At 44.8% G+C, this 57,164-nt stretch carries 60 protein-coding genes and 4 pseudogenes (2 of these 64 cut by a window edge); 29 read left to right on the forward strand and 35 right to left on the reverse strand.

Annotated features, from left to right (window positions below):
• A protein-coding gene (locus AB2J24_RS06555; RefSeq protein WP_197742772.1) for a HupE/UreJ family protein crosses the window boundary here: on the reverse strand, window positions 1–392 show its 5' portion. 202 nt of this gene lie to the left of the window's left edge; 392 of the gene's 594 nt are visible here — the first part of the coding sequence; its start codon is at window positions 390–392; the stop codon falls past the left edge of the window.
• A 136-nt stretch (window positions 393–528) separates the two neighbouring features.
• On the opposite strand from AB2J24_RS06555, the gene AB2J24_RS06560 reads away from it, so the two are divergent.
• Window positions 529–1,170 (forward strand): LysE family translocator, encoded by a 642-nt coding sequence (locus tag AB2J24_RS06560; RefSeq protein WP_367384892.1) that lies wholly within the window; start codon window positions 529–531, stop codon window positions 1,168–1,170.
• Window positions 1,171–1,172: 2 nt separating this feature from the next.
• Here AB2J24_RS06560 and AB2J24_RS06565 read toward each other — a convergent pair whose 3' ends face one another.
• On the reverse strand, window positions 1,173–1,736 hold the full coding sequence (locus AB2J24_RS06565) for a MarR family winged helix-turn-helix transcriptional regulator (RefSeq protein WP_367384893.1): 564 nt from the start codon (window positions 1,734–1,736) through the stop codon (window positions 1,173–1,175).
• Between the two features lie 97 nt (window positions 1,737–1,833).
• Here AB2J24_RS06565 and AB2J24_RS06570 point away from each other — a divergent pair, with 97 nt between their 5' ends.
• Window positions 1,834–2,565, forward strand: a complete 732-nt coding sequence (locus tag AB2J24_RS06570; protein ID WP_367384894.1) for a hypothetical protein — start codon at window positions 1,834–1,836, stop codon at window positions 2,563–2,565.
• Between the two features lie 109 nt (window positions 2,566–2,674).
• The gene (locus AB2J24_RS06575; protein ID WP_367384895.1) at window positions 2,675–3,400 is read left to right on the forward strand and encodes an MOSC domain-containing protein; all 726 of its coding nucleotides are present in this window, start codon (window positions 2,675–2,677) and stop codon (window positions 3,398–3,400) included.
• Between the two features lie 115 nt (window positions 3,401–3,515).
• Here AB2J24_RS06575 and AB2J24_RS06580 read toward each other — a convergent pair whose 3' ends face one another.
• On the reverse strand, window positions 3,516–3,929 hold the full coding sequence (locus tag AB2J24_RS06580) for a LuxR C-terminal-related transcriptional regulator (RefSeq protein ID WP_367384896.1): 414 nt from the start codon (window positions 3,927–3,929) through the stop codon (window positions 3,516–3,518).
• 17 nt (window positions 3,930–3,946) lie between these two features.
• Here AB2J24_RS06580 and AB2J24_RS06585 point away from each other — a divergent pair, with 17 nt between their 5' ends.
• Both AB2J24_RS06585 and AB2J24_RS06590 read left to right on the forward strand, forming a co-directional pair.
• Window positions 3,947–4,309, forward strand: coding sequence for a nuclear transport factor 2 family protein (locus tag AB2J24_RS06585; RefSeq protein ID WP_162651480.1), 363 nt, complete (start codon window positions 3,947–3,949; stop codon window positions 4,307–4,309).
• A 3-nt stretch (window positions 4,310–4,312) separates the two neighbouring features.
• Window positions 4,313–4,672, forward strand: coding sequence for a DUF1801 domain-containing protein (locus AB2J24_RS06590; protein ID WP_367384897.1), 360 nt, complete (start codon window positions 4,313–4,315; stop codon window positions 4,670–4,672).
• A gap of 45 nt (window positions 4,673–4,717) precedes the next feature.
• Here AB2J24_RS06590 and AB2J24_RS06595 read toward each other — a convergent pair whose 3' ends face one another.
• Window positions 4,718–5,680 carry a diguanylate cyclase domain-containing protein gene (locus AB2J24_RS06595; RefSeq protein WP_367384898.1) on the reverse strand — a complete coding sequence of 321 codons (963 nt, stop codon included), beginning with the start codon at window positions 5,678–5,680 and terminating at the stop codon, window positions 4,718–4,720.
• 86 nt (window positions 5,681–5,766) lie between these two features.
• A complete protein-coding gene (locus AB2J24_RS06600) occupies window positions 5,767–6,537 on the reverse strand; it encodes a helix-turn-helix domain-containing protein (RefSeq protein ID WP_367384899.1) in 771 nt (256 codons plus the stop codon).
• A gap of 125 nt (window positions 6,538–6,662) precedes the next feature.
• Between AB2J24_RS06600 and AB2J24_RS06605 the strand changes: the two genes are divergently transcribed.
• Window positions 6,663–7,112, forward strand: a complete 450-nt coding sequence (locus AB2J24_RS06605) for a hypothetical protein (protein WP_367384900.1) — start codon at window positions 6,663–6,665, stop codon at window positions 7,110–7,112.
• 52 nt (window positions 7,113–7,164) lie between these two features.
• Here AB2J24_RS06605 and AB2J24_RS06610 read toward each other — a convergent pair whose 3' ends face one another.
• The 8 genes from AB2J24_RS06610 to AB2J24_RS06645 form a co-directional block, all read right to left on the reverse strand.
• Window positions 7,165–7,422: a hypothetical protein gene (locus AB2J24_RS06610; RefSeq protein ID WP_367384901.1), complete on the reverse strand. Its 258-nt coding sequence runs from the start codon at window positions 7,420–7,422 to the stop codon at window positions 7,165–7,167.
• 32 nt (window positions 7,423–7,454) lie between these two features.
• Window positions 7,455–8,864 (reverse strand): TRAP transporter large permease, encoded by a 1,410-nt coding sequence (locus AB2J24_RS06615; protein WP_367384902.1) that lies wholly within the window; start codon window positions 8,862–8,864, stop codon window positions 7,455–7,457.
• Window positions 8,861–9,523 (reverse strand): TRAP transporter small permease subunit, encoded by a 663-nt coding sequence (locus tag AB2J24_RS06620; RefSeq protein WP_367384903.1) that lies wholly within the window; start codon window positions 9,521–9,523, stop codon window positions 8,861–8,863. Before AB2J24_RS06620 ends, AB2J24_RS06615 begins: the two co-directional genes overlap by 4 nt.
• A gap of 91 nt (window positions 9,524–9,614) precedes the next feature.
• Window positions 9,615–10,619, reverse strand: a complete 1,005-nt coding sequence (gene dctP / locus AB2J24_RS06625; RefSeq protein WP_162651489.1) for a TRAP transporter substrate-binding protein DctP — start codon at window positions 10,617–10,619, stop codon at window positions 9,615–9,617.
• A gap of 150 nt (window positions 10,620–10,769) precedes the next feature.
• Window positions 10,770–12,134: a sigma-54-dependent transcriptional regulator gene (locus tag AB2J24_RS06630; protein ID WP_367384904.1), complete on the reverse strand. Its 1,365-nt coding sequence runs from the start codon at window positions 12,132–12,134 to the stop codon at window positions 10,770–10,772.
• A gap of 14 nt (window positions 12,135–12,148) precedes the next feature.
• On the reverse strand, window positions 12,149–13,846 hold the full coding sequence (locus AB2J24_RS06635; protein WP_367384905.1) for a sensor histidine kinase: 1,698 nt from the start codon (window positions 13,844–13,846) through the stop codon (window positions 12,149–12,151).
• Between the two features lie 123 nt (window positions 13,847–13,969).
• Window positions 13,970–14,653 (reverse strand): DUF2461 domain-containing protein, encoded by a 684-nt coding sequence (locus tag AB2J24_RS06640; RefSeq protein WP_367384906.1) that lies wholly within the window; start codon window positions 14,651–14,653, stop codon window positions 13,970–13,972.
• A complete protein-coding gene (locus AB2J24_RS06645; protein WP_367384907.1) occupies window positions 14,650–15,336 on the reverse strand; it encodes a TetR/AcrR family transcriptional regulator in 687 nt (228 codons plus the stop codon). The genes AB2J24_RS06640 and AB2J24_RS06645 overlap by 4 nt, the downstream gene beginning before the upstream one ends.
• A gap of 96 nt (window positions 15,337–15,432) precedes the next feature.
• Here AB2J24_RS06645 and AB2J24_RS06650 point away from each other — a divergent pair, with 96 nt between their 5' ends.
• The 3 genes from AB2J24_RS06650 (at window position 15,433) to AB2J24_RS06660 (ending at window position 16,946) form a co-directional block, all read left to right on the forward strand.
• Window positions 15,433–15,780: a hypothetical protein gene (locus tag AB2J24_RS06650; protein ID WP_367384908.1), complete on the forward strand. Its 348-nt coding sequence runs from the start codon at window positions 15,433–15,435 to the stop codon at window positions 15,778–15,780.
• A gap of 4 nt (window positions 15,781–15,784) precedes the next feature.
• Window positions 15,785–16,174, forward strand: coding sequence for an MAPEG family protein (locus tag AB2J24_RS06655; RefSeq protein WP_367384909.1), 390 nt, complete (start codon window positions 15,785–15,787; stop codon window positions 16,172–16,174).
• Window positions 16,175–16,373: 199 nt separating this feature from the next.
• The gene (locus tag AB2J24_RS06660) at window positions 16,374–16,946 is read left to right on the forward strand and encodes a hypothetical protein (RefSeq protein WP_162651496.1); all 573 of its coding nucleotides are present in this window, start codon (window positions 16,374–16,376) and stop codon (window positions 16,944–16,946) included.
• 120 nt (window positions 16,947–17,066) lie between these two features.
• Here AB2J24_RS06660 and AB2J24_RS06665 read toward each other — a convergent pair whose 3' ends face one another.
• From AB2J24_RS06665 to AB2J24_RS06695, 7 genes are all read right to left on the reverse strand, one after another.
• On the reverse strand, window positions 17,067–17,567 hold the full coding sequence (locus tag AB2J24_RS06665; protein WP_367384910.1) for a YbaN family protein: 501 nt from the start codon (window positions 17,565–17,567) through the stop codon (window positions 17,067–17,069).
• Between the two features lie 42 nt (window positions 17,568–17,609).
• A complete protein-coding gene (locus AB2J24_RS06670; protein ID WP_367384911.1) occupies window positions 17,610–18,599 on the reverse strand; it encodes a helix-turn-helix transcriptional regulator in 990 nt (329 codons plus the stop codon).
• A gap of 319 nt (window positions 18,600–18,918) precedes the next feature.
• Window positions 18,919–19,665 carry a hypothetical protein gene (locus AB2J24_RS06675; protein WP_367384912.1) on the reverse strand — a complete coding sequence of 249 codons (747 nt, stop codon included), beginning with the start codon at window positions 19,663–19,665 and terminating at the stop codon, window positions 18,919–18,921.
• A 93-nt stretch (window positions 19,666–19,758) separates the two neighbouring features.
• Window positions 19,759–20,415: a cupin domain-containing protein gene (locus AB2J24_RS06680; protein WP_367384913.1), complete on the reverse strand. Its 657-nt coding sequence runs from the start codon at window positions 20,413–20,415 to the stop codon at window positions 19,759–19,761.
• A 192-nt stretch (window positions 20,416–20,607) separates the two neighbouring features.
• Window positions 20,608–22,002, reverse strand: coding sequence for a TRAP transporter large permease (locus AB2J24_RS06685; protein WP_367384914.1), 1,395 nt, complete (start codon window positions 22,000–22,002; stop codon window positions 20,608–20,610).
• The gene (locus AB2J24_RS06690; RefSeq protein WP_197742775.1) at window positions 21,992–22,522 is read right to left on the reverse strand and encodes a TRAP transporter small permease; all 531 of its coding nucleotides are present in this window, start codon (window positions 22,520–22,522) and stop codon (window positions 21,992–21,994) included. Before AB2J24_RS06690 ends, AB2J24_RS06685 begins: the two co-directional genes overlap by 11 nt.
• 31 nt (window positions 22,523–22,553) lie before the next feature.
• Window positions 22,554–23,624 (reverse strand): TRAP transporter substrate-binding protein, encoded by a 1,071-nt coding sequence (locus AB2J24_RS06695; protein ID WP_367384915.1) that lies wholly within the window; start codon window positions 23,622–23,624, stop codon window positions 22,554–22,556.
• 261 nt (window positions 23,625–23,885) lie between these two features.
• On the opposite strand from AB2J24_RS06695, the gene AB2J24_RS06700 reads away from it, so the two are divergent.
• The gene (locus AB2J24_RS06700) at window positions 23,886–24,476 is read left to right on the forward strand and encodes an ATP-dependent Clp protease proteolytic subunit (protein ID WP_162653520.1); all 591 of its coding nucleotides are present in this window, start codon (window positions 23,886–23,888) and stop codon (window positions 24,474–24,476) included.
• Window positions 24,477–24,714: 238 nt separating this feature from the next.
• Here the strand turns inward: AB2J24_RS06700 and AB2J24_RS06705 are convergent, their stop codons facing one another.
• A complete protein-coding gene (locus AB2J24_RS06705; protein WP_367384916.1) occupies window positions 24,715–25,764 on the reverse strand; it encodes an ester cyclase in 1,050 nt (349 codons plus the stop codon).
• 149 nt (window positions 25,765–25,913) lie between these two features.
• On the opposite strand from AB2J24_RS06705, the gene AB2J24_RS06710 reads away from it, so the two are divergent.
• The 15 genes and pseudogenes from AB2J24_RS06710 to AB2J24_RS06780 form a co-directional block, all read left to right on the forward strand.
• Complete coding sequence (locus AB2J24_RS06710; protein ID WP_162651502.1) at window positions 25,914–27,155, forward strand: ABC transporter substrate-binding protein; 1,242 nt, start codon at window positions 25,914–25,916, stop codon at window positions 27,153–27,155.
• A 274-nt stretch (window positions 27,156–27,429) separates the two neighbouring features.
• Window positions 27,430–28,455, forward strand: a complete 1,026-nt coding sequence (locus AB2J24_RS06715; protein WP_162651503.1) for a carbohydrate ABC transporter permease — start codon at window positions 27,430–27,432, stop codon at window positions 28,453–28,455.
• A gap of 4 nt (window positions 28,456–28,459) precedes the next feature.
• Entirely contained in the window at window positions 28,460–29,341 is an 882-nt protein-coding gene (locus AB2J24_RS06720) for a carbohydrate ABC transporter permease (protein ID WP_367384917.1), read from the forward strand.
• Window positions 29,342–29,345: 4 nt separating this feature from the next.
• Window positions 29,346–30,401: an ABC transporter ATP-binding protein gene (locus AB2J24_RS06725; protein ID WP_162651505.1), complete on the forward strand. Its 1,056-nt coding sequence runs from the start codon at window positions 29,346–29,348 to the stop codon at window positions 30,399–30,401.
• 17 nt (window positions 30,402–30,418) lie between these two features.
• Complete coding sequence (locus AB2J24_RS06730) at window positions 30,419–31,420, forward strand: hypothetical protein (protein ID WP_367384918.1); 1,002 nt, start codon at window positions 30,419–30,421, stop codon at window positions 31,418–31,420.
• Entirely contained in the window at window positions 31,420–31,914 is a 495-nt protein-coding gene (locus AB2J24_RS06735) for an ester cyclase (protein WP_162651507.1), read from the forward strand. The genes AB2J24_RS06730 and AB2J24_RS06735 overlap by 1 nt, the downstream gene beginning before the upstream one ends.
• 63 nt (window positions 31,915–31,977) lie before the next feature.
• The gene (hisD, locus tag AB2J24_RS06740; protein WP_367385167.1) at window positions 31,978–33,291 is read left to right on the forward strand and encodes a histidinol dehydrogenase; all 1,314 of its coding nucleotides are present in this window, start codon (window positions 31,978–31,980) and stop codon (window positions 33,289–33,291) included.
• A complete protein-coding gene (locus tag AB2J24_RS06745) occupies window positions 33,291–34,055 on the forward strand; it encodes an SDR family NAD(P)-dependent oxidoreductase (RefSeq protein WP_367384919.1) in 765 nt (254 codons plus the stop codon). The genes hisD and AB2J24_RS06745 overlap by 1 nt, the downstream gene beginning before the upstream one ends.
• Entirely contained in the window at window positions 34,048–35,070 is a 1,023-nt protein-coding gene (locus tag AB2J24_RS06750) for a LacI family DNA-binding transcriptional regulator (protein WP_367384920.1), read from the forward strand. Before AB2J24_RS06745 ends, AB2J24_RS06750 begins: the two co-directional genes overlap by 8 nt.
• A gap of 16 nt (window positions 35,071–35,086) precedes the next feature.
• On the forward strand, window positions 35,087–36,070 hold the full coding sequence (locus AB2J24_RS06755) for a nuclear transport factor 2 family protein (RefSeq protein ID WP_367384921.1): 984 nt from the start codon (window positions 35,087–35,089) through the stop codon (window positions 36,068–36,070).
• A gap of 17 nt (window positions 36,071–36,087) precedes the next feature.
• Window positions 36,088–37,053, forward strand: a complete 966-nt coding sequence (locus tag AB2J24_RS06760; RefSeq protein WP_367384922.1) for a cupin domain-containing protein — start codon at window positions 36,088–36,090, stop codon at window positions 37,051–37,053.
• 17 nt (window positions 37,054–37,070) lie between these two features.
• The gene (locus AB2J24_RS06765; protein ID WP_367384923.1) at window positions 37,071–38,207 is read left to right on the forward strand and encodes a cobalamin-independent methionine synthase II family protein; all 1,137 of its coding nucleotides are present in this window, start codon (window positions 37,071–37,073) and stop codon (window positions 38,205–38,207) included.
• A 5-nt stretch (window positions 38,208–38,212) separates the two neighbouring features.
• Window positions 38,213–38,908: an alpha/beta fold hydrolase gene (locus AB2J24_RS06770; protein WP_367384924.1), complete on the forward strand. Its 696-nt coding sequence runs from the start codon at window positions 38,213–38,215 to the stop codon at window positions 38,906–38,908.
• 8 nt (window positions 38,909–38,916) lie between these two features.
• Window positions 38,917–39,627, forward strand: a complete 711-nt coding sequence (locus tag AB2J24_RS06775) for an RraA family protein (protein ID WP_367384925.1) — start codon at window positions 38,917–38,919, stop codon at window positions 39,625–39,627.
• A 64-nt stretch (window positions 39,628–39,691) separates the two neighbouring features.
• Window positions 39,692–39,844 (forward strand): annotated as a pseudogene (locus AB2J24_RS06780) (IS6 family transposase); the annotation flags it as partial.
• A 310-nt stretch (window positions 39,845–40,154) separates the two neighbouring features.
• Here AB2J24_RS06780 and AB2J24_RS06785 read toward each other — a convergent pair.
• Complete coding sequence (locus AB2J24_RS06785; RefSeq protein WP_162651515.1) at window positions 40,155–41,153, reverse strand: alcohol dehydrogenase catalytic domain-containing protein; 999 nt, start codon at window positions 41,151–41,153, stop codon at window positions 40,155–40,157.
• A gap of 122 nt (window positions 41,154–41,275) precedes the next feature.
• Here AB2J24_RS06785 and AB2J24_RS19890 point away from each other — a divergent pair.
• A pseudogene (locus tag AB2J24_RS19890) lies at window positions 41,276–41,615 on the forward strand (DDE-type integrase/transposase/recombinase); the annotation flags it as partial.
• On the opposite strand, the gene AB2J24_RS06790 reads toward AB2J24_RS19890, so the two are convergent.
• The 7 genes from AB2J24_RS06790 to AB2J24_RS06820 all read right to left on the reverse strand — a co-directional run bounded on the left by AB2J24_RS06790 (window position 41,576) and on the right by AB2J24_RS06820 (window position 48,695).
• Entirely contained in the window at window positions 41,576–42,967 is a 1,392-nt protein-coding gene (locus tag AB2J24_RS06790) for an FGGY-family carbohydrate kinase (protein ID WP_367384926.1), read from the reverse strand. The pseudogene AB2J24_RS19890 and the gene AB2J24_RS06790 overlap by 40 nt on opposite strands.
• Window positions 42,968–42,972: 5 nt before the next feature.
• Window positions 42,973–43,293 (reverse strand): L-rhamnose mutarotase, encoded by a 321-nt coding sequence (rhaM, locus tag AB2J24_RS06795; protein WP_174244235.1) that lies wholly within the window; start codon window positions 43,291–43,293, stop codon window positions 42,973–42,975.
• A gap of 2 nt (window positions 43,294–43,295) precedes the next feature.
• Window positions 43,296–44,300, reverse strand: coding sequence for an ABC transporter permease (locus AB2J24_RS06800; protein ID WP_367384927.1), 1,005 nt, complete (start codon window positions 44,298–44,300; stop codon window positions 43,296–43,298).
• A complete protein-coding gene (locus AB2J24_RS06805; protein WP_367384928.1) occupies window positions 44,297–45,277 on the reverse strand; it encodes an ABC transporter permease in 981 nt (326 codons plus the stop codon). Before AB2J24_RS06805 ends, AB2J24_RS06800 begins: the two co-directional genes overlap by 4 nt.
• Window positions 45,274–46,782: a sugar ABC transporter ATP-binding protein gene (locus tag AB2J24_RS06810; RefSeq protein ID WP_367384929.1), complete on the reverse strand. Its 1,509-nt coding sequence runs from the start codon at window positions 46,780–46,782 to the stop codon at window positions 45,274–45,276. The genes AB2J24_RS06805 and AB2J24_RS06810 overlap by 4 nt, the downstream gene beginning before the upstream one ends.
• Before the next feature lie 87 nt (window positions 46,783–46,869).
• Window positions 46,870–47,859 (reverse strand): rhamnose ABC transporter substrate-binding protein, encoded by a 990-nt coding sequence (gene rhaS / locus AB2J24_RS06815; protein ID WP_162651521.1) that lies wholly within the window; start codon window positions 47,857–47,859, stop codon window positions 46,870–46,872.
• 35 nt (window positions 47,860–47,894) lie between these two features.
• The gene (locus AB2J24_RS06820; RefSeq protein WP_162651522.1) at window positions 47,895–48,695 is read right to left on the reverse strand and encodes a DeoR/GlpR family DNA-binding transcription regulator; all 801 of its coding nucleotides are present in this window, start codon (window positions 48,693–48,695) and stop codon (window positions 47,895–47,897) included.
• A gap of 185 nt (window positions 48,696–48,880) precedes the next feature.
• On the opposite strand from AB2J24_RS06820, the gene AB2J24_RS06825 reads away from it, so the two are divergent.
• Together AB2J24_RS06825 and rhaI are read left to right on the forward strand one after the other, a co-directional pair.
• Window positions 48,881–50,995: a bifunctional rhamnulose-1-phosphate aldolase/short-chain dehydrogenase gene (locus AB2J24_RS06825; protein WP_367384930.1), complete on the forward strand. Its 2,115-nt coding sequence runs from the start codon at window positions 48,881–48,883 to the stop codon at window positions 50,993–50,995.
• A 14-nt stretch (window positions 50,996–51,009) separates the two neighbouring features.
• On the forward strand, window positions 51,010–52,284 hold the full coding sequence (gene rhaI / locus AB2J24_RS06830) for an L-rhamnose catabolism isomerase (RefSeq protein WP_367384931.1): 1,275 nt from the start codon (window positions 51,010–51,012) through the stop codon (window positions 52,282–52,284).
• A 172-nt stretch (window positions 52,285–52,456) separates the two neighbouring features.
• Here rhaI and AB2J24_RS06835 read toward each other — a convergent pair.
• Window positions 52,457–52,603, reverse strand: a pseudogene (locus tag AB2J24_RS06835) (RpiB/LacA/LacB family sugar-phosphate isomerase); the annotation flags it as partial.
• 178 nt (window positions 52,604–52,781) lie between these two features.
• Between AB2J24_RS06835 and AB2J24_RS06840 the strand changes: the two are divergent.
• Window positions 52,782–52,958 (forward strand): annotated as a pseudogene (locus tag AB2J24_RS06840) (inositol monophosphatase family protein); the annotation flags it as partial.
• Window positions 52,959–52,960: 2 nt separating this feature from the next.
• Here the strand turns inward: AB2J24_RS06840 and AB2J24_RS06845 are convergent.
• From AB2J24_RS06845 to AB2J24_RS06865, 5 genes are all read right to left on the reverse strand, one after another.
• Complete coding sequence (locus tag AB2J24_RS06845; protein WP_162651525.1) at window positions 52,961–53,689, reverse strand: amino acid ABC transporter ATP-binding protein; 729 nt, start codon at window positions 53,687–53,689, stop codon at window positions 52,961–52,963.
• Window positions 53,689–54,498, reverse strand: coding sequence for an amino acid ABC transporter permease (locus AB2J24_RS06850; protein WP_367384932.1), 810 nt, complete (start codon window positions 54,496–54,498; stop codon window positions 53,689–53,691). Before AB2J24_RS06850 ends, AB2J24_RS06845 begins: the two co-directional genes overlap by 1 nt.
• 18 nt (window positions 54,499–54,516) lie before the next feature.
• Complete coding sequence (locus AB2J24_RS06855) at window positions 54,517–55,362, reverse strand: ABC transporter substrate-binding protein (protein ID WP_197742777.1); 846 nt, start codon at window positions 55,360–55,362, stop codon at window positions 54,517–54,519.
• Between the two features lie 111 nt (window positions 55,363–55,473).
• The gene (locus AB2J24_RS06860) at window positions 55,474–56,661 is read right to left on the reverse strand and encodes an MFS transporter (RefSeq protein ID WP_367384933.1); all 1,188 of its coding nucleotides are present in this window, start codon (window positions 56,659–56,661) and stop codon (window positions 55,474–55,476) included.
• A 66-nt stretch (window positions 56,662–56,727) separates the two neighbouring features.
• On the reverse strand, window positions 56,728–57,164 hold the 3' portion of the coding sequence (locus AB2J24_RS06865; protein ID WP_367384934.1) for an HTTM domain-containing protein. Its footprint extends 271 nt past the window's final position; 437 of the gene's 708 nt are visible here — the last part of the coding sequence; its start codon lies off the right edge, out of view; the stop codon is at window positions 56,728–56,730.

Below are 57,164 nucleotides of genomic sequence, written 5' to 3' on the forward strand. Positions count from 1 at the left end.
TGTGCATAACCGTGGAATATTGCAAACAGGGATACGAAAGCATAGATGATCCATTCGTTGATTTTTGCACCACCTGCAATAGCTAACCCAAGAATGATAACAGACAGCGCTATCCCAATTTCAACCGCTATAATGCCGAAATTTGCCATGCCCATCAGCCCGCCAATAGCCATGACAATCACAAATAACGTTGGCACGGTCCATATGGCTTTCTTATTGCCGAGATCAGCCATTTGTGATGATATCACCCCGACAGAGACCATGGCCAGCAAATGATCCAACCCGAGAACCGGGTGCGATATTCCCGCACTAAAACCACCTTGTGCACCACCATCGGCAAAAGCCGGAACGCACATCGATAAAAATGCTAAAACTGACCAATACAATCTCATGACGGACTCCATATTCAAATGTTACATATCCATTTATCATTTCATTTATGAAGGCAATATGGAAACAATATGAATTTCAGTGTTAACCCCATTTATTTTTGTTGGCAAAATATACAGAACTGATATTGATATCTTCATGGATACATTTGCACCCTTTATTGCCTACACATTGGCACTCGGCATTGCCGCCATTATCCCCGGCCCCGGCATCGCGGCTCTCATTGGCCATTCCCTTGGTGGACGGCTCAAATCATCTGCCTTTTTTCTCACTGGCATTGCCCTTGGAGATGTAACATATCTGACAATCGCTGTCGTTGGCCTTGCAGCATTGGCACAAAGTTTTGCAGGGGCGTTAATTATCCTGAAGATATTAGGTGGTTGTTATCTGCTTTATCTCGCCTACACATTCTGGACCAGTGATGTAGAAGTAAGCAAGCTTGAAAGACGGCATAGCCAATCATGGTATTCAGCACTATTGACAGGTTATGCAGTTACAATCAGCAATCCAAAGGCGATCATATTTTATATGGCACTTTTGCCCACTGTTCTTGATCTTGGCGCAGTGACATTTTCCAATTGGGCATTGCTGACGTTTCTTACCATTTTCGTGATATTTGCAGCACTGTCACCATACGCTATTTTGGCAGCTAAAGCCCGCGCTGCGCTCTCGCAACCAAAATCACTCAGGCGTCTTAACCGCTTTGCAGCAACATTTATCGGCGGTGCTGGTGCGTTTATTTTAGGAGAAGCGCTCACGGCCATGTTGCGCAGAACCTAGTTTCAGCTCAACTCATGCTCAACACAAATTTCTTCACTGTCAATTGTGGATAGTGCAACATCAAGCAAGCCGCATTGATGAGGAGAAACGTTTGTCGAGTTGTAATTTTTCCTGAAATATTTGCACGTATTGCATTGACCAAACATGCGCCCACCATTTTCAGAAATTAAGTGATACAACATGCTTTCCAGCTCTGCAGTTAATTGCTCATTGGATTTATCACCCGCGTTTAGTTTTCGCTCTAATGTCAACAATGGATCGGTTTCTAAAACCTTCTCCCCTGTTTCGGTCAGCTCGATATTTGTTGACCGCGCATCTGTGGAACTTTCAGTTTTCTTCAACAGCCCCTTCTTTTCGAGCGCAATAATTGTCTGTGACACCGTTCCTTTGGTCGAGCCCATATATTGGGTCAACGCTTTTGGAGATCGCGAAAACTGATTAGCCTGACCCAAATATCTCAACGCAGCCCACTGAGCCGGATGGAGATCGGTTGCTTGTTCAAGGCCGCGACCCAAGCGACTGATACGCTCTATAAGCGTTGATAACCTTGCCTCATTCTTATTCATTTCGTGCCCTTCGTATCGACTCGATACATTAATATTGACTAAGAATCAAGATGCGTCTAATTATTGTATCGAGTCGATACCAATGAAGGAGTTTATAATGACCTATTCGAATTTGTTAAAATTAGCAGTGGCGATCATATCATTCTCAGCACCCGGTGCTCATGCCACTGATGTGATGAGCGTCGACACAATGCCAGATAACCCAAGCTTTGATATTCAAAAAGCTTCCATCACAAAAGAAGATAACGCCCTCAAATTCAGAATGGAGGTCGCAGGCGCGGCTGGCGAAAAACAACCAAAAGCCATTGGAAAACTCGCCGGATCAGACGTTTATTCCTACGTTTGGCCAACCAATTTTGATCCCTCGCTGGTAGGTTTTAGCCCCGATACAGGGATACTCGCTTTTGCGGCCACATCCCATCCAGACTTTGATGACACCCCTCTTTTTGATGAAGATGGCGATGGTGATGCTGCCAATGATGGACGTATTTGGCACAGCCATTGGGTGGTGCTGAATAAAACTGATGAATGCGGGCCAACAGGCCTGAAAGTGCGCGACATCAAAAAGGGTGAAGTGTTTGATCTGCCTAAAACTTGGCCGGAATTGCCATTGTTTATTGATAGCCCTGGCTGGCACCCAAGTTTTACGCAAACATCAATTGAAATTCTTGTTCCGTTTGAAAAATCTGCCACCTTGGTCGGCGCTTCTTTTGATGGTGTAACATCAGCACTGCGCGTAAATGCCAACGCTCATGCGCCGCTGCTGTGTGTAAGTGCCGTGTTTGAAGTCGCTTCGGGGGATTTATCCTTACCTGGTAAAATCGACTAACCATAACCAGCACCGGAACAAACCGGTGCTGATTCATTAGATTAAGAGTTGACCCAAGCCAAATTTTATTCGATTTCTATCGGGCGACCCAACGGATGGATATTACATAATGAACGACAAAAACCCCGATAGAAACATGGGTAAAGTTATGGGTAGAGTCATCGGACTTTATATTGGTCAGGTTGAAGACAGGTGGGAAGGTAAAGCACCATCAGCAATTGGCAAAAAACCCACTTCGGGACCACTTGAAATGGATTTCAATGGTTTTTTGGATGATGATCAAGCGGACAAAAAGGTTCACGGCGGTTTAGAAAAAGCAATCCATCATTATGCATCTGAGCATAGGGAATATTGGAAGCGCGAATTTCCAGAAAAAGCCGATATATTTACATCGGGTTGCTTTGGTGAGAACATCTCATCAACTGGTGTGACAGAAGAAAATTTACACCTTGGTGATATTTTACAGATAGGCGATGCTCGGGTGCAAATCTGCCAGGGTCGCCAGCCATGTTGGAAGTTAAATGCCCATATAAATGAGCCTGCAATGGCACCGAAATTTCAAAAAACCGGGCGTACAGGTTGGTATTATCGCATTATTAAAACTGGCAACATCTCGGTGGGTGATGATATTTTGCTCATAGAGCGTCCCTATTCCGACTGGCCGCTCTCCCGCCTTATCAAAGAGCGTTTTAACCCCAAAATGGAACCAGCGCTTGCCGCAGAATTGGCCAAGACAGATGCATTATCTCAATCATGGCGCGCCACATTTATCAAACGCAGTACTGACCCAAACTTTAAAGAAGATACAAGCAAGCGCTTGAATTCGCCGAGCTGATAGATCCACCAGTTTGAGCCCACTCGCACAAGAGCAGAGCCTCGTTCAGGCAGATTCTTCGTTTTAATTGCCCAATATCCATCTATGGATGGATTGCGGGTTTCTTGTCGCTAACTTAAGCTTTAGTTGAATGATGCGCAGCCTTGATAAGGGCCACGCGGGATTTCAACTCAAGACGCGATAATATGGCGTGGACATGATCTTTAACGGTGGCGAGCGAAATGCCAAGACTATCTGCTATTTCAGGGTTTGAACGTCCATCAATTATCAGCTCTGCGACCTGTTTTTGGCGCTTTGTCAGGCTGGCAAATAGTTGGCTTTCATCAGCCTGCTGGCCTGCTTGGTCAATGACCACCAAAGGCGCACCTATAGTTTGGCTGGCATCCACATCCAACTTGAGTTTCATTCCCGGTTTTGCAATTGGTGCTAGCGCTTCAATAATAGATGCCGGGACGGGTTTTTGCGGATTGTCTTTCAAATCAGACAACGCACTGGACAAGGCTTGCAATATGTTCGGATCTAAAGACATTTAAACGAGGATACCCCATGAATAAGATGCCAATCGAAATTACAAATTTCTTTCTAGCAATGCAAGCAGGTCCGTCGGGTTGGGAGTTGCTAAAATCTTTGTTTGCAGAAGATGCAGAATATACTGAACCATTTTCAGGTGCCAGCGCACCTCATAAGGGCCGCGATGCAATTATTTCAGCATTTGACAACAGTCGCAATGATGAGTTCAACGATGCGGTAATCAACCTGAGTTCGGTGGAAATTGATGGCCACGTTATCACGGTTGGCTGGACTTGCATTTCTAAAGCCATTCCGGGGGGCCAAGGCAGTGGCAAAAATGTCTTTACAATGAGTAATGGAAAAATCACCTCCTTGGTAACAACATTGGACATGGGGTGAGTGATGAAAAATTCCGAAATAGATCAATGGCTTGACGCCTATGACAATCCAATGAAACCTGTCGTCATTGCAATGCGAGAGATTATAACGCAAGCTGACCCACGCGTGGAAGAATGCATAAAATGGCAAGCACCCACATTCACATACAAGGGAAACATCGCCTCATTTCACCCTAATTCAAAGAAACATGCGTCGCTGTTGTTTCATAAAGGGGCAGAAATTGAAGGTAACTTCCCCAACCTGCAAGGCGATGGCAAAGAGGCCCGCACATTCAAAGTTTCCGACCTTGATGACCTTGCTGAAAAACAAGATGAGCTGTCTTTGATTATTAAAAGCTGGTGCGATTTAAAAGATAAAATATAACCACATAGACTTTTAGGAAGCCATGATGCCTACGCAGCGCAACGGTTATGTGCCGTAATATTCTTCTTCATCGATAAAGCGTTCGGAAAAGAAACGAATACAATTCTGGCCGCTTTCTTTTGCTTCATAAAGTGCCTGCTCGGCATTGGCCTGTGTTTGCGCCGGATCGGCCCCCTGAAACGCACTGGATGCTATACCAATGCTGACACCGAATTGCAACGCAGTGCCTTTATAGGAGAAGGGTTTAGCCACCTCTTCCATGATTTGTTCTGCAATTTTTAGAATTTCACGTTCACGGCGCTCTCGCGTTATCAAAATACTAAATTCATCGCCGCCCATACGCGCGACACTGCCCTTACTACCAACGATTTTAGTGAATATGTCGCTGACATGCACAAGCACCGCATCGCCTGCGGCGTGTCCATAATTGTCATTTACCCGCTTGAAGCGATCAAGATCAATTCTCATTACCGCATAAGCCGGGGCCGCATCACTTTGGGATGCAAATTCAAAAATTGCATCTTGATCCTCGACAAGCTTGCGGCGATTGGCAAGGCCCGTCAGCGCATCATGACGGCTTTCATGTTCCAGTGCCATCTGCAATCGTTTTTCGTTTGCTTTAGCATTAATGAGTTCTGAGTTCGGGATGCTTTGGATCATACTGCCAAGACCTACAAATACCTTCCTGCCATCATCATCTGTAGTCAGATATTTGACAACAAGTTTGGTATGGCCGCTATTTTCCGCAAGATTAATTTTCAATTCTTGATCAGAATTCGCGTCCGTACCGCCTAAATATTCGATGATCGCTTCGCTGTCCTTACGATCAATGAGTTGGGTGATATTCTGGTTGAAAATATCAGGAATTTGAGCTTTGAATAAATCATCAAATGCCTGATTGCAATATATGATAGCGCCAGAATCATTCATCAAAACAGCAGGTTGCTGTATCAAATCCAATAATTTATCGGCAGCTATCAAGCTGCCAATTTTTTGCAAAGACTTCACTACACATACTCCCCATTCGCATTCAAATTATCATTTTGGGGTTAGAGAAATGTTAAAACAGTCCATTGGTGAGTTATGCGAGCGGATTAGGTGCTTGTCATAGCTAAAAAAGCCTGACGCGTCGCTTCGTCTGAAGGAAACATCATCTCAATCTTGAGTTCAGAAAGCGCAATATCTTCAGCACTGCCAAAAGACGAAATAGTTGAAAAAAGCGAAAGCGTTGTCTCACCAAAACGGTAGTGCGCGGAGATGACGGCAGAGGCGTTTCCTTCGTTGATAAGCGGTGCATTTCCTAATCGCGCAGCCATGCTCTCGATTGCCTTATCAAGCACCGGATCTCCGCCTAAATGATTGCTTTCTGTGCGCAAGCGGATGATAAAATTATGCATCACCTCTTCCCAGTTTTCGAGTGCATTGCTGATACCTTCTTTATCTAACAAGGCTTCAAGCAGACTGTCACCTTCGGTAACTCCCGCACCGGATAGCATTACATTCGCAGACTTATTCGCCTTTACAATGTTCCAGTGCCTATCAAGCGCAAATGCTGGATATGGATCATGCCGATCAAGTGTCCAATTCACTGCCTCACGTACATAGGCCAGATCTTCATTATCAAGCGCACGATTTTGGTAGGCAGGCGCAAAACCAGCAGTGCCGAGGAATGAATTGCGTATTGCATTTGGCATATCCAAAACATCAGATAGCATCATGACCATAGATTTGCTTGGCTTGGAACGCCCGGTTTCCAGAAATGAAATATGTCGTGCTGATACATTTGCCGTTAGTCCCAAATCTAACTGACTCATGCGCCTTTTGCCGCGCCATTCTTTTAAGATCAACCCAAATTGCTCTGCCATATTTGCCTCCGATTCCTGTCGAACCATAACTGAAATATCACCAAAGATCACTTACCTCCAAGGTAATTGAATTGTGATCCGGCAATGACAATAACTCAGTTAAATTTTACGAAAGGAAAACAATTATGACACTGGAAAAAGCAACTTCATGGCTCAGATTTGCGAGCTGCGTTCTCATAGGTTTTGGCATTTTATCGACGGTAAGTGCCCATCCAAGCCTTAATTTTCTATCGCGCCCCTTTGCACAGGCTGCTATTTGGCCATTTGGCACAGTGAGTGCTGCACCCGAATTGGAAACGCGCCTAATCTGGGCAATAATGGGTGGAATTTCAATCGGTTGGGGTGTCATGATCTGGCAGTTAGCGACCAGACTTCTTCACAAAGAAACAGAGATTATTCGTTCAATTTTACTAGCCAGCACAATTGCATGGTTTCTAACTGATAGCGCCGCATCTATATTATCAGGTGCAGGCTTCAATGCGGTTTATAACGCTGGCTTTCTTGCATTGTTCTTGATCCCGATTTGGCGACCAATTACATCCAACAAGGCATCAATAAACCGCGCCATCGCCTAGCTTATCAAGGTATCGCTATCTGAATTGCAAATGGGCGATCAACGCCCATTTATCAGCTTAAATACGAGACGATGCGTTGCCATTCGGCTCTCACATCTTGATGAACTTGATCCTGCCCTGCTCTTTGATACCAGTAACTTGCATTGGAGGTATCACCTTCGATCAAGTGCACCAACGCATGACCCAGATCATAATCCGCCTCTCCTTCATGCATCTGACATAGGTCATGACAAGCGTTCCAGACAGGCCCAGTTGTGAAGTCATCATCGGCCAATAATTTTAAAGCATCAAGAAGAAGTTGATCGGTCATTTCGCTCTCTCGACTGTTTCGATTCGCTGATTTTAACCTCCAGCAAGCAGTTTGGGCAAGAACAGCACAATTCCGGGGAAGGCAATCAGTACTGCAATCGTAATCGCATCAGCTACAAAAAACGGTGACGCACCTTTGAAAACATCCTGCACAGAGATATCTTCACGCACACCCGCCACCACAAAACAATTGAGCCCTATGGGTGGCGTGATCAGACAAAGCTCGGCCATCTTAACCACCAAAATACCGAACCAGACCGCACACATAATGCCACTCATGCCAAATGCACTATCAGCGGCAGATACTCCCTCACCGCCATTAAGCGCCATTACAGCAGGATAAACGACAGGTAGTGTGAGCAGCAACATGCCAATGGCGTCCATAAACATGCCCAAAACAGCATATGCCAAGAGAATGAAAATCAGCGTCAATATCGGGCTTTGATCAAGTGATGTGATCCAGTCGGAAAACGCACTGGGTAAATCAGCAAAACCTAGAAAGCGCACATAGATGAGAACACCCCAAATGATGGTAAAGATCATGACGGAAAGTTTTGCTGTTTCCAGCAGTGCATTTTTTAGCTGCGGCCAACGCATGCCTTTTGCTACGGCTATGCAGAACACGACAAATGCACCCAAAGCTCCACCTTCCGTTGGCGTGCCCCATGCATCCCCACCAAAGGGATTGTAGACAAATAAGATAATGAGCAGAACCACAATGAAAATTGGCGCGGTTCCGGGAAGCGATTTAAATCGCTCCATCCAAGTAAAACCACTAACGGGAGGACCAAAATTCTTAAACGTGAGTGCGAGGCACACAACAAGTCCGCCATAAATAATAGCAGACACAGCACCTGGCAAAAAGCCTGCCAGCAGCAATAGGCCCACATCTTGCTCGACAATAATGGCGTAGATCACCAATATGGCCGATGGCGGAATGAGGGATGCCAATGTACCACCTGCCGCAACGACGCCAGCTGCAAACTTTTTATCATAGCCAACGGCCAACATTTCAGGAATTGCAATACGGGCAAACACCGCTGATGTGGCGACAGATGCGCCAGATACTGCGGCAAATCCGGCAGTGGCAAACACTGTAGCAACACCTAAACCACCGGGGAGCCAGCCAACCCATTTTTTGGCGGCATCAAACAGTGCTTTGGTCAAGCCTGCATAATAAGCAAGATAACCAATGAGGATAAATGTCGGGATAAGAGATAACGCTTGAGAGGCAACTTTGGAATGTGGCACCTGCCCCGCCGTTTTGGCAGATACAGTCAACGCCCACATAAACTGGCTTGGATCATACCCCTTCTTGGACCAGAATATCCAGATTAAGCCACCAAGGCCAGCAAGGGCGGCGGCAAAGGCCACACGCATACCCAAAACAACCATGATCAGCATGATAAAACTGACCGTTATACCAATTTCAATTGAGGTCATGAGGATACTCCTCCCGAGGTCTTAGCTTCATTGTCAAAGTCAGAAACCGTAGCCGCTTCATTGGCTGCTTGTGTTGCGGCATCCTCAATAAGGGGCACAGCAATCGGTGAGCGCTCATTGTTGACAATGGCGCGTATATACCCCCAGCATTGCAAGACTAATCTTGCGCATAGAACAGAAAAAGCAATGGGTGCCAGAAGCTTGGCTGGCCAAAGCGGGATAGCAATATCCATGGAAGAATCCCTGCTCCACATTGGCGCACTAAAATCAAAACTACGTTGAAAATGGGCGAATGAACCCCAGACCAAAAGGATCATAACCAGAAGAATGACAAATGTTGTGAGAAGCTCTACCACCCATAATGCGCGCCCGTTTAGCATGCCGATAAACAAATCCATGCGGATATGCCCGCCCAATCGCTGGGTATAAGACACCCCCATAAAGGCAATGAGCGGCATAGCCTGCTCTATCCAATCAACATAGCCCGGCAAAGGTTGATTGATCGCATTACGACCCGTAACCGATACCACGGCCAAAATCATGAGCGAAAATACGGCCAAGCCGCTGAGCAAAGCCAATTTACCTTCAAGCGCATATACCGCCCGATCGAGCCGACTAAGCAACGTGTCATCAGTTAAAACAGAAGATGAGCCTGCCATTTTTGGTTCCCTCCCAACGAAAACAAAAGGCAAAAAGTGTCCACCCACTCAACGTTGTGAATGGGTGGATAGATTTTATAGCGATACTTGCTTACTTGCCAACCATGCCGGTGACTAGGTCTAGCAACTCTTGTGCCGGTAGACCTTTGGCAGCATTGTCGCTCACCCAAGCAGCAGCAGCAGGTCCTGCAACTTTTTCACGGAAAGCAGTTAGCTCATCAGCGGTGTACGTGACTTGCTGAATACCTTTTTCTTCAAGCACAGGGCCCCAGGCGTCCATTGTTTTACCGTTATAAGTGGTAATATAATGATCTAGCGCCTCATCAACGGATCCTAATAGAGCATCCTTATGCGCATCAGAAAGTGAAGCAAGCGCATCGGTATTAACCACAACCGGGCAATTTACTGTGCCTGGATTAAGGTTCGTCGTCCACCATTTACCAGCTTCAACTGTACCAAATGACATGTGAGCGTGAGGTGCAAATGCCACCGCTTTAACAACGCCACTATCAAGTGCCTGGCGAACTTCTGTCGCTGACATTGATGTTGGAACCGCATCAACAGCTGCCATTGCAGCGCCAATGCCGCCAGTTGCACGAACCGTTAAACCTGCAAAATCTGCAAGTGTTGCCGGCGCATCGCCAACACCAACAATGTTATATTGCGGCAATGGAGATGGCATGAGCAATGTCGCATTCCAACGTGCCAAATCTTTGACAGCTGCAGGATGTTTATAAAGAGCTTGCGAAATTTTGCGCTCTTCTTCCAGCGAGCTTACACCCAAAAATGGCAATTCAAGCACTGTAATCGACGGGTTTTTATCACGGTGATAACCAGCACAAAATTGTGCCATTTCAAATGCACCGATTGAAATACCATCAAGGTTTTCACGGTTTTTCGATAGGCCACCATAGGAGATGTTCAGTGTGAATTCACCATTGGTTTTTGCTGATACAAGCTCAGCAAGTTTTTCAACATGTTCGGTAAATGCGCGGCGTTTACCCCAAAGTGATACATTCCATTCAGCAGCCATTGCATCAGCACCAAATGCCAGTGACATTGCGCCACAAAGCGCAGCAACATAAGTTTTTTTCATGATTTTCCTCCAAAAAAGAACTGTTTTAGCTCTTGGGAGAGGTTCTATTCAATATAAGTAAGATCGCCTATGAAGAAAATCGCCTATTCATGGATAATCAGCCTGCGGATTTCCGCAGGGCAATTTCGCACCTAACATAATTGTTATTTATCAACGGCTTGATTGACCAATAGCTTTATCTTTATCCAGATCAAGCTTGACAATTTTTTCGTTCAACGTACGCCGACTTATGCCAAGCGCTTCTGCAACAGCATCCATGCGGCCATTATGTGCAGCCAGCGCTTTGGAGATAAGTTGCCGTTCAAATGCCGCCACCGCACCACGTAAATTTTCAGGTACATCGAGGTCTTCATCAAGCGCCAGTGCCGATTTAACCGAGCCGTTTCCGCGCCGCGATGCTAACACGCGCCGTTCGCAAACGCTGGAAAGTTCACGCACATTACCGGGCCAATCATAACTCATAAGTACAGCAATATCATCCGATGTGAGCGTTGGAACTGAAACTTCATAAATGGTGGCAAAACGATTTGTAAAATGGCTAAACAGCAATTCAATATCATCAGGTCGGTGGCGCAATCCGGGTAATGACAATACCACCGTATTGACCCTATAGAGTAAATCATTACGAAATTCGCCACGTTTTGCGGCCTGTTCCAGCGGCTCATCCGACGTAGAAATAATGCGAAAATCTGACTTAATCTGTTGGCTGGCACCAACGCGGTGATATTCTCCCGTTTCAATCACACGCAAAATCTTGGCTTGAAATTCCAGCGGCATCGCTTTCAACTCGTCCAAAAACAATGTGCCCTTATTCGCTTGTTGCAACAGACCTTCAACGCCCTGTTCGCCGCTCCCTTCAACACCAAAGATCATCTCTTCAAATTGACTTTGCGGGATCGCAGCGCAATTGACTGCAATGAAAGGTTCTTCCGAACGATTTCCTAAATTGTGGATGGCACGAGCGACCAGCTCTTTGCCTGTGCCTGTTTCTCCAACAAGTAAAACACTGGCGTTAGCATCCGCCAAATCCAGAATTTCCCGCTTGAGCGATTTGATCACATCACTCTCACCCAACAAAACTTTATCAAGATCAGTCAGATCAGCGAGCCGCGCACGTAGACGTTTTTCACGTTCGGCCAAGCGGTGCATGGATGCTGCATTTTTTAAGATATTAAGAAGCCGTCGCGGATCAAATGGCTTTTCAAGGAAACTATATGCGCCCTTCTGCAAGGCATCTACCGCCATGGGAATATCGCCATGAGCAGACATCATGACGATTGGTGCCGCGCTTTCCGGCTTTAGCTGCTCCAGCAGCTCTAATCCTGTGATACCAGGCATTCTCACATCACACAAAACGACATCCGGTAATTCATTTTCAATACTGGCTTTGGCTGTTTTCGCGTTGGGTAAGAGGATGGGTTTAAAGCCGCTGCTGGTAAGCAGTTGCTCCAAGGAATCGCGCATTTCACGGTCATCATCTATGACTAAAACTGTGTGCTGTGCGATCTCATCCATGATGCCCTCTTAACTCACAGATTGATCGCGGGCAAGAAGATCGAAAAACAACTCCCACCCTCAGCCGGTGTTTCAGCAGTAATTTTGCCATTGTGTTCGCGGATGATTTCCGATGCGATTGACAGACCCAACCCCATGCCCTCACCCGATGCTTTGGTGGTGTGAAATGGTTCGGTGAGTATTTCTAACGAGCGATCGCCAAAGCCAACGCCATTATCCTTGACCTTTAAAATCACATATTTGCCTGACGCTTCAATAGAAATTTCAATTTGCCCGCCTTCCTCATCTTCAATTGCGCCAATACTATTGCTCACCAGATTAACAATCACTTGTTCAAGCCGCAGTTGGTTGCCCATAACCAGCGCAGGCGCATCACTCAATTGCGTGGTTAGCATCACCTTTGCCGCATCCACCTTATGTTCCAGCAATTCAATGGCAACGCTTGCGACTTTGCGCAGATCAACCTGTTGAAATCCATCATCATTGGAGCGGATGAAAAACCGCAACTGCTTGGTGATATTTTCCATACGTTCTGTTACGCGAAACAACTTTAAGCGTGTTTGTTCGTTTGCAATATCTCCGCTAATTTCTGCCGCTGTGAGATAATTACGTAAAGCAGATATGGGTTGCCCCAACTCATGCGTAACAGAGGCAGATAACTGCCCTAAAGCCGCCAGCTTACTTGTTTTTTCAAGCTCGGTCTGTGCCATTTCCAATTCCGCATTTGCCACGCGCAATTGTTCGCGGTCATTCTGAGAAATCTGTAGTGCGGTTCCAATGCGGCGAGAGCGTAAAAATGTGGAAAACAGAACCAGACAAATAATCGCAACGCCAAAAATGGCTGTGGTCAATGTTGCCCGTTCATAAATACGTTTCTCATCAAGCAGATAATGAACTGTCCAGCCAAGCCGATCCGATGGATTTGACACATAGATAAATCGATCATTTTGAAAGGTGGCTTCGTTCTGTGTATCTTGTTGCCAGTCCAATAGTTCGAGATTTTGATCACCAAATTGGCGACCTTTCTTTATCTCATCAAGCTGCTGCTCATTAAGTGGCTTAAGCAGCTTATATAGCCAATTTTTGTTGGAAGAGAGCACCACAACGCCGTCTGCATTGGACACAAACACACGTTCAGCCGCAGCCTCCCATGCCGCTTGCAGCTCGCTCATATCAAGCTTGATTGCGATGACGCCCAAAAAGTCACCATCATAACTTGTCACGGTTTCTGAGACAAAATATCCGGGCCGCCCCGTGGTCGCGCCGACGCCAAAAAATTCGCCGCGATTACCTTCGCTTGAAGATAGGAAATATGGCCGGAACCCATAATTTTTGCCTATAAAACTTTGTTTCTGCGCAAAATTTGATGCCGATAATACCAGCCCTTGCCCATCCATTAAATAAATGGCTTCAAGCGAGGCTTCATCCGCATATTGCCGCAACCGAATGTTCAATATATCAGGCCTTTTGTCCTGACCAGCAACAGAGACAACAAGCGCGTCACGCGCCAAAACATATGGGAGATGCTGAAATCGTTGCAGTGTTTCATTGACCGAACGCGTATACAACGAAAGCCTTGCATTAGCCTCGGATACTTCTTCACCACGAAAATAAGACACAGCTGAGACAAATAAAACCGCAATGCTGATAAGCGTGATCACCATCAGCGCAACAATGACGCTGCGGCGTGTTTTACTAAATGTATGATCCAAAGGCGGGTTTTGTGCGGTGTGGGTCAGCGCAATACTCCAAAATCAGGGTTCGCATTCTGTTTATAGCAAGCCCATGATCAACAACGCAATGGTACGCAAATTGCAGGCAAAGTAAGCACTTGATCAATCTAGATTGCACAGCCATTTATTAAATGGCGCAAGTTTTTGCGAAACTTTTTGCACCTTTTCCATGCCATCTGGGCCAATAAAATCATCAACGGATATTCCTTTATCCATATTGCGAACAACAAGAGCCTTGCGCTTTAAAAGAGACATGGCGGTTTCACCTGTTACATCTTCAAATCCCTTGGGCATACGTTTTAGGTCTTCTTTGTTCAACTCGCACCCCACATCACCTGCCTGATTAATTGCAGCATTAAGCGCCTCCACGCGGGATGGATCGCGCAACGCATTGCGACATATTAAAAGCTTCTCTGGGCTCATACCCCACTCACCCGCACCATAGCCCACATGATCGGGATGCAAAACAATATGCAAAGCGGGTGAACGTTGCGGGTGATCGCCTGTCCAAAACACCATATGAAGCCGCGCATCATAGGGTGATTTGTCTTTTGAGAAGCGGACATCGCGATAGATCCGACGCAACGACCCATTGATCTTGGCCTTGGTCTTGTGCATGGGGTCTAACCCCTCCATCATCGGAGAAACCGCGTTGATAAATCCAACCGCAGCAGCCACCCAATGTTCTTCATATCGCGCTTTATTACGCTCAAACCATTCCTTGGTATTATTGACTTTAAGTTCTGTCAGAAAATCGAATGTCTCCTTAGTAAATCCCGTACTCATGATTGTTTCTCCTCTAAATTTAATGGTTTGCGCGCAGAGCCGATCAACTGATCGAATCCCAATTTTGCAGATGTTAAAATTCGAGCGCGATCCTCATCACTGGAGAGCGCCTCGGCGGCAGATACAGCGCCAACTGCCATAACCAGTGCTGCTTCGATAATTGGTGCGGAGATCATATAAAATGACTGTCCTTCAAGATGGCAATCACAATCAAAACCATGCGCATGTTCGGCATGCTCATGGTCAGAATGTGGCTCTTGCCCTCTCACCATTTCAGACATGACTTGCTTCCAGACACCTTCATAAGCCTGTTTAATTTCCGGTTTGGCTCTCGTCACATCTCCCTGGAGCGCTGCCAATGTGCAACTGGCAAAAATCTGCTCATGATATTGTGGTGACATATAGCCACCAAATATTGTCAACATATCAGCCCATAATTCATCCGCAGTTTGCCCCTTTCGCGCAATCAACATTCTCAATAATGGATGCTGATCCTCCACAACCGCTGCAAACAGAGCATTCTTCGATTTAAAATGCGCATAAAACGCCCCGCGCGTGAGGCTAGCCGCTGCCATAACCTGATCAAGATTAACATCATCAACACCATGTTTTCGGAACAAATCAGCAGCGCCCTGCAAGATACCTTTCCGAATTTTCTCTTTATTTTCAGCAGTTAAGCGCAATATTTGGCACTCCAATTAATGTATGTTGACAAACATATATAAATATATTTAGCCTAAAGCAGAACCATATTCAAGAGCAAAGGCTGATGTATATTTATGACAGATATTGATCGTGCCAGACAGGTTTGGCATGCCTTGTCAGATCAGATGGCAGACGAGTTTAAGGGTGTTGAGCGGGGCAAAATGATGTCGGCAGATGCACTCACCTACGCAGGGCAAGTGTTTGTATTTTTCTCTACAAAGGGTGGAGGGACTGGCCTTGGTTGTCGTCTTGGTCGTGATTATCCGTTTGACCAACTCAAGCTCTCTCAAATCAGGCATCTCGCTCCCTTTAAGACAAAGCCACCAATGAAAGATTGGATTCTGGTAGATTATTGCGATGCAGACCGCTGGCACGAACTTGTTCGCATCGCTCTTGAAATAGCTCAACAAAACGGGAAATAAATTGATGATCGAAATTACACCACTTTACGGCGCACTAACGGCAATTCTTATGGCCATTTTATCTACAAGAGCTGGTTTAATGCGCGGCAAATACAAAATTGCATTGGGTGATGGCGGTAATAAGGAACTTGCACTCAATATTCGCAGGTTTGGAAACCTGTCTGAGTATGCTGCAATGGTCGTCGTTCTGATGCTGTTGATGGAACTTAATGGTGCATCTGCAAAGATGCTTCACACCTATGGTTCGATTTTCATAGCTCTACGTCTTATCCACCCTATCGTCCTATTCTCCGACATGCCGCCACCTAAGTGGAAAATGCTCGGCAGATTTATCTCCGCAGGAGGGACGGCGATTTTGATGGTGTTTGGCGCATTTATATTGTTGTCCGCTTAACGCTGATAACTATGCCCCACTTCGTAAACCATTTGTTTACCACTTGGACCAAATCGACTCGCATTTTTTTGGATCAATGCGATACTTAAAGAAAGGTTACAAAAACCATTCTACTTTTAGGTATCGCATGATCGTTGAACTCCGAATTGCGGCATGCACCAAAACAGATCGATAACAAATTTAAAGCGAGGTCTTTCCCATGATTTTTTCTAAAAAACTACTTATCGCCTCTTCATTGCTTTTGATTGCAGGCTCTTTCTCTGCGCAGGCTGAAGGCCTGGAACTTGGTGCAGATGCTGGATTCGGCGTGATGAATTTTGATTCTAACAGCTCAACCAATGCGGCTAGAACTTATTATGGTTTGAGTGGCAATGTTGAAGCCTGTGATACAGGCGGCGTAGATTTTAACCTGTGCGGTGGCGTATCCGGATTCACAACTCTTGGCAAAAGAAGCAAAACGGCGGCCGGCGTGACTGTTAAAACAGGTATCAACAGCGTTGGTGCATTTGTAAAAGCCAAGAAAAAAATGGGTGAAGGCACAACAATTGCGCCTTATGCAGGCATTGCACGTGTGAATGCAAACCATGAAATTTCGGGCGGTGGCGGAACTGTAAATGAACGCTCAAACATTGTTTTTGGTGGCCTTGAGTTTGACAAACAAATGAGCGGCAATATGAGCCTTTCATTAAAAGCAGAAGCCGGACGTTCTGTTGGTAGTTCAACACGAACAAACGTTTATAGCTTCAAACCAGGTCTTAAAGTGAAGTTCTAAAACGCTCTAACGACCAAATTAAGTTGACCAGCGGGACATGACCATGTCCTGCACACTCGAAAAGCTTGCTCTGCCCTAGGAGCAAGCTTTTTGCTTTTCAATCACTTAAGTTGCGATCAGCTAATTTGGCCGTGTTAAAACATATGCAGCACCAAGAGACATTCCCAGCGCTTGAAGAGCTAAAACAAGAGCAGAAGCGCCATATATAAAACTGCCGATAAACATAACCGCCATCATTGCAACAGCTATGACTTTATAGCGAGGCGCAATAGCACCTTTTTCGCGCCAATCTGCAATCATTGGCCCAAACAATCTGGTATTTTCCAGCCATGACTGAAGCCGGGGTGAACTTTTTCCAAAGCAAAAAGCTGCCAGAATAACAAATGGAGTTGTTGGTAAAATGGGCAAAAATGCGCCGACGGCTCCAAATGCGAGGGAAATTATACCAGCAACAAGCCATCCACCCTTGCTAACGATTTTCATAAGCTCAGTTATTATTAATGGTCTTTCACTCAATTCCGCCGGCATCCTCAAGAAATATCGAAATATTGTATCGTCCTCAAAAAGCCCACCAGCCTCTGCCACGGCTGCTTTTGATGAGCATAGACCTGATATAGCCATCGCCAAGCCAATTTTCTAGCTCGTTAGCAAATTCTGCTAAAACTACCCAACACTGAGCAGCAGTCGAACCAGTGCTGTTTGTGAATTAACACCTGTTTTCTCGTATATCCGCGTGAGATGCGTTCTGGCCGTATTTACGCTGATATCCAATTCACCTGCCGATATCGTCAAACTTTTGCCACTTGCAATATGCTTAGATAACGCCAACTGCCCGTTAGACAGGCCAAATATAACTTTAGATGTTAGAAGGCGACGCTCAAGCGCATGATCTTGAGCAAGATCAATATATGTAACGCCATCGCGAACTGATAATGAGCAGGATATAACCGAGCCAAACTCGTCCTCACCAAGTATAACAGGATAGCGGAATCCGCGTCCTGTTCTCTTCATGAATCGATATTGAGCTGCATAACTATGCAGCTCAGCCGCGCGGTTAATCGCATTTTGTAAAGCCTTGTCAAATTCTGGATTGGTTGCACGAAACCGACCTGCCGAGATCATAAAACCTGCATATTCAGACGAGTCAGCTGAGAATATGTCTGACATGTATTTTGTCATCCAAACCACATGCCCATCAGATGTTACGGCGAGTTGCTTAGACCTTTGATCTTGATTGCGGCGCACAGCAAGCGATAAGAATACCATTTTCCAAGCACCATCTACCCATTCGAGAATCCGTGTCTGAAAACTCTCATCTAGATCGCCATTTTCATTTAAGGAGATTTCATCAAAGGTCGCCCATGCTATACCCTGTTGATATGTGATATCTAGATTTTCGCGTTTAACATCCAATTTTTTACAGTTATCACCAGCAGTAAAATCCCTTTGCATATTGGTGTAAACCGCATCCCAACCTTTATGGACAATCAGCCCCATATCCTGAGATGAACAAACATACATCGTGCGCTCATCATGCAACCAACAAGACGCCCATTGGTCGAAATCCAATTTAAAATATGACTGCGTTTCTTTGCAAATTACAGCAAGAATATCATCTCGTTCATCAATGCGTACTTTAGTTGAACTCATCATTTTTATTTCTTCCAACATCTAAATGCAGCACAAACGCGCCTTACCAAATGTGCCAACGTATGGAATAGGTTGCAACAATTGTTATTGTAAAACTCATCAATTTCCTGCTGACTTGTACCATGCGTATTTTTTTGTGCCTTGAGAAGCGCCAAAATAAGTACAGAATCCAAAACCTGCTCCAATCCAAATCATATCTTGATATGGATAATTTACAGCAGCTTCGGCGGTCATATTGTCATATGAAATGACCACAAGCAGAATTAAAATAAACCTGCACCGACTTTAATGATTGCTAAATTTCTGCGACTAAACGCTAATTCTACGGCAATTGGACATGAATATGATCATCATGGCGAGCTGCGCGGCACCCCTGAAACTTTATTTTAGAACTATGGACGGCAAATTTCTCGACCAGATGTGGCTCTATAAATATCTTGCCAATTCGGTCTTCACCGCTAAGCCACTTTAAAGCTGCGGTCATTCGCTTGGGTTCTGGGGTCAGGTTGGGCCAGAAGCGCTGTAGCCAAACCAAGTCCCATCTTAATGTCAATAATTTTCCAGAGCACGATGTTGGACCATCCTCAAACGCAAAATACCCTATCGGAGAGCGCGTTCTTTCCGGCAAATAACCGTCTTCATTCTGATAATAAAAAGCAATGTCTACTTTGCGACCATCATCATGCGACAAATGTGGCAATAAAGGAAAGCCTGCAATGAATGGAAAATTCGCATCTAACAGGAGTGTCGTTGTATTTTGAAATTCATTCTGCATCTCTTTTGCAAGATCCTGCATTGTCGCCTTTAATTCTGGGACGACATATTGCCTATTCAACACGCAATATATCGGTGACTGCATATGCAGAGGCTCACTTGCACTACAAGATATTGGTTCGCGGCCAAAAATTGGCGCCACCCAAAGTGCTGCGATAGACACAACAGAGTAAGCAGCAAGAAACACAAGCAAACGCCGCCGGAACAGCATTGCAATTAGCCATGCAATCCCGCCAAGTTGCGAAATCAATGTTAGGAAAATAAAGACAAACAGATGGAATGTGATTTTTACCATTCTCGTCTCTTACATTAAATTTCAGCTTACGCCTATACGGAACCATATAATATTCAAGCTCCTGATAAGAGACGAGTAATTACCATAATACCTTTATACCCTTGGTGCCTTTGCGAAGGGCAGATGGCCTGTTTTTATCCAGACTTTTGCGCCCTCAGCTCCAATTTTGGCTTGAAATTTTGCGCCTTCTGGTAAACGGAGCCATGAATGTTTGCGAAGTTTATCGCCACCTTCTTCAAAGCCACCTTCTAGCACAAAGAACTCCCCACCTCTTGGTAGTTCCATCTCCACCTCGTCACCAGCATGCCATGTGTGGAAACTCACATGTTCACGCGCGTCATTGAATAAGGCTACATTGTCGCTGCTCTCTGCTTGCTTATTCATATCAATGGTGACCTGATTGCGATCATACAAATCAAATTGCCAAAGCTTGACGAAGATCGTGCAACCTTCATCAGACCTTGGTGTGTGGCTAGATGTGGGCGGATTACGCACATATGTCCCGACAGGAAAATCACCATGCTCATCTTGAAACACCCCTTCGAGAACGATGAACTCCTCCCCTCCCGTATGGGTGTGGCTGGAGAATTTACTGTCAGGAGCAAATCGAACAATTGTGGTCGCGCGCGCAACCTCATCACCTATTCGATCAAGCATGCGGCGGTCAACGCCCGGCATGGGCGAGGCCTTCCATTCTATTTCATCACAATGGATCATCACGCGTTCACTAAAGTCAGCATTCAAATTCATATCGATCTCCTATAAGCTATTAGGTCACATCCTTAGGCGGCACTCAAGGGCTTGGTAAACTCTTCTAGAAACTTACCTATCAGTAGATAGAATTATTGTCCATATAATTGTAGAATTGAACTCAGAATTTGAATCAACGATCTCGTGAACAGATTCATAAAAGCGTGCTATTAAATTGAAATATATGAATATTTATAGAATATTTGGCAGGAACAAACACAATGCTGGTATCGCAATAATAATACCAACACGAATCAGCTCAATCATAAAAAACGGAACCACACCGCGGAAAATAGTTCCAATTGGTGTGTCAGGTGAGAAGGATTTAATCACAAACACATTAATGCCAACGGGCGGCGTGATGAGGCCAAGCTCGACCACAATGAGTGCTAATATTCCAAACCAAATTTTGAGCTGATCACTATCCATACCGAAAGCTGCATTGGACGCAGTTACATAATCTCCGCCATTTAGTTCCACCAGCACAGGCCAGAAAAACGGCACAATGACGAGGATCATCGAGAGCGATTCCATGAAGCAACCAAGCAGGATTAAAATCGCCAACATGGCGATTAAAATGAGATAAGGTTCAAGCGATGAATTGGCCGCCCAATCGCTCAAATATACAGGCAGCCCTGAACGTGCAAAAAAGCCTTTTAAGATATCAGCTGCAAACAAGATAAAGTAAATCATGCCTGATGTTTTGGCGGTTTCCAACAAGGCGTTTTTGAAATTGCTAAATCCAATGCCTCTTGCAGTATCGGCACCTGTTTTGACCTTGATATAAATGCCATAAATGAGGATCAGTGCAACACCAACTGCAGCCGCTGGCGTGGGCGTAAACAAGCCTAAACCTAAGCCCAAAATGATCACCCCAAAAATTAAACTCACAGGGACCAATCTGCGTAGTGCATCGCGTCGTTCGTCGGTGCTAATTTCAGGTTGTTTAGGTGCAAGCACAGGGTTTTGTCTCACCCGCCAATTGGCAGCTATGCAAAAGAATAGCGCAGCCAATATCCCCGGGATAATCGCCGCCTGAAACATCTCAATGATCGATGCTTCTACCACAATGGCATAGATGACCAACGCGACCGATGGGGGGATCAAAATACCAAGTGTGCCACCAGCGGCTAACACGCCCGTGGCAAAGCCTTTATCATAGCCCAGACGATCAAACTCGGGCAATGCGACACGGCTCATGGTGCTTGCAGTGGCGATGGATGATCCACTCACCGCGCCAAAGCCCGCACAGGCGCCAATGGTTGCCATGGCAATGCCACCGCGAATATTGCGCGTTAACACACTGATACCCTTGAATAAATCTTTACTCAGACCGCCTTCTGCAGCCAACAATCCCATGAGGATGAATAAGGGAATGACGGACAAATCATAATTGGCCACGCTATTCCACAATGCGGATTTAAACTGTTGTAGATATGGTCCGAATTTGAGGAATGGAGAGGTAAGCGATATGACCCACGACCCGCCTATTCCTGTGATCAACATGGCCAACGCGACAGGTACCCGCAACATGATGAGCATAAAGACAGATAAAAGTCCGAACAGACCGATGAGTTCACGCTCCATGTGTCCTCGCCCCGTTTGTTTTGGTTGGCAACTCTCGCATTGTCATAAGTGCAGCGATTGTCCACAATGCAGATGACATTATACCCGGCAGCATAAAACCCCATACAGGCCAACCAAGAACGGCTGTCACCGTTCCATCACCCCTTGCCTCAACCATTCCATGATAGAGCATGACACCAAGAAAGATGGCAACAGCCACCATCAGCAGGTTTGAGATAAAATGCATAGTATTCTGCAGCCAGGCAGGTGCTGATTTCATAAACACATCAACGGCAATATGCCCGTGCTTAAGCTGACAATATGGCATGAAAGACAACGCAACGACCCCGACCCAAAGCGTGACCATATCTTCAAAACCTGACAGACCTGAAACATAGCCACCAAATGGGCGCACCAGCACATTGGCCGTAAAGCCCATGACATTGAGAACAGTTACAAAAACGGCACCCATCAACAGGATGCCGCCTAAAATCGCCCAGAGTTCAATGGTTTTAATCAGGATCTTGGTCAGAATGTTCAATAGCCCAAAATCCTACTGCTTGTTATTAAAATTACTTGTCAGAATGAGCAGCAATAGCAGCTTTTGCTTTTGCCATCAAAGCATCACCATCGATACCATTGCCGGACACTTCTTTGATCCAGCGCGCGCCAACCATTTCAGCTTTTGTTGCAAATTCTGCGGATGCTTCTGCCGTCAACGCAGTGACCTTATTGCCTTTATCTCTGGCAAGCTGAATGCCAATCGGCTCAACATCATCCCATACTTTGCCCATTGCATCTGCAAAAGCAGCGCCTGAATTATCATCGATGACCTTCTTTAAATCATCGGGCAGAGAATTGTAGGAGGCCTTATTCATAGCAAACAAGAATGTTGATGTGCCAAAACGCTGACCTGCATTAAGTTCAACCGAATAATCAGTCAATTCTGCAATTTTAAGCGGAATGGCAATCTCAAACGGAATCAAACCGCCATCTATATTGTTTTTGGCAAGCGCTTGCGGCAAAGCTGGCACTGGCATACCTACAGGTTCTGCACCCCAGCTCTCAAGCATCCATGCACCTGTACGCGATGGAGAACGAACTTTAAGCCCCTTCATATCAGCAAGCGACTGCACGTCTTTTGATGTCAGGTGCAGCGCATTTCCTGCATGAACATGCACAAGAAGCGGATGGATATCTTTAAAATCTTCTGCCAGATCAGCCGCCAAATCCTGAATGGCTTTATTTGTAGCTACCGCATTGCCTTTGTGAACACTCGGCAGTTCGAACACTTCAACACGGGGAAAAACGCCAGGTGTGTAGCCTGGTAATGTCCAGATAATATCCGCTACGCCATCGCGAACCTGATTATATAGCTCTGGCGGCTTTCCGCCCAATGCCATTGCAGGGAAAATCTCGAATTTAATCCGTCCACCAGAGGCTTCTTCGATATTTTTTACCCAAGGCTCAATCATCTTTGTATGTGTGCCAGCTTTTGGGCTTAAAAAGTGATGGATTGAAAAATTAAACTCAGCAGCAAGCGCACTGCTCGCAAACCCGCTCATCAACGCGGTCACGCCAACAATCAACGCTCTTTTTACAATTCTCACTTCAACGTCTCCTACAGCAACATTATTATTCACATCATATAGCCAACAACACCGCCTGTTCGCAATCTTGATGTAGCCAATTTATTGCAAATTACCGACACATACGAGAGCAGTAAAACCAAATGCCTGACGCTAATTGACAAATAATTGCCGATTTTGTGGACATCGCACGTGATGATACCTACATTCGGCTAGAAATTTAACGTGATTCATTAGCGATGCTTTAAGAGATGTTGTGCATTGAGTTATCGCTAAGATTTAAAAACTATCTCAACGAGGATATCGATGATTTACATGGATAAAGACGACAAAAAAGAAGATGGCAAAGATGCTGGCAGCGGACATGTCGCTGAGCTTTTGTTTAAAAGCCGCAATGTGCTGATCACAGGTGGTATCGACGATAAAGTTGCCCGCACTGCTGTTTCTCATCTTCTTGCTCTTGCGGAAGATAATGACGACCCGATCAACCTGTTCATCTCTTCACCCGGTGGCCACGTTGAATCCGGTGACATGGTTCATGATATGATCAAGTTCATCAAGCCAGTTGTACGCACAATTGGTTCTGGCTGGGTTGCAAGTGCTGGCGCGCTTATCTTTGTTGGCGCTGCAAAAGAAAATCGTTATTGCCTGCCAAATACGCGCTTCCTATTGCATCAACCATCTGGCGGCGTTGGTGGCATGGCATCAGATATTGAAATTCAAGCTCATCAAATTCAAAAAATGCGAGAACGTTTTGAGCAACTCTTTGCAGATGCAACAGGCCAGACACCTGAAAAAATCCACGAAGATACAAACCGTGACTTCTGGTTAAACACTGACGAAGCAATAAAATACGGCCTTCTGGGTCAGGTGATCAACGCACAAAGCGACCTTCCAAAAAAATAGGCTTCTTTAAACGTTAAGAAATTTAGAAACCCGATTGTGCAAACAGTCGGGTTTTTGTCTGCCATGGAAAACCTTCAAGAGGTAATTTACCGAATGCGGCGAATTCTACGTTAAGCTGAAATTTCTGACTGCAGATTTGCGCCAGAAGGAAACATTACTGCTGCTCAGTTTCAAATGTTAACCCAAAGGGAAATAACGATGATTATGTTTCGCCGTTTTTTGCCAATTTTCAAACCTCTCATTGTTTCCATTCATTGTGCATACGTTGAAAAACATCCACGCCCATCTGTTTCATCATAAATATAATATCAATCGGCACCCAATTCTCTCTGATAAGGCCTTCGTGATGATGATAGAAATCCATGACACGCATTTGCAACATTTTGCCAGTAGCGCCTGAGCCCAAGAACTCGCCATCATGAGGTGAAACAACGCTCGGCCAACCACCAGTCACCGTAAAATCACCATCACCTACGCGAATATAATGCCCAGCATTTAACTCTTTCATCAGGTCTTCATGGCCATCCCAAAGCGAACTGCTCATCCGATTTGGAAAGGCAAGACGAAACGGTAACTGATGATAATCAACAAATCCTGCTAACGACCGAGTTGTACCAATGCCGCTTGGGCCATACCACATCATTTTTGGGTGCCAATAGTTTTTTTGCTCCATATTGATAAGGCCATCACGAGTGAAATGCTCAGGTCCATTATTGTCACCAAGTGATTTCTGCATCAAAAGTGTTTGTTTCATATTCTCAGCAGATAATTCCTCAGGGCTTATCGAAAGTTGTATCCCATTACCTGTATTTGGTCCTGCCCAACGTCCTTCCAACCCAGTACTTGGTGGCAGCGGCCAATAACCCGCCTGACGCATGACATCCAAGATGTCCCAGAGACAATTACTTTGAACGATCTTACCATCTTTAACCTGATGAACTTCGCCATAACGAATATATGTTGGATTGTTATTTGCGGGAATTGTAAGCCAGTCTTTTTCAAAGTTACCACAAAAATGACCGACTGTTGCGATGTAATCCCGCCCCTCATAGCTACCTGCCATAAAAATCAGATCGCGTCGTTCTAGATCGGGAAAACTATGTTTAAGCGGCCGCCAAACATCTTCAAAAACAGCATCAACACCCCGTTTTTCATTGATTGGATATGAACCACGCCATTCAACATCGCTAGAATATAACGCTTGCAATGAATGAGATAAATCTTGATCTCTGCACTCTGTAAGATCATGTAATAGTTGGTAAAAAGCACGTCTAATATCTTGATTCACTGCGGTTCCTATCTTGGTTATCCCCATAACATATAACTAGGCTTGCATTCGTATGCAAGCAATGTTAGCGTTAATGCATACGAATGCACAAAATGTAGGAAATATGAAGATATTTCTATATTTTTGATGAGTTTATTGGGAGAATTAATATGAATAAAATTTTGAAATCTAGTTTGGTCGCTGCCACTTTACTGGCAAGCACAGCTATTGCTCACGCCGCATGCGGAATTGATGGCGGTCGTGTAAACATTGTAGGCAATGAATTTCCAGCTATTCAAACAGTTGGTAAAGAGGCCATGGCATGTGCCGGAGACGGTATTGAAATTAAAACCAATTTAACGGCAGATCATCAAAAGATTAATCTCGCTGGCATGACAGGCAATCCTGCCGAATATACATCAGCTATTGTTGCAAATTCATCTATTGTTGCTCTCATGAATGGTGACGTCATTCGTCCATTGGATGATTTAGTTGCAAAGCATGGTGCCGATCTTAAGAAAAATCAACTTATAACAATTAATGGCCAAGTCATGGCTGTTGCATTCATGGCAAATGCTCAGCATCTTGTTTATCGCGCCGATATTTTGGAAAAAGCAGGTGTTGAAGTTCCAACAACATACGAAGAGATGTTGGCAGCAGCTGAAAAAATTCGCTCAATGGGCTTGATGGAAAACCCTGTAGGTGGTGCATACAAAGCCGGCTGGAATTTAGCTCAAGAATTTACAAACATGTTTATCGGCCATGGTGGTGAATTCTTTAAATCGGGTTCTGCGGAAGTCACAATTAACAATGACAAAGGCATTGCTACGTTAGAAATGCTCAAGTCTTTAACTACATACATGAACCCAGATTATCTTACCCATGATTCAAACGCGACAAATGCCGAGTATCGTGCAGGTAATGTTGCATTGATGAATATGTGGGGATCACGCGCGGCAACACTACTTGATGCCGAAGGAGTTTCAGACGAAGTTAAGGCAGGTTATGCGATAGCTGGTCCGATGACTGTGGCTGGCGGTGAAACACCTGCAACTACATTGTGGTGGGATGGCTGGACCGTTGCCAAAAACACATCAGACGCTGATGCAGAGGCAACATTTATTGCGCTGAAAAATGGTATTCGACCTGAACTCATGTCAAACGCTGAAATTGCAAAGCAAGCCGTTTGGTTGATTGATGGTTATGAGCCAACTGATGCAGCTAAAGGCGTATTTGCAGCTGCACAAGCTGGTTCCACACCATACCCAATGGTCCCTTTCCAAGGTCTTCTTCACACAGCACTTGGTGCAGAAATCCCTGATTTCTTGCAAGGAAAAGAAGATGCTGCAAAAACATTGGCTGACGTCGAGGCCGCATATAAGGCAGCAGCTAAAGAAAAAGGCTATCTATAGAAGATAGAACTTAGTCCAGGGAGGCTGGATGAGCCTCCCTGAATATTCACTTTTCGAAAATGTTTGAATTGAAGTTACCTTAGGCTTCACCACAAGATGAGCGTGTTGCTTTTCTCGAGGGGCTTTTTGTGTCTTCCGTCAACTAAGCTTTTGTCTTCAAGCATTTTCAAAAATTGAATTGTCGCAAAGCCCTATTATTTTGAGCAACGGCATTCGGGAGGGAATGAAGTGGGAACTATGAAAATACATATTTGCGTAGTTATGGTGATGCCAAATGAAACATAAAACGTTTTTTTGGTTCATCCTGCCGACAGCACTTGCAATGGTTCTTTTCATTGCGATGCCTATCGTATCGATCGTTACTCAATCACTTTTCACGCCTCATGAACAGGCATTTATGACTGTTGAAAACTGTGATCCGTTTGGCTGTAAGAAAGAGACAATTATTGATACGAAAGCGATGGCGCAACTTAACGAAGAAAAACCGCTTGGTAAGTTTGCTGGCCTATCGATTTATCTTGATCGCAACCACCTAGCGGCAAGTGAAGTGACTAACGCTTGGAGCAGTACCGATAGTTTTGGTGAATTCCTTTCTGCCGTTAATAATCTGCCCTTTTATAGAGCTATGGGTTTTACGCTGAGTTATACATTCATCGTAACCCCCCTTCTTATTGTTCTTGGCTTCGCAATCGCAATTGCAGTTAATTCGCTACATGGCTCTATTAAAGGATTAATCATCTTTTTCTCTTTGTTACCCATGATCATTAATCCTCTTGTAGGTTCACTTATTTTATTTTGGATGGTCGATGCGCGCGGTATTTTTGGTTCTGCACTGCAATGGTTGTTTGACGACCCAACTCTCTCGCTTAAGGCATCGACAACGCTGACATGGATCATGCTCATGGTCTACGGTGTGTGGCACTCAGCACCATTCGCCTTTGTTGTTTTTTACGCTGGTTTGCAGACCTTGCCACAGGATACGCTTGAATCAGCAATGATTGACGGCGCTTCAAGGTGGGAACGCATCCGCTATGTTGTTATTCCGCATATTATGCCACTCGTCACATTTGTTGCGCTTATTCAATTAATGGATAACTTCAAAGTATTCGAACCTATTGTTGGGTTTAATGCAGAGGCGCACGCTCAATCATTATCATGGTTTATTTATAATGATCTAAGTGGGGAGATCAAACTGCTTTCCTCTGCATCAACAACGTCAGTTTTGACTGTCATCGGCGTTGCTATCTTGCTTTCACCTGTCCTTGTCCGCACTTGGCGCGACTTTACGAGAAAGGCTTGAATCCATGTCTTCAGTTGCAATGCGCAGATCACCAACAGTAAAGTTTTTCTCCTATGGCTTTCTTGCCATTTGGTTAGTCCTAGCTGCATTTCCATTCATTTGGACGCTTTGGGGTTCATTTAAATTTGAGCTTGACTTCTTCTCTATCTCTGATTGGACCGATGCCATAACGGGTACGAGAACGTTTGCCGAAACCGGTAGTGCTTTCACGGGTGCTGGCTATGAAGGGGCCTGGGTACAAGAGGAGTTTTGGAGAGCAGTTCTCAATACATTCATCGTTTGCTTTTTTACCGTCATAACGTCTCTTACTATTGGAACACTTGGCGGTTACGCGCTTTCCCGTTCGACATTTAAATATGCGTTTTGGCTTCTTATGATCGCGCTCATTTTTCGTGCTGTGCCACCAATTACACTTGTTTCCGGTTATCTATTACCATTTTATGAATGGAACCTTTGGGGCATATTACCAACCTCAATCATTGTATTGGTGGCAATCAATCAACCGTTCACCTTGTGGATGTTACATTCATTCTTCACCAAGATCCCAAAAGACCTTGATGAAAGCGCCATGGTTGACGGTTGCACAAGGTTCCAAGCTTTCCGCTATGTCATCATACCAGTCATGTGGCCGGGTGTTATCACAACCGGATTATTCTCATTTTTGTTGGCCTATAATGACTTCGCTGTCACAGCCATGCTTCTTGCAAAAGAAAATCAAACCATGGTTCCAAAAATTGCGAGTTTCATGGGTACAACGCAAACCGAGGGGAATGTGATGTTTGCCGTTGCTGCGGTGGTATCTGCTACTGTGCCGGTATTCATTCTTGTCATGTTCTTCCAACGTCAAATTGTTAGTGGTCTGACCGCTGGCGCAGTTAAAGGTTAATTCAATGGCCAATATTAGTTTGAAAAAAGTCAACAAGCGCTGGGGCAATTTTGTCGGAGTGCATGAATTCAATCTTGAAATTGCAGACAAAGAGTTTCTAGTGTTGCTCGGCCCGTCTGGCTGCGGCAAGACAACAACGATGCGAATGATTGCTGGGCTTGAAGATGTGACATCTGGAGAGATCCAAATCGGAGATAAAGTTGTCAACGATCTTGAACCAAAAGACAGAGATATTGCCATGGTATTCCAAAGTTATGGCCTATATCCGAACATGACGGTTTGGGAAAATATACGTTTCCCGCTCAAAGTTCGTAAAGTTGATCCTGCAATGCATGAGGAGCGCGTTCAACGCGCCGTTGACATGGTGGAATTAAATGACTTCACGCATCGTCGTCCCGCAGAATTGTCAGGCGGGCAGCGCCAGCGGGTGGCACTTGCGCGGGCTATCGTTCGCAAACCACAAGTATTTTTGATGGATGAGCCGTTATCCAACCTTGATGCCAAGTTGCGCGTTTCAACACGCGCTCAAATCAAAAACCTGCATCACGAGCTTGCTGTTACAACAATTTATGTAACGCATGATCAGATCGAAGCAATGACTTTGGCGGACCGCGTTGTAGTGATGAATAAGGGTAAAGTTCAGCAGGTCGGCACACCAGTAGATATTTATGACAAGCCACAAAATACATTTGTTGCTAGCTTCATTGGTTCACCTGCGATGAACTTGATTGAGGGTGAACTTAAAGACGGTACATTTACGACAAGTAACGTAAAGATTTCCGGTTTAACAAAAAAGCATAACGGCAAAATCACTCTTGGTTATCGTGCGGAAGACGCCGGCATAGCGGATGTTAGTAGCTCGATAAGTGCACCAGTTTACTCCATGGAATTACTCGGTGATGCCACCATGGTAACAGTTCGAATTAACGGCGTTTTGCTATCGGTCAAAGCTGGAAAAGAGTACCGAGCAAACATCGGTGATCATGTGCACTACACGATTGCGCCAGAAATCTGCCATTTATTTGATAGTGAAACTGGTGAACGAGTCGCCGATAGCTGATAGGAAAATATGAGAATATGACGTCTCACCTTCAAAATAAACTGACTTATAAAGCTTATTTAGATGCTTTTAAATACCCCAATGAGGAGGGTTATCTCAGCGCTGTCGAATGCATATTTGCAGAAAATGCCGATATCAATATTGTACACCCATTCAATGATATGTCTGGCCCAAATGCCTATTACGAACGTTTCCTAAAACCGTTGATGGATGCCTTTGAAGGGCTGTATCGCACAGATTATATTCTGATGGCAGGTTCGTATGAAAGTGATGATTGGGTGTCCTCTACTGGATACTATGCAGGGCATTTCCGGAACAATTGGCTTGGCATTAAAGCCAGTGATCGCCTCACTTATCTACGCGTCGGTGAGTTTCATAAGATGGATAATGGTAAAATTGTTCAGAGTTATATCTATGTCGATATCCCGGAATTAATGATGGCCTCAGGTCAATGGCCTCTATCACATGGACCTGCGGTTAAGCCTGGGCATACAGGGCTTTTAATGGGTCCGGCGAGCCATGACGGTATTTTGCTGAATGATGCGGATAATGCTGAGAGCAAGGTTTCTCTAAACATGGTGACGGATATGTTGCGTCAACTTAATACCCCAGATGAAGCATGGCGCCCATATTGGCATGACAATATGATGTGGTACGGACCAGCGGCCTTTGGCAGTTTTATCGGCAAGGAAAATTTTGCAGGTTTTCAAGTCCCGTTTGAAAATTGTTTTTCAAGCTGGGTTGGAGGCGCTACCGAGGGGAGCCAAACTAAGCACTTTATTCGGACCGCTGATGGAAACTATGTCTGCTCCGGTGGGTGGCCATCGTTGAACGCGTTTCAGGTTAAGCCGTTTTTGGATCAACCTTCAACGGACAAATTATTATTTATGCGGGTTTGCGATTGGTGGCGCAGAGACGGAGATCTTTTGGTTGAGAACTGGGTTTTTGTCGACATCCCGCACGTGCTTTTACAAATGGGATATGATCTGTTTGAAAATTTGAAGGAAAAAAACGAATAATGAGTGCTGAAGAACATGTAAAGAAAAGCCAAGCAACATTGGCAGCTATCAAAGCTATGGAAGAGGCGCTTGCCTCCAATTCCAACACTATGGAAGATCATTTTCATGAGAGTTTTCGCTGGATGGGCAATCAAGGTTGCGGCACAAAAAACAACCTCAAAGAATTTCGCAATAATTGGCAATTGCCATTGCGAGCTGCCTTCACAGATCGAGTTTATAAGACAGAAAAGTTCTTAGTTGATGGGGAATGGGCATCATGCTTTGGCTATATTGAAGGTACGCATTCTGGCGAATTTATGGGCATACCAGCGACAGGTAAGCGCGTGGACATTCCATATATGGATTTCTGGAAGGTTACGGATGGGCGCATTGAAGATAATTGGGTTTCTGTTGACTTTGCAAAGGTGCTCGCACAACTCGGTGTAGATGCATTTAACGGCCAAGGTTGGGAAACCTTTGATACGGGTGAGAAAACACCCTTACATCCTGAATAGATTAGTCACTCTGATGGTTGGGTGCATAAGGAGACGAATGTGATTGAGTATTTAAAGCGTGGCATGGCAGAAGCAGACCGTGCAATCGAAAATGATAAAGTAGAGAAAATCGTCTCGAATGCGCTTAGACAGATCGAAGCCGAAGGCGATAAAGCTGTCCGTTCAATGTCGGAAAGTTTTGATAAATATTCACCTGAGAGCTTCAAATTAAGTCAGATTGATATTGATGCATTGATCGCAAAGCTCACATCGCGCGAACTTGCGGACATTAAATTTGCACAAGAACAAGTTCGTAATTTTGCACAAGTGCAACGTGACTCAATGCATGATGTAGAAGTAGAAACAATGCCGGGTGTTACCTTGGGTCACAAAAACATCCCCGTTCAGTCTGTTGGTTGTTATGTACCAGGTGGTAAGTTTCCAATGGTGGCTTCCGCTCATATGTCTGTTGCAACGGCCTCAGTCGCCGGTGTTCCCCGTATTGTGGCTATGACACCACCATTTAATGGTGAACCAAACCCAGCCGTTATTGCAGCGATGCATTTAGGTGGTGCACATGAAATATACGTACTAGGCGGCATTCAAGCCGTTGGCGCAATGGCAATAGGCACGGAGACAATAGAGCCTGTTCATATGCTTGTTGGCCCGGGCAATGCGTTTGTTGCAGAAGCAAAACGCCAACTCTTCGGACGCGTTGGCATTGATTTGTTCGCTGGCCCAACAGAAACCATGATCATTGCGGATGAGAGCGTGGATGCAGAACTCTGCGCCACTGACCTTCTTGGTCAAGCAGAACACGGCTACAATTCACCTGCTGTTCTTTTGACGAATTCAAAAAAATTAGCAGAAGAAACACGTTCTGAGATTAATCGTATTTTGACTATTCTACCAACAGCTGGAACTGCGAAGGTTTCATGGGAAGAATATGGCGAAATCATCGTTTGTGAAACTTATGATGAAATGCTGGAAGTTGCCAATGATGTAGCATCAGAACATGTGCAGGTAATGACGGATCGTGATGATTGGTTCTTGGAAAACATGCACTCCTATGGCGCCCTCTTCTTAGGCCCACGCACAAATGTCGCCAATGGCGACAAAGTTATCGGCACAAATCATACCTTGCCGACCAAAAAAGCTGGCCGATATACGGGTGGTCTTTGGGTTGGTAAATTCCTTAAAACGCATTCCTACCAAAAAATAACAACCGATGAAGCAGCAGCAATGATTGGCGAATACGGTTCGCGTCTTTGCATGCTTGAAGGGTTTGTCGGCCATGCTGAACAATGCAATATTCGCGTTCGTCGTTATGGTGGTCGCAATATTCCTTATGGTGAGGCAGCAGAACCAAAAGATAGCGCGGAGGTTGCAGCAGAATAATGCATTTACCTAGCACACCTTCATTTCGTTTAGATGGCAAACGCGCGTTAGTTACAGGTGCGTCATCTGGCATTGGGCTGGGGGCAGCTGTCGCACTTGCAGAAGCTGGCGCACATGTTGTGATGGCAGCACGCACTTTGCCGAAGCTCATTGAGGCTGTAGATGCTGTAAATGCAAAAGGGCTAAGCACAGAAGCATTGCAATTAGATGTTTCAGATATCGCTAATATGCAAGCAAGCATCGACGAGCAGGATACATTTGATATACTTGTCAATTCTGCAGGCGGCGCGCGTCATAGTCCGGCACTGGAAACAAAGGTTGACGATTTTGATTTCGTCAACGATCTAAATGTGAAATCTGCCTACTTTCTTACGCAGAGCGTTGCTAAGAAACTTAAAAAGATAGGCAAGCCCGGCTCTCTTGTAAATATTTCGTCTCAAATGGCCCATGTGGGCGGTATCGACCGCGCCGTATATTGCGCTACAAAACATGCGGTTGAAGGTTTTACAAAATCCATGGCCATGGAATTTGGTCCTTTAGGCATCCGCATTAATACAATTTGTCCGACATTTGTTCGCACACCGATGACTCAAGCTACTTTCGATGATCCAAATCGCGTTGCCTGGATTGAAGAAAAAATTAAACTCGGCCGCGTTGGAGAGATTGAAGATATTATGGGCGCAGTAGTTTACCTCGCATCGGATGCTTCATCCTTAGTTACGGGAACGTCGCTTCTCGTAGATGGAGGGTGGACCGTTGGGTAAAGAAGCCGTTACTTCATTTGACGTTGCTCAGCGTGCTGGCGTAAGCCAGTCAGCCGTTTCGCGAGTCTTCTCCCCCGGCGCGAGCGCATCGCCTAAGATGGCTGAAAAGGTCAAGAAGGCTGCTGACGAATTAGGGTATCGCCCCAATGTATTAGCGCGTTCACTGATCACGGGAAATTCAAAGATCATCGGGCTTGTGGTCGCCTATTTTGACAATCAGTTTTATCCAGAGGCCGTCGAGAAACTATCTAAAGCTTTGCAAGTTGAAGGTTATCACGTTCTTGTTTTTATGGCCTCAAATGGTGATAATATTGATAAGTTGATGCAAGATCTACTAGACTACCAAGTTGAGGGAATAGTATTGGCGTCCGTCGCTGTATCTTCAGACCTGGCCGCGCGTTGCGATGCTGTCGGTGTTCCTGTTGTTCTATTTAACCGCCGCCAAGATGATGATCGCTTTTCATCAGTAACATCTACAAATTACGAAGGTGGACGAAAAATTGCAGAATTCCTCATAGCCGGAAAACATGAACGTATTGCTCATATTGCCGGGTGGGAAGGCGCATCTACACAGCGTGACCGTGAAGCCGGCTTTATGTCAAAAATGGAAGAAGAAGGTGTGACATTGTTCGCACGCGAAGTTGGTAATTTCCAGTTTGATGAAACCCAGGAAGCAACACGTCAGATGTTCAATCGGGATATTGTTCCAGATGCAATTTTTGTTACTAACGATCACATGGCTATTGCTGTTATGGAGTGCCTACGTGATGAATTTAAACTTAAAATACCTCAGGATGTATCAATCATCGGATATGATGATGTCGAGATTGCAAGCTGGCCAAGTTTTTCACTAACTACAATTCGCCAACCCGCTAACAGAATGGTGGATGCAACAGTTTCAACTTTGATGAAACGTATCCGCGGCGAAGATATTACACCGCAAAAAATTGAAATTGACAGCCCTTTGATGATCCGTAAATCAGCGCGCGTTCCTCATAAATGGGTCGAAGAGTAAAGCTTAGGAATACATAATGCATGGTTTTGATAGCCGCTGGAAAGACTTTCCAGATTACATCATCGGGATAACAAAAGAAATATGGGAAGGTCGTGGTATTGGTACGCTGAACCATTATTATACAGATGATATTCCGGTACGATCTCCTATGGGAATTTCCATCGGCAATACGCCCGTTATGGCAGCGACGATGGCAACCTTGCGCGAATTTCCCGATCGAACCCTCTATGGTGAAGATGTTATATGGAGCGGTACACCGGAGACAGCTTTATTATCATCGCATCGCATAGTTTCAACAGCTACTCATAGCCACGATGGCCTATTCGGCAAAGCAACAGGTAAGAAGTTAACTTACCGAATTATAGCCGATTGTGCTGCTAAAGATAACGCAATTTTTGATGAATGGTTGATCCGAGATTACGGCGGCATAGTTCGTCAACTTGGTCACGAGCCAAGGAAGTTTGCGAAAAAACTAATTAAAGCGGAAGGTGGCGTGGATAAATGCGCAAAACCTTTTACTCCTGAAATTGATGTAGATGGCGGATATCATTCGCGCGGCAATGACAATGAATGGGGCAAAAAATATGCGTCCACTTTGTCTAGAATGATGGCAAATGAATTTAATATTATCCCTGATCATTATGACCGAGCGGTATTAACCGAATATGCAGGATCGCAAACCGGGATTTCGCACGGATCGGTAAATGATTTTTGGATGGGGCTTCGGTCTTCATTTCCAAATGCTGACTTCAAGATTCACCATCAAATAGGCTTAGATGGAGATATGTTGTCACCACGTGCGGCGATACGCTGGTCGCTAGATGGCAAGCATGATGGCTGGGGTTCCTTCGGCAAGCCAACGGGCGCAGATATCCATGTGATGGGAATGTGTCACGCAGAATATGGCCCGTTTGGAAACGATGGCAGCTCTATCCGTCGTGAATATGCACTTTACGATGAAATTGCGATTTGGAAACAAATTCTAATGCAAAATAATTGATATATTTGGAGAGTAAAATGACACCCCAGGAAATGGACCAGCGGATTGTTCGCTATGGTGAATTAAAGCCATGTAAGACAGCTTTCATAGATGCGCATACACCAGGTTCCGACCAGAAAGAAAACTTCACTATCATCGGTGGTGGCGTTTCTGAAAGTCCTGACCAACATGTGCATATCAAAGAAACACCGGGTTTTAATATTGGTGCTGCTGGCCAGCCGCCAAAGTGCCGAAATTCACTTCATACACATACCACTGCTGAGGTATTTTTTGTGCTTAAAGGCAGATGGCGGTTTTTCTGGGGTCGTTGGGGTGATGCTGGTGAAGTCGTATTGGAAGAAGGTGACATTTTTAATATTCCAACGGGTGTATTCCGCGGGTTTGAAAACATAGGAACAGACTACGGTATGATTATGGCTGTTCTAGGCGGAGATGATGCAGGCGGTGGCGTAGACTGGGCACCACAAGTGATTGAAGACGCATCCGGTCATGGATTAGTGCTTGGCGAAAATGGCAAACTCTATGACACGAAAAAGGGGCAAAATTTGCCTGATGACATCAAACCGATGCCGTTAATGACAAAAGAAGAACTCGCGAAAATTCCAGAACCATCCACCCAGGATGTAGTGCGCGATTTTGTGGCTCGTTATTGGGACTTAATGGCATTGTCAGATAAGCAGCCCGTCAAAGTTATTGGCGATGGCGCATTGCTACAGGATAAACCTGGATTTGATATTGAGCTACTTTCCAGGCACTCAATCAGCACCGAACGTTATGCACTAGAGAACCACGAAATTTTAATGATTATGCGGGGACATTGGAAATTAACATGGGATGGTGGCGAAAGCATCTTAGCTCCCGGCGACACATGCGCCGTACCACCAAATCTATCACACAGCTTAGAGCCATCAATGAGTGGTGAGGCTAGCCTTTATCGCATTTTGAGCAATGATGATCCGGCTGGCGCGACACAAGCTGCTTAGAATTTTAAGGAAGACAAATGACCAAAGTAAAGACTACGCATGTCGGCTCATTACCACGTACTCAAGACGTTGTTGATTTCATCTTTGCACGTGAACATGACAAGCCATTTGATCAGGCAGAATTTGATGCCTGTATGACAAATGCATGCTCAGAAACTGTGCGCAGGCAAGTGGAAGCTGGCGTTGATATCGTTTCTGACGGTGAAACCTCAAAAATATCGTACGCAACTTATGTAAAGGACCGTTATACCGGGTTTTCTGGAGATAGTGATCGCAATGCCCCAGGTGATCTGAAGCTTTTTCCGGGCTTTTTACAACGTCTTTCTGATGATGGTGGTACACCACAATACGCCCGACCAAAATGCACAGGCGAAGTGAAATCTAAAGGCCAAGATGAACTAAATAAAGATATCAACAATCTGAAAAACGCAATGGCTGAACACGGAGCTAAACGCGGCTTTATGAATGCCGCCTCCCCCGGAGTGATTTCACTTTTCCTGCAGAATGAGTACTATGCTGATCGTGCCGCTTATCTTGAAGCTCTGGCTGATGTCATGAAGGCCGAATATGAAACAATCGTTGCTGCAGGATTAGATGTACAGCTTGATTGCCCTGATTTGGCACTCTCACGACACATGTTATTTGCAGACTTATCTGACGACGAGTTTATCAAAATCGCAAACATGCATGTTGAGGCACTCAACTACGCGCTACGCGATGTTCCACAAGAAAAAGTACGGCTGCATATCTGCTGGGGTAACTATGAAGGACCGCATGTCTGCGATATAGATATGGAAAAGGTTTTCCCGACATTAATGAAAACAAAAGCCAGATATATTTTGTTTGAAACATCAAACCCACGTCATGCTCATGAGTGGACAGTCTTTCGTGATCGCAAGGATGAAATTCCAGAGGATAAAGTGCTTGTACCAGGTGTGCTTGACACAACAACAAACTTCGTTGAGCACCCCGAGCTTGTGGCACAACGTGTCGAACGTTTTGTCGATATAGTTGGCGCTGATCGTGTCATTGCAGGATCTGATTGCGGGTTCGGCACTTTTGCAGGATTTGGCACAGTTGACCCAGATATCGCATATGCCAAACTAAAATCTATGTCTGATGGTGTAAAACTTATAAACTCTCAGCAAGGATAAGAGTTTTGAGAACCCTGATCATGTTACCCGGAATGATGTGCGATGAAAGATTATTTTCGTCGCAGACCGCCCACCTTAGGGGGCAATATGACGTGCGCGTTCTGCCAATTCATGAATACCAATCTATCGAAGCAATAGCTAAAAACGTTTTAGAAAAAGCACCTGCAAAATTTGCTCTTTTGGGACTTTCCATGGGCGGTATCGTAGCGATGGAAGTTGTGAAACAGGCACGTAAGCGGGTCACCCACTTAGCTCTATTAGATACAAATCCAATCGCTGAAAGCGAACATGTTAAGCTACGTCGCGGTCCACAAATCCAGAAGGTAAAAAACGGCTGTCTTACTGAGGTAATGCGCGATGAGATGAAACCAAATTATCTAGTCGATAGCCCACAAAAGCCAGCGATACTTGAATTATGTATGGCGATGGCAAAAAAATTGGGCGACGAAGCTTTCGTCAATCAATCAATAGCTCTACGTGATAGGCCAGATTATCAAAACGTTCTTGCAGATATTTCTATCCCCTCTCTCATACTAGGTGGGCGAGAGGATTTATTGTGCCCGGTAGAACGACATGAATTAATGCATAGTTTGATCAAAGGTTCGCAGTTAACGTTTATTGATGATGCGGGTCACTTACCAACATTAGAACAGCCGAGCAAAGTCAATGACGCACTTGATGCTTGGCTCGAACATAAATAGAGAACAAAATGACACCTGAACTTTTTAAATTACTAACGTCTGTTGATACACCGACAGTATGCAATGCAATTGAAGTTGCGCAAGGCCAGCGCGGTTTTAGTGATTTTACCCGTGGGACTATGTTGTGTTCTAACGTAAATACAAGTGCGATCGTTGGGTATGCGCGTACAGCACAGATAGCTGCAACTGAACCGTCGAAAGAGCCAAAAGATGTTATCCGCGCAAGACGAATGGCCTATTATAAACATATGTCTACAGTAACAGAAGGGCTTGTTGAGGTTCCAAGCATAGCGGTGATTGAGGACATGGATTACCCCCATGCAATTGGTGCTTATTGGGGTGAAGTGAATACGAATATACACAAAGCATTTGGAATGTCTGGCGCCTTAACAAATGGCGTCATGCGTGATCTTGGTGATATGGCAGAGAATTTCACGGTGATAGCCGGCTCGATTGGCCCCAGTCACGGTTTTGTTCATGTTAAAACGGTCGGAGAGCCAGTCGAAATCTTTGGTATGCGAGTTAGAGATAATGATCTTATACATGCAGATCGTCATGGCGCAATTGTAATTCCTCGGTCTGTTATAGGAGGTCTTGAAGCAGCAATTAATAAGCTACTTAGAACTGAAAAAATTGTTTTAGAACCTACTTATGGTAAGCGCATTACATTTGAAGAGTTCGAACACATCTGGGCTAGTTTTGAAGCTGCAAGAACATAACTAATTTGAGCACAAGAAACTTCCGCTAACGTGATGGATTGGTTACAGCTCTAGAAACTGCTGTATGAACCAAGAACCTCTCAGTTACAAACATCCCTGTTTTCAACCCGAGATCATTGCACGAGCCGTTTGATTGTACTTTCGGTTTCCATTGAGCCTTCGTTTGGTTGAGGAAATGTTGCTTGAGCGTGAGATTGTCTTCTCCTATGAAACCATTGTCGCTGAGCATAAAGTTCGGCCCGAGTTATATCTGCTGATTGCACCGTAAGCTGCCAAGCGTTTGTTATGGCACCTTCTGGATTGGTACCCTAACGGATGGGCACTGATAGTACTGGGATCCTAGGGTGCTGCACATCGTCAATTCATGCCTCATATTGAACATCGACCTCACAAGGAGCCTAATAGCAGAGAATTCTCAGTTTCATTGTAAGCGATGGTAAATAGCTTAACATAGCTGGTAATTGTTCCAAAGCAGAACCAAATAGTACAATTTGAAAAGCCCCGCCTAAATCAGAAAAAATTATCCATCAACTAATATTATTCCATTGAATCTTCATGCTGTCCTTAGGTGTGTTACCTTTCAAGACATCCGCTACTTGTTCTAAAGACATTTTGTGTGTGGTTAATTGGCCAATATCCTTGCCAAATGTGCGAATAACATCCAAAGCCTTGGGAATATTGTGGTTGAGCGAATGAGAGCCGACTAAACTGAGTTGACGTCGAAATAACTCGAATGGTTTGATGGTGATGTCCGCATTGGTAGGGCAAACACCAAAGAACAAACCAACTCCGCCATTAGCCATGTATTGTGTCAACTTTTCTGCCACAGCAGGAACTCCAGTCGCATCAGCGACCAGATCAAAGCTTTGGTGCATTTGCGTTAGTTCGCCACTGCCAGACATGATTGATTTGAATCCCATATTTTCTGAAAAATTTAAGCGATCTTCATTTAGGTCTGCCAATGTGATATCTTTGACACCCAAAACACGCATCCCAATTGCTAGTAGTAAACCAATCGGGCCTGCACCAAATATTATAGCGTTGTTGGCAGTTTCAGCCCGCGCGGCTCCCAATCCATTTAATATACATCCCATCGGCTCAGCCAGCGCAGCCACATCGAATGGCAAGTCTCCGATAGAATGAACGGCTGAACTCTTTGTAACGCTTTTTTCTGCGAATCCGCCGTGATGTGTAACGCCATACGCTTTCAAATCATCACAAAGGTTAGACCGACCATTTAAACAAGCACGGCATTTTCCACATTCGAAATTGGGATCGACTACAACCCTGTCGCCTAATTGGTAGCCTTTAACATTGGAGCCAATATCTGAAATTACACCGGTATATTCATGCCCTGGAACAACCGGGAATGCTGACGAGCCATAATTGCCATGCAAGACTTCAATGTCCGTGCCACATATACCACTCGCGCGAACATCAACAACAATTTCATCTTCATTCGGCTTTGGGTCCGGAAGCTCCAAAAGGGAGACTTCATTTTTACCTGTGTAAACTATTGCACGCATTGCTCACCAGTCCTTAAGATAGCTGTGAATTGTTTGTTCTGCCCCGTTGGTCCAGATTAAATATAACCATTTGGAAAGGCATTGCCAAGTTGAATAACCTTACTTCATGGTTTAGCGACAGCGATGAAGCCGTAGCTACCAATTTGTTTGCTCAAATAATCAAAGACAACGGCTGGCCAAAAAATCGCGATAGACAAGAGTAGTGCTAATCTTGCAGGATTACAAAACATGAATCTTTTGCTGCTGTTGCATGGATGATTCTGATTAATTGACATCCTGCAAGTCATATATCTCAATAACATAATTGAACGGGGTCGCTCTTTCATCAAGAAGTTAACCCGCCCGTGAAAGGCTTCAAATCTTTTCAATCTGCATCAGCAATACTTGGGTGGTATCGAGGTTGCCCACATGATGAGAAAACGTCAATTTATTACCAGTGGCCGATCCCCTTTAACAATGTGAAGCCACCGCTCAGCATAGCTCTTAAGGTACTGAGAGGTTTCAAATTGCTCCTGGTTTAACGCAGTCGATGAATTATAATTTTCTAAAGTTAATATCGCAGCGCCGATGCTGGTTCCTGTACCACGGGAAGGCTGTACAGGAGAGGACGTCGCAGTTGCCAACATATCGCAGTAAAGCTCGTTTTTGGAGAATGGTCCTTCAACAATTTTCTTACCTTTTCCTCCAATCAAGGAAAGACAGCTAGCAGTCATCATTGCAAGATAATATGAAACCGCGACATAATATTGACCGTCACTTAACCTTGCTGGCTCAACAGTCCAGTGGTGCTGCCGCCCCTGAAAAGGACCGGAATTTTGCATAACAGATGGCAATAGAATCACGTTATTTTGTAAGATAAATTCTACGTCCTCAGGCTCGAACTTATGTTTGCGATTTGCCATTAGAACTTCAAACTCGCGGCCTCCCATGAACCGAGCGGATGGCACCGGGTCACCAAAGCCGTTTACATTTATCAACGTGTCCCGCTTTGGATCAAGTTCAGTTTGTGCACTGTCAATAGCCATAGCAATAACCCAGGTCCCCGTGGACACTACAGAAAACGGCTCTTTTTCCATAACTAAGTGCGGTAACAACGACGCATTTGAATCATGAATTCCGCAATAAACAGGCACATTCTGTTGTAGACCAGTTTGTAAAGAAACTTTAGGCAAAACAGGCCCTAGCTGTTCATTTGCCTTCGCCACAGGCGCCATCTTATCAAGCCAACCAAGTTTGCAAACCATTGACGAATACTTGCTCTGGTTGGGATCCCACAGGTCTGTATGACAACCAAGCGACGTGAGCTCGTTTCTTAAAATTCCGGTTAACTGAAAACTCCAGTATTGAGCATAGGTAACAATATGTTTGGTTCGTATTTTAATTTCCGGAAAATTGTTGAACAGCCAGAATATTTGCGCGCCTAGATTTAGGCCAACTGCGAGCCTGGGTGAGCCTGTTTCACTAAATTCTGGGCGGATTTCATCATACGCGTCACTGGTACTTTCAAGACCTTCAAACTCATAATCCATGACAGGTGTAGCCAGCTCACCATTATCATCAATCAGCGCACAACACGCGCCATGCGTTGTCACCGAAACGGCAACTATAACAAACTCTGTCGCAAACTTTGTAAGGGATGAAATAATGAACTTATAGATACTATCCACATCAAAATGTGGATAGGGCGGCGCTGGTAAAACTTGATTTGGCTGAGTAACAACCGCAACTTCTGTTAGTAAATCCCTATCAACCAACGCTACCTTAGCATTGGTCTTTCCGATATCAATAACTGCAATTACAGATCTCTGCACCATCCAATTCAGTCCATATGAAATACGAGTTTTAAGTCTTCTGCGATAGGTTCATTTTGATCATTAGTTGTCATGATATCCGCCATATGCGCCCACCAATTTTTCATGATATCTGTATTGGGTAAATCAGCCATTGTATGGTTCTTACTTCGCCATAAAACACCGAAAAGTATATTTGTCTCTTCATCTAAAAATATAGAATAGTCCGAAATGCCAGATGCCTTTAAAAGCGTTACAAGTTCGGGAAAAATCTCATCATGACGCTTTTTGTATTCTTTGGCCATCCCCCTATTGAGATACATCTTAAAGCCGATTTTTTCGTCTTTCATTGTCATGCTTTTAGCCTGCTTTTGAGTTTGCCAGCGATAATTGGAAGCGCGATAACAAAGATGAGCAAAGCTCCTATAAATATAGACATCACAATACCTGGAATGTTGAGCAATCCTAATCCAAAACTAATGAGGCCCATAATAAATGCAGCAATGAAAACACCTTGAATTGTACCAGATCCACCCAGAATAGATATGCCACCCAACACGACCATAGTGATGACTTCAAGCTCCCATCCTTGCGCAATAGATGGCCGCGTTGACCCAAGTCTTGATGTTAATAATACCGCCGCAACACCAGACATTAACCCAACCAGACAAAACAGAATGAATTTGATGCGTTTAACCCGCACACCAGAGAATTGAGCGGCTGTTGCATTATTGCCAATTACAAAAATTTGACGACCAAAATTGGTCTTATGCAACAGTACGAAATACGCCAGCGCAACCACCAGAAATAACACAAATTCAAACGAGATCACCCACCAAACATAACCTTGGCCAAAAAAAGCGAATTCAGCTGGATACCCGTTAAATGCCTTATCTCCCAAGATAATAAATGAGATCCCTCGGAAAAATGACATTGTGCCAATCGTAACAACAATTGAAGGTAAGCCCAATCCTACAACAAGAGTTCCGTTGAAAGCTCCGCATAAAACGCCGACGAATAGGCCAACCAACACAAGTTCGCTCGTTCCAAATCCGAGCTGCAGACACAATCCCATAATCGTTGATGAGAGCGCGATGATTGCAGCGACAGATAGATCGATTTCACCTGAGATAATCAAAAGTGCCATAGCAAAAGCGATGATGGCTTTTTCAGTAAAGTTAAATGTTGCGTCAGACAAAGACCATGCCGACAAAAAATAGGGCGACATGAAAGTATTTAAAATAAACAAAGCAATCGAGACAATCAGCAACAGGCTTGGCCAAGAAAAGACAGCTAGTTTTAGCGGGCTCTCAAGCTGATCTGCAATATGACGTGTTTGAGGGTTGAGATCACTCATGATTGCACCTCGCGATCTTTCAAGATTATTCGCTTGCCCTGTTTTTGGCTGCTTGCATTAATGATCACCGCAAGAATGATCGCTCCGCCCGAGATAGCCATCTGCCAAAATGGGGATACTCCAATCACTGGCAGTGCATTGCTGATAAATCCAAGGAATAAAGCACCCAAAACTGTTCCAATAACAGTTCCAACCCCGCCCGCAATTGAGATGCCCCCAATAACGCAGGCTGCTACAACAACCAGCTCATAACCTTTAGCCACTTCAACGGATCCAATCACATAACGTGATACCCACAAATATCCGCAAAATCCGGATAGGGCACCAGAGATGCAAAACGTCATGAATTGCGTTTTGCCGATGTTGATACCAGTATACAATGCGGCACTAGGGTTAATACCGATTGCGTAGATAGACCTGCCCGCCGACGTGCGGGTCATAAAAATGAAAAATGCCAGAACGATAATAATTGCGTACCATGACAATGCCGGTATGCCCAAAAACTCAACACGCGTATACTGAATAAAACTCTCAGTAAAGGCATCAGCATTGACCCATTTACCGCCAGCCAATACGAAAATAATTCCACGATAAATGGTTAAAGTTCCTAGGGTTACGACGATTGAAGGAATACCAAGCCACCAAACAAGACTACCGTTGAAAATACCCATGATGAGCCCGCAACTCGTAGCGATTAACATCAATACGGGAACAGGTACTTCAGGATATGCGGCATTAATTAGCGCAACAATCATACCTGACAAGGCAAGGTTTGAAGCCATGGAAAGATCGATGGATCTTGTTAAAATGACAGCCATTTGCCCCAACGCTAAGATGATGAGCATCGAGCTATCGTTAAATATTTCAATCATTTTTTGGCTTGATATAAAACCAGGTGATCGCAATGTTGTGCCGACCACCATCAAAGCGATGATCAACATCAGCCAGAATTCATGATGCCGATGGAGCGATTTCATGCGACTTGCTCCTCAATACCGGCAGCAGAGCGGATCAGTGTTTCTGCAGTTAAACTATCATCATTTTGAAAAACTTCGGCTATCAAACCATCACGCATGACAATGATACGATCGCTCATTCCCATGACCTCCGGTATCTCGGATGAGACCATAATGACGCTTAACCCTTCAGCAACGAGTTCCGCCATAAATGAATGAACGGCTGCTTTGGAACCGATATCGACCCCCTTTGTTGGTTCATCCAGAATGATAATGTTGGGTTCAACTGCTAGCCATTTTGCAATAACGACTTTCTGTTGATTGCCACCTGATAATGTTCCGGCATGCTGGCTTAATGACGCGGCGCGCAGGTCAAGCCGTTCCGCATATTTCCTCGCTAAAGCGAGCTCATTTGCCATTCTCAAAAAACCGTTTCGCGATGTTGTATGCAACGAAGGAAGTGAGATGTTTTCTACGATTGGCAAATCTAGCACAACACCTTGTTTACCGCGCTCTTCTGGTAAATAAACTATGCCTGCTTTCACCGCGTCCGCAGGTCCTTTAAGCGTGATTTCTTCACCAGCTATCGTTAGTGTTCCTGATGAAGGCCTGGTTATTCCAAATAACGCCTGCATGAGCTCGCTGCGCCCAGCACCAACCAGACCATAGAATCCAAGTATCTCACCCCTGTTAAGCTCAAAATTGATGTCGGCAAATTCGGTTGGATGATTATAATTTTCAATATGGAGCACAGGGGCGCCAATGGACGAGCTACGTTTGGGGAAGATTTGATCAACAGATCGTCCAACCATCATTTGTACAATCTCATCTTGCGAGGTTTCGGAGAGCATTCCACAACCAACCATCTGACCATCTCTAAAGACGGTATATCGCTCTGCAATTCTGTAAATCTCATCAAACTTATGAGAAATAAATAGAATGGCTTTGCCGTCACTTTTCAGTTTGTCGACAAGCTTAAATAAATCTTCGATTTCCTTGTGGGATAGCGCAGCTGTTGGCTCGTCCATAATGACAATATCGGCTTCAACAGAAAGCGCGCGTGCAACGGCAACCAGATGTTTGTTTGCTATTGAAATTTCTTTCAATTTGGTATGAGCATCAATATGCGGAGCGCCAATGTCATTAAGTATGCTTGTCGCATCAGAATAGAGCTTTTTCCAATCAATGGTTTTAAACTTTGTTTTGGGTGTGTGTCCAAGGTAAATATTTTCCGCGACACTCATCTCATCAAATAGAACGGTTTCTTGGTGGATCGCTGTAATGCCATGCGAAAAAGCATCATGTGCAGATCCGAGAACCACTACTTTGCCATTGACTGAAATTTCACCTTCATCAGGTTGGTAAATGCCGGTCATGGTTTTTACCAAAGTCGATTTACCAGCGCCATTTTCACCAATAAGGGCGGTAACTTGTCCACGGTAAAGCTCAAGCTCAACGTTTTGTAGTGCCTTTACCCCAGGAAAAGACTTGCTAATACCAGATAATTTTATCACTGAGTTTTGCATTGAGAGCTCGATGAATTCGTCAAAGGTGGGATGGATATTTTCGCAAAACGAGGCAGCTAAAAGCTGCCTCTGAAGATTTAAAATCTACTAGTAGATTTTTGAGAACTCTTCGATGTTTGACGCATCAAACTGGAATGGTGCGGCCATAGCAGCAGAACCAGTATCATCAAGCGTAATTTCTCCAACTGAACCAAGAGAAAAAGTTGCACCGGCCTCGGCCTTTGCACCTTTGATCAACTGGTGAGAGATCTGTACCGCTGAATAACCAAGATCAATCGGGTTCCAAAGCGCCACAGCTTTTGATGAACCATTATCAATGAACTTCTTAAACTCAGATGGAAGCGCCAAACCTGTAACGTTCACTTTACCGATTAAGTCCATGTCAGTAACGACTTGAGCTGCCGCGACAACACCAACTGTTGTTGGTGCGATAATCGCTTTAAGGTCAGGATGATTAGCAATGAGCCCTTTTGCTTCATTGGTGCTTTTAACGGAATCATCATCACCATAAACAACAGATACCAAGTTGATATTTGGGAATTTAGTGGGAAGAATTTCCTTCGCAGCATCAATCCATGCGTTTTGGTTTGTTGCGGTTGATGAAGCTGAAAGAATAGCAACATCACCACCGTCTGGCAGATAATCGGCTGCAAGTTTGATGATTGTTTCACCAATCAATCCGGTATCTGATGGATTGAGATGAACCATACGTCCATCTTGAGCAACGCCTGAATCCCAAGAGATTACTTTAATACCTCGGTCCATTGCTTTCTTAAGTGCGGGAACCAATGCATCAGGATCGTTAGAAGAGATCGCAATTGCGTCAACATTCTGAGCGATCAATGAGTTCACAATCTCAATTTGCCCTTCTGCTGTTGCCGCTGTCGGTCCAGTATATATAACTTCCACATCTCCAAGTTCTGTAGCTGCTTTTTCAGCCCCTTTGGCAGCTGCATCAAAGAATCCGTTGCCAAGTGATTTAACAACAAGCGCAATACGCTCAGCTGCCAAAGAAGGGGTTGCAGCCAATGTGACCGCAATAGCTGTCGTAACGGCTAGTTTTTTAAAGATATTCATTTAAGTTTCCTCCAGTTAATGTCTAAGGCGGGCTGCTAACCCGCAACTTGCTGCATTTGAGCAGTTTCCTTCGCGATAATAAGATCTACACCTGCATCCTCCAGCATTGTGCGATCTTCATCTCGAATACTATCGTCTGTAATAATTGTCGTTATTCGCTCCAAAGCACATAGAATGAGGCTCGAGCGGGTTTTGAATTTTGCTGAATCAGCGAGAACGATTAATTCTTCTGACTGATTGATAAGCTTCTCTTCAGCTTGAATGATAAGCGGATCCGCTTCCATTAAACCCTGCGCGCAAATGCCTTGCGCGCCCATGAACATGCGTTTTGCATAGAAGTTTCGTGTCACATCATTTTCAAACGGGCTTAGAATAATGTTTTGCTCGCGGTAGATAATTCCGCCTGAAAGCATGATTGTATTTTTTGAATGGTTTAGTAGATGTTCTGCAATCGGAAACGAATTGGTGAAGATCTGCATACGTTTTGCCGCAAGCGGATGAACCATCTGCGATGTTGTCGTGCCGCCATTAATAATAATAGCATCACCATCATCACATAATTGAACAGCAGCATTCGCGATTGCTCGCTTTTTGCTAACGTTTATTCCCTCGTTGACAGAATATGTGCGTCCAGCAAGCCCAACAAATTGCGGCGGATTGATTGATTCAGCACCTCCGCGTACCCGTCGCAGTTTCTTTTGCATATGCAGTGTTGCAATGTCCCGACGAATTGTCGCTTCAGAAGATTCGGTTAAAGCGACCAGTTCAGAAACCGTAGCAACTGGCTTCTCTTCTACAAAAGACAGAATAATTCTATGGCGCTCATTTTCATGCATGCTTGTTCTCCCAGCATTAAGGTTTCATCAAAACCAAAAATTGTCAATCATAAACAATCAAAAAAGTTCAAGTATTGAGATATTATGACCATTTGTGATTGTTTATGATTGACAATTCAAAGCTATCAGCTATTGATAAATGAAAATAAGCAAGCTGAATATCTGTTTGCAACGAGGAGGATAAGATGTCACGACCAGCAGCGAATACCAAAAATCAAACTAAGTTAGAAAATTTATGGGATTCAGAAGTTGCTGCTGGTAAACCCGAGCCAGAATTACTGCTTTATCGCTCAAATCTTCTTGGGTCTGACAAAAGAATTACAAATTATGGCGGTGGAAACACCTCTGCAAAAGTTTTAGAAAAAGATCCATTAACGGGTGAGCAAGTTGAAGTTTTGTGGGTAAAAGGGTCCGGCGGCGATGTAGGTTCCATCAAAATGGATGGTTTTTCTACACTTTACATGGAAAAGCTTAATGCACTGAAAGATCTCTATCGCGGTGTTGAATTTGAAGATGAAATGGTTGGATACCTTGCTCATTGTAACTTCAATTTAAATGCCCGCGCACCTTCAATTGATACGCCTTTGCATGCCTATGTTCCTAAAAAACATGTCGATCATATGCATCCAGATGCTATCATTGCAATTGCAGCATCTGAAAATTCAAAAGAGCTAACACAAGAGATTTTTGGTGACGATATCGGCTGGCTCCCGTGGAAACGACCAGGATTTGAGTTAGGTCTATGGCTTGAGAAATTCTGTTTAGAAAACCCCAGTGCGAAGGGTGTAGTTCTGGAAAGTCATGGTCTTTTCACTTGGGATGACGATGCTAAAACCTGCTATGAGTTGACGGTCGACATTATCCAGAAGGCTACAGACTGGTTTGCGAAAAAATTGACAGGCAAGCCTGCTTTTGGTGGAGAGAAATATCAAAGTTTAGATGTTTCAGCGCGCCATGAGATTGCCAATCAACTAATGCCCGCAATACGAGGAATGATATCAGGTCAAAATCATATGGTCGGGCATTTTGATGATAGTGCTACAGTCCTTGAGTTCGTCAATTCTATCCAATTGCCAGACCTTGCAAAGCTAGGAACTTCATGTCCTGATCATTTTTTAAGAACTAAGATCAGACCGCTTATCATAAATCTTGATCCAAACAATCCAGACATTAACGCAACGCTTGATAGTTTGGAAACGTCAATCGCCGCTTATAGAGAAGATTATAAATCTTATTATGAGCGCTGCCGCCATGATAATTCGCCTGCCCTTCGTGACCCAAATGCTGTTGTCTATCTTATCCCTGGCGTTGGTATGATCACGTTTGCAAAGAACAAATCAACAGCACGCATATCCGCTGAATTCTACATCAATGCCATCAACGTAATGCGTGGCTCAAATGGTGTTAGCACCTATTGTGGATTACCTGAACAAGAAGCATTTGATATTGAATACTGGCTGTTAGAAGAGGCAAAACTCCAACGCATGCCAAAACCGAAATCTATGGAAGGTCGCATCGCACTTGTAACAGGTGGTGCTGGCGGCATAGGATCAGCGACAGCGGCAAGATACCTAGAAGAAGGCGCTTGCGTGGTGCTAGCTGATATTGATGCAGACAATTTAAAAGACGTGCACGGTAGTCTTGCCGACCGTTTTTCAAATGATGTGGTTCGCTCGGTGATCATGGATGTTACAAATGAGGCTTCGGTCATCAAAGCATTTTCAAATTGCACCTTAGAATTTGGTGGTGTCGATGTGTTGGTATCAAATGCAGGCATTGCAAGTTCAGCGCCTGTTGAAGACACCTCTCTTGATCTCTGGAACAAGAACATGTCGATCCTCTCAACTGGGTATTTCCTAACGGGACGGGAAGCGTTCAAAATACTGAAGAAGCAAAATCTTGGTGGAGCGGTCGTTTTCATCGCATCCAAAAATGGATTGGCGGCATCGCCAAATGCATCCGCATATTGTACGGCAAAAGCTTCCGAAATACATCTCGCGCGTTGTTTGGCTTTAGAGGGCGCTGAGCAGGGCATTAGAGTTAATGTTGTTAATCCAGATGCTGTCCTAAAAGGATCTAAAATTTGGTCAGGTGACTGGCTAAAAGAGCGCGCAGCAACTTACGGCAAAGACAAAGCTGGGCTTGAAGAGCATTATCGTCAAAGATCTTTGCTGAAACGTTCTGTGCTTCCTGAGGACATAGCTGAGGCTGCATATTTCCTAGCATCGGATTTGTCTGCAAAATCGACAGGTAATATCATCAATGTTGATGCAGGTAATGTTCAAGCATTTACGCGATAGTGGGGAGCAGAGAAATGATTAGCAGTGATATTATTGCGCAGTCTAATGAGCTCAAAGCCAAAGACTTAAATGTTGACTATCAAAACTTAGGCGAACAACTCGCGCGGCGAAATGTTGATATAGAAAACATTTGTTCCAAGGTTGCACAATATGGCGTTGCCATTCCCAGCTGGGGTGTTGGCACGGGTGGAACCAGATTTGCCCGCTTTCCGGGCGTAGGTGAACCACGGCATATTTTCGACAAGCTTGATGATTGCGGTGTTATTCAACAATTAGCGAAAGCAACACCTGCTGTATCACTCCACATCCCTTGGGATGATGTTCCAGCCGCGGACCTGATCAGCAAATCTGAAGAAGTTGGTCTTAAATTTGATGCGATGAATTCGAATACATTTCAGGACCAGGATGGGCAAAATCACTCTTATAAATTTGGCTCGCTTTCGCACACCGATAAAGCATGTCGCCAACAGGCTATCGAGCATAATCTTGCCTGCATTGAACTAGGCAGAGCTATTGGCTCTAAGGCTTTAACTGTTTGGGTGGGAGATGGTTCAAATTTCCCGGGACAGGTGAATTTTACCAGGCAGTTTGAGCGATATTTGGATAGTGCAAAGTCGATTTATAAAGCCCTGCCCGATGACTGGCGATTACTAACAGAGCATAAAATGTATGAACCTGCATTTTACTCAACCGTGGTGCAGGATTGGGGCACTAACTATCTCATATCGAAGGAATTGGGCGAGAAAGCTTTTTGCCTTGTTGATCTTGGTCATCATGCGCCGAATGTGAACATCGAAATGATTGTCGCACGGCTCATTCAGTTCGGAAAACTGGGTGGTTTCCATTTTAACGACAGCAAATATGGTGATGATGATCTGGACACAGGTTCCATCGATCCATACCGCTTGTTCTTGGTTTTCAACGAATTGGTCGATGCAGAGGACAAACCTGATTTCAACCCAATGCATATGCTTGATCAAAGCCATAATGTGACTGATCCGATTGAAAGCCTTATGGCAAGCGCGATGGAGGTTCAGCGTGCCTATGCTCAGGCTTTATTGGTTGATCGCAAGGCACTTGAGGACGCGCAAGCAAACAATGATGCTTTGATGGCTTCAAATATTCTTAAAAGTGCATTTAGAACCGATGTTGAACCAATTCTGGCAACAGCGCGGGTGAATAACGCAGGCGCTATTAATCCGATTGCGGCCTACCGAGCATCAGGTTATCGCAACAAGGTTGCAGGCGAGCGGCCAGTAGTTTCCGGCGCTGGCGGAGGTATTGTTTAGGGTATGCGGATGATAGCAGCCCGGTCCGATATTGTTGATAAAGTTTATTTTGAGGAACCACCTAATCTGCGTTCCAACAATCTGCTGCGCTCGCTGGACAACTGTGTCCACAAATAGAATTAATTTACCCTTCAACAAATTCGCGATAAACCATGAACGCCTCTCGCTATGATGATGCCTCTAGTTCAGGTCCGATCACTCGTGCACACATAGTTATAATTTGGGCATTGTTGGAAAGCGCAGCACCTTCGGCGAAATATACATCATGACAATGAACCGCACAAATTCCAGACACCTTATTGGCTGATATGCAAACGCCTTACCAAATTAAGTTCACGGATTAATGGTGTGATGGTCGCAACAGGAAGAACTGCGGGTAAATAATAAGACGAGATTTCCTCATAGGCGAAGCTCCGTCGAGTTCGGCCGACTCCAGTTGCTCTTCGTCAACAGATGATAAGGCGTTTAGTAGAAAAAGAAACTAAATAGTGTCCATTATTTATCCACGTTTTTCGCCAACATGCGAATGGGACACTGCGGCAGGTGATGCCATTTTACGCAGCGTTGGCGGTGAGTTAAAGCAACTTGACGGCGCACCTTTAAAATATGGCAAATCAGATATTCTGAATCCCAATTTTATTGGAACATCTGGCAAAATTAAAATGGATATTTGATTTTATAAGATGCTTTTCAAAAAAGCCTTACTTCGTTCATGTTGCGGGTTTGAGAAGATATCTTTTGGTTTGCCTTCTTCGATAATCTCACCCTGATGCAAAACACATACCCGATCTGCCGCTTCTCTTGCAAAATTCATCTCGTGGGTCGCCAAGATCATCGTCATATTTTGTGCTTTGAGCTGACGCAGCACATCCAGCACTTCTGCTACCAACTCTGGATCAAGCGCTGATGTAACCTCATCAAACAACATGATCTCAGGCTTCATAGCCAGAGCCCTGACAATGGCGACGCGTTGTTGCTGCCCACCTGATAGTTGGTCCGGATAATGGCCCATGCGATCGCCCAGACCAAAGCGCTCAAACAATGCGCTGATTTCAGGCCGTAATTCAGTGCGGGATTTTTTATATATACGGCGCGGCGCAAGCATAACGTTTTCTTCCGCCGTCATATGTGGAAAGAGATTGAAACTTTGAAACACCATCCCAATGCGTTGGCGTACGGGCTGCGGATCAAGACCCGGAAACGAGATATCTTCGCCATCAAGCAAAACAGCGCCATCATCAATCGGCTCAAGCAAATTGATGGTGCGTAAAAGCGTTGATTTACCAGAGCCAGATGCGCCAATCAGGCAAACCATCTCGCCTTCTTGGACACTTAAATCCAAACCTTTGAGCACAGCGACATCGCCAAATGATTTTTGGACCTTCTTGATCTCAAGTTTGGCCATTAACTTCGCTCTCGATTTTGTTTGGCCATTAGATGATCGGCAAATCTTGTTGCGGGAATTGTCAAAGCCAAGAAGATCAACGCCGCGCCCACATAGGGGGTGAAATTTGCCAATAGCGATTTGAACACACCGGCTTGGCGGAATATCTCGACTGGGCCAATAAAACTCAGCAGAGCAACATCTTTTTGCAGAGCAATCAGCATGTTCATGTTAGCCGGCACTACTCGGCGAATGGCCTGCGGCAGTACGACATATCGCATCATATCTGTGTTAGAAAGACCAAGCGACAAAGCCGCTGCGCGCTGGCTCTGGTGTACACTTTCAATGCCGGAGCGAAAAATCTCGGCAACATAGGCCGAGTAGGTCAACACCAGGGCCACTGTGCCCCAAATGTATGGGCTGTTCCAAGGGCGCGGCAAACCAAGACCGGGGATACCAAAACCGATCAAATAGATTGTCAGCACCACCGGAACGCCGCGAAATATATCAGTGAAGATAGCGCCAAAAATCCGCAATGGAAACAAAGCCGGAGAACGCACATCACGGCAAAGCGCAATGGCCATACCCAATATTGCAACGAGCGGCGCACTCCACGCAAAAATTGCAACATCAAGCCAAAATGCATCCAAAAGCTTGGGAAAGGTTTTAAGAAAAATTGCCTTATTAAAGAAGCTCTTCTGCACAGCCTCCCAACCAGGTGCCATGGGAACAAATACAATAATTGCCGCGACAACAATGGCCGTGCTCACACTTGCAATGGCAATACCTTTGCGTCGCGCGCGGCGCTCATAAAGCTGGCGCGCGGTCAATATCTTCACCATCTAGGCTTACTCTGCAATGAGCGGAACGCCTGTTGTTGTTTGAAGCCATTCAGCTTCAATCTTGGCTAAAGTACCATCTTCTTTAATCTTGCGAATACCTTCATCAACGCAAGGTTTTAGTGGGCTGTCATTGGCCATCAACATGCCAAATTGATCAGGGTTTGTTGCCATTTCGGCAGGGAATTGGCCCAAGACAACGCCATCATCCAAAAGCACGGCACTGGTGAACAGCGCTGTGGGCAGGTCGAACAATCCAGCATCAATCTGTCCAGCCTTTAGAGCTTCTGTCACGTTTGCAACATCATCATAAAGCAGCACATCGCTTTCAGGCTTAATATCATTGGTCACAAAACCAAGCGCCGTTGTAGACGCGGCAGCGCCCCACTTCAGTTTCTTAAGCGAAGCCATTGTGGCTTCTGCACCTGCCTCCATTGTAGGCTTGCGGATCAAAACGGCCATCGGCGATGAAAAATAAGCTTCTGAAAAATCTACAACCTGATCACGCTCTGGCGTAATGGAAAATTGCTGCAAATTGATATCAAAACTCTTTGCGCCGGGCTGAATAGATTCATCAAAGCTTGCACGAACCCATTCGACTTTATCTTTCGGATAACCCATTTTCTCAGCTACAGCATAGGCAACGGCAGCTTCAAACCCCTGCCCGCTTTCTGGCGCGTCATCAATAACCCAAGGGAAATATGCCGGATTTCCCGTTGCTATTGTTATAACGCCTTCGTTGAGCGTGAGCCCAGTGGAGCAAACTTTGCCAGATGCAAATGCAGATGTCGCCATCGTTCCGCTCAACAATACGCCAAGAAGGGCATGAGTGAGAATTGATAATGTCTTTTTCATGAGTTTGATCCCTGAATTCAATTTATTGCTATTCAATTTACTATTAGGTTTATTTAAGACCCAAAGCCCACTGGCTGCAAGCACAAAGATATTTTGTCCTATATCAATAAGCTAACTTGCAATCGAAGCCTTTGCGCGGCGCCAGAAAAACTCAAATCCGATGATAAATATAACTCCAAAAATGGTTGTGAATCTGAAGGTATTCGCAATGCCATAATAATCAGCCAGCGTGCCAATTGACAAAGATGCCAGTTGGCCACCCACCGTAATGCATAAAATCATGGTTACAGAATAGCTCGCACTTCGTGCAGGATCGGCCTCCATTGCTCTCGATAAAATAATAGGGAACATGGCCCCAACTCCGGCACCAGCAATGAAACAACCGACGAGGTGTATATAATATTCACCGGTCAGCACAATCATAAGATTTCCCAAAACAATGAATGCAAAAAGCGTGCGAACAAGCCTTGTATCATTACTTCTTTGCCCAATTGCAATGGTTAGAATACGGATTGATATCATGCCAGCAAGAAACACAGATTGTCCGATCCGAGCCGCGGTTTCAGATGCGCCGCTATCGATAGAATATGAGACAAACCATATACTTTGGCCCCATTCGAATGCTCCCATGAAAACGGCAGGAATGATGAGATAACCTATCGGCAACGTAGCTTTCGATGGCGCGATCAACGGTTTTGCATCAGATGAACTTACTTCCGCCCCAGAGCGTCTTTGTTTGGCAGTTAACAGCAAGATACTTGTATAGATAACCAAACATATTGAACAGGCGAGCGCAAAGAACAGAAATGGCGACTGCCAGCCGAATGAAAATGACAACAACAAAACAAGTAATAGCGGCGCTGATACATTGCCAAAACTAAACAGCAAATCGAGCGAACTAATGGCTGCAACCCTGTGCTTGGTGAAGGTTTGCCCCACAAAAGTGTGTGCCAGAGTAAACGTTGCGCCACCGGCTGAACCGAGAAGCGAAAATATAATGAGAAAGTGTATGAATGTGTTACAGAAAAATAATGCTATGCAAAACAATATCGACAGGCCAGCAAATGCTGCCAGGAGTGTTTCGATCTTATATCTGTGAAGCAACCTTTGAGATGTAAGCGCTCCTATACTAAACCCCGTTGACCAAGGGATAAATACAAATCCAGCCTGCGCAGATGAAAGCGAGAAAGCCTCTGTCATTTCTGGCAATAATGGACCTATGATGGCGCCCAATGCACCCCAAATCAGAAAGGCCAAAGCAATGCCAACAAATAGCAATTTAGATTGAGTATCTGACACCTGGCCGCCTTCTAGTACGAGATGACTTTCGCTTAGAACAATCGCGCCATCACAACAAGTATATATTTACGCGGTTAAGAAAATTAGAGACTGCAACCAAATGATGGACGGATAGGCAGACAGCCAGACCCAGAAAAAGCGATTTAAACCGAATAGACAGGCATTGGCAAAATGAAATGTCGCCGCAATCATAAGTGCGACTATTAGTAATGATTGGTCAAGCATAGCCAATGGGAAGATAAGTTCAAACCCCATAACGCACCACGACATTATGAACATGAGTTTTGACTTATTGTGAAATCCACGTAGCTTCTCGCTCACCGGATAGGCTGAGAACAAAAATACATCTTGAAGCGCTCTGCCGCTGCGCCAGTCGGCATTGACGACTTTCACGAGGCCAGAGATGAAATAGGAAAGAACAAGCTGTATCGCCAGATAACCGAAAACGTATATCTGCCATCTCGGATTGGGCAGCCATTCGGCAATGGTCACACAAAATAGGA

This window comes from Lentilitoribacter sp. EG35 (assembly GCF_040784015.1).
Classification (GTDB): Bacteria; Pseudomonadota; Alphaproteobacteria; order Rhizobiales; family Rhizobiaceae; genus Lentilitoribacter.

Bases quoted from the DNA above. Each gene is read 5' to 3' on its own strand.
- AB2J24_RS06560 (WP_367384892.1), top strand. From the start codon at position 529: ATGGATACATTTGCACCCTTTATTGCCTACACATTGGCACTCGGCATT.
- AB2J24_RS06565 (WP_367384893.1), bottom strand. From the start codon at position 1,736: ATGAATAAGAATGAGGCAAGGTTATCAACGCTTATAGAGCGTATCAGT.
- AB2J24_RS06570 (WP_367384894.1), top strand. From the start codon at position 1,834: ATGACCTATTCGAATTTGTTAAAATTAGCAGTGGCGATCATATCATTC.
- AB2J24_RS06575 (WP_367384895.1), top strand. From the start codon at position 2,675: ATGAACGACAAAAACCCCGATAGAAACATGGGTAAAGTTATGGGTAGA.
- AB2J24_RS06580 (WP_367384896.1), bottom strand. From the start codon at position 3,929: ATGTCTTTAGATCCGAACATATTGCAAGCCTTGTCCAGTGCGTTGTCT.
- AB2J24_RS06585 (WP_162651480.1), top strand. From the start codon at position 3,947: ATGAATAAGATGCCAATCGAAATTACAAATTTCTTTCTAGCAATGCAA.
- AB2J24_RS06590 (WP_367384897.1), top strand. From the start codon at position 4,313: ATGAAAAATTCCGAAATAGATCAATGGCTTGACGCCTATGACAATCCA.
- AB2J24_RS06600 (WP_367384899.1), bottom strand. From the start codon at position 6,537: ATGGCAGAGCAATTTGGGTTGATCTTAAAAGAATGGCGCGGCAAAAGG.
- AB2J24_RS06605 (WP_367384900.1), top strand. From the start codon at position 6,663: ATGACACTGGAAAAAGCAACTTCATGGCTCAGATTTGCGAGCTGCGTT.
- AB2J24_RS06610 (WP_367384901.1), bottom strand. From the start codon at position 7,422: ATGACCGATCAACTTCTTCTTGATGCTTTAAAATTATTGGCCGATGAT.
- AB2J24_RS06615 (WP_367384902.1), bottom strand. From the start codon at position 8,864: ATGACCTCAATTGAAATTGGTATAACGGTCAGTTTTATCATGCTGATC.
- AB2J24_RS06620 (WP_367384903.1), bottom strand. From the start codon at position 9,523: ATGGCAGGCTCATCTTCTGTTTTAACTGATGACACGTTGCTTAGTCGG.
- dctP (WP_162651489.1), bottom strand. From the start codon at position 10,619: ATGAAAAAAACTTATGTTGCTGCGCTTTGTGGCGCAATGTCACTGGCA.
- AB2J24_RS06630 (WP_367384904.1), bottom strand. From the start codon at position 12,134: ATGGATGAGATCGCACAGCACACAGTTTTAGTCATAGATGATGACCGT.
- AB2J24_RS06640 (WP_367384906.1), bottom strand. From the start codon at position 14,653: ATGAGTACGGGATTTACTAAGGAGACATTCGATTTTCTGACAGAACTT.
- AB2J24_RS06650 (WP_367384908.1), top strand. From the start codon at position 15,433: ATGACAGATATTGATCGTGCCAGACAGGTTTGGCATGCCTTGTCAGAT.
- AB2J24_RS06655 (WP_367384909.1), top strand. From the start codon at position 15,785: ATGATCGAAATTACACCACTTTACGGCGCACTAACGGCAATTCTTATG.
- AB2J24_RS06660 (WP_162651496.1), top strand. From the start codon at position 16,374: ATGATTTTTTCTAAAAAACTACTTATCGCCTCTTCATTGCTTTTGATT.
- AB2J24_RS06665 (WP_367384910.1), bottom strand. From the start codon at position 17,567: ATGGCTATATCAGGTCTATGCTCATCAAAAGCAGCCGTGGCAGAGGCT.
- AB2J24_RS06670 (WP_367384911.1), bottom strand. From the start codon at position 18,599: ATGATGAGTTCAACTAAAGTACGCATTGATGAACGAGATGATATTCTT.
- AB2J24_RS06675 (WP_367384912.1), bottom strand. From the start codon at position 19,665: ATGGTAAAAATCACATTCCATCTGTTTGTCTTTATTTTCCTAACATTG.
- AB2J24_RS06680 (WP_367384913.1), bottom strand. From the start codon at position 20,415: ATGAATTTGAATGCTGACTTTAGTGAACGCGTGATGATCCATTGTGAT.
- AB2J24_RS06685 (WP_367384914.1), bottom strand. From the start codon at position 22,002: ATGGAGCGTGAACTCATCGGTCTGTTCGGACTTTTATCTGTCTTTATG.
- AB2J24_RS06700 (WP_162653520.1), top strand. From the start codon at position 23,886: ATGGATAAAGACGACAAAAAAGAAGATGGCAAAGATGCTGGCAGCGGA.
- AB2J24_RS06710 (WP_162651502.1), top strand. From the start codon at position 25,914: ATGAATAAAATTTTGAAATCTAGTTTGGTCGCTGCCACTTTACTGGCA.
- AB2J24_RS06715 (WP_162651503.1), top strand. From the start codon at position 27,430: ATGAAACATAAAACGTTTTTTTGGTTCATCCTGCCGACAGCACTTGCA.
- AB2J24_RS06720 (WP_367384917.1), top strand. From the start codon at position 28,460: ATGTCTTCAGTTGCAATGCGCAGATCACCAACAGTAAAGTTTTTCTCC.
- AB2J24_RS06725 (WP_162651505.1), top strand. From the start codon at position 29,346: ATGGCCAATATTAGTTTGAAAAAAGTCAACAAGCGCTGGGGCAATTTT.
- AB2J24_RS06730 (WP_367384918.1), top strand. From the start codon at position 30,419: ATGACGTCTCACCTTCAAAATAAACTGACTTATAAAGCTTATTTAGAT.
- AB2J24_RS06735 (WP_162651507.1), top strand. From the start codon at position 31,420: ATGAGTGCTGAAGAACATGTAAAGAAAAGCCAAGCAACATTGGCAGCT.
- hisD (WP_367385167.1), top strand. From the start codon at position 31,978: ATGGCAGAAGCAGACCGTGCAATCGAAAATGATAAAGTAGAGAAAATC.
- AB2J24_RS06745 (WP_367384919.1), top strand. From the start codon at position 33,291: ATGCATTTACCTAGCACACCTTCATTTCGTTTAGATGGCAAACGCGCG.
- AB2J24_RS06755 (WP_367384921.1), top strand. From the start codon at position 35,087: ATGCATGGTTTTGATAGCCGCTGGAAAGACTTTCCAGATTACATCATC.
- AB2J24_RS06760 (WP_367384922.1), top strand. From the start codon at position 36,088: ATGACACCCCAGGAAATGGACCAGCGGATTGTTCGCTATGGTGAATTA.
- AB2J24_RS06765 (WP_367384923.1), top strand. From the start codon at position 37,071: ATGACCAAAGTAAAGACTACGCATGTCGGCTCATTACCACGTACTCAA.
- AB2J24_RS06775 (WP_367384925.1), top strand. From the start codon at position 38,917: ATGACACCTGAACTTTTTAAATTACTAACGTCTGTTGATACACCGACA.
- AB2J24_RS06785 (WP_162651515.1), bottom strand. From the start codon at position 41,153: ATGCGTGCAATAGTTTACACAGGTAAAAATGAAGTCTCCCTTTTGGAG.
- AB2J24_RS06790 (WP_367384926.1), bottom strand. From the start codon at position 42,967: ATGGTGCAGAGATCTGTAATTGCAGTTATTGATATCGGAAAGACCAAT.
- rhaM (WP_174244235.1), bottom strand. From the start codon at position 43,293: ATGAAAGACGAAAAAATCGGCTTTAAGATGTATCTCAATAGGGGGATG.
- AB2J24_RS06800 (WP_367384927.1), bottom strand. From the start codon at position 44,300: ATGAGTGATCTCAACCCTCAAACACGTCATATTGCAGATCAGCTTGAG.
- AB2J24_RS06805 (WP_367384928.1), bottom strand. From the start codon at position 45,277: ATGAAATCGCTCCATCGGCATCATGAATTCTGGCTGATGTTGATCATC.
- AB2J24_RS06810 (WP_367384929.1), bottom strand. From the start codon at position 46,782: ATGCAAAACTCAGTGATAAAATTATCTGGTATTAGCAAGTCTTTTCCT.
- rhaS (WP_162651521.1), bottom strand. From the start codon at position 47,859: ATGAATATCTTTAAAAAACTAGCCGTTACGACAGCTATTGCGGTCACA.
- AB2J24_RS06820 (WP_162651522.1), bottom strand. From the start codon at position 48,695: ATGCATGAAAATGAGCGCCATAGAATTATTCTGTCTTTTGTAGAAGAG.
- AB2J24_RS06825 (WP_367384930.1), top strand. From the start codon at position 48,881: ATGTCACGACCAGCAGCGAATACCAAAAATCAAACTAAGTTAGAAAAT.
- rhaI (WP_367384931.1), top strand. From the start codon at position 51,010: ATGATTAGCAGTGATATTATTGCGCAGTCTAATGAGCTCAAAGCCAAA.
- AB2J24_RS06845 (WP_162651525.1), bottom strand. From the start codon at position 53,689: ATGGCCAAACTTGAGATCAAGAAGGTCCAAAAATCATTTGGCGATGTC.
- AB2J24_RS06855 (WP_197742777.1), bottom strand. From the start codon at position 55,362: ATGAAAAAGACATTATCAATTCTCACTCATGCCCTTCTTGGCGTATTG.